Origin of the sequence: Enterococcus rivorum (assembly GCF_001742285.1) — a bacterium.
Taxonomy (GTDB): domain Bacteria; phylum Bacillota; class Bacilli; order Lactobacillales; family Enterococcaceae; genus Enterococcus_L; species Enterococcus_L rivorum.
On sequence record NZ_MIEK01000010.1, the window covers coordinates 1 to 57671 of the forward strand.

At 35.1% G+C, this 57671-nt stretch carries 53 protein-coding genes (1 of these 53 running past the window's edge); 41 read left to right on the forward strand and 12 right to left on the reverse strand.

What is annotated here, in order from left to right:
• The first annotated feature begins 5 nt into the window (after positions 1 to 5).
• The 13 genes from BCR26_RS17935 (at position 6) to BCR26_RS04435 (ending at position 13142) form a co-directional block, all read left to right on the forward strand.
• Positions 6 to 134, forward strand: a complete 129-nt coding sequence (locus BCR26_RS17935; protein ID WP_209591845.1) for an IS3 family transposase — start codon at positions 6 to 8, stop codon at positions 132 to 134.
• Positions 135 to 292: 158 nt separating this feature from the next.
• Positions 293 to 1015, forward strand: a complete 723-nt coding sequence (locus BCR26_RS04380) for a DUF1003 domain-containing protein (protein ID WP_069697761.1) — start codon at positions 293 to 295, stop codon at positions 1013 to 1015.
• A gap of 224 nt (positions 1016 to 1239) precedes the next feature.
• Complete coding sequence (locus BCR26_RS04385; protein ID WP_069697762.1) at positions 1240 to 1764, forward strand: DNA-3-methyladenine glycosylase I; 525 nt, start codon at positions 1240 to 1242, stop codon at positions 1762 to 1764.
• A gap of 158 nt (positions 1765 to 1922) precedes the next feature.
• A complete protein-coding gene (locus BCR26_RS04390; protein ID WP_069697763.1) occupies positions 1923 to 3761 on the forward strand; it encodes an immunoglobulin-like domain-containing protein in 1839 nt (612 codons plus the stop codon).
• A 294-nt stretch (positions 3762 to 4055) separates the two neighbouring features.
• Positions 4056 to 4370: a hypothetical protein gene (locus BCR26_RS04395; protein WP_069697764.1), complete on the forward strand. Its 315-nt coding sequence runs from the start codon at positions 4056 to 4058 to the stop codon at positions 4368 to 4370.
• A gap of 153 nt (positions 4371 to 4523) precedes the next feature.
• Positions 4524 to 5066 carry a phage major tail protein, TP901-1 family gene (locus BCR26_RS04400; RefSeq protein ID WP_069697765.1) on the forward strand — a complete coding sequence of 181 codons (543 nt, stop codon included), beginning with the start codon at positions 4524 to 4526 and terminating at the stop codon, positions 5064 to 5066.
• Positions 5067 to 5270: 204 nt separating this feature from the next.
• Positions 5271 to 5678: a tail assembly chaperone gene (locus BCR26_RS04405; RefSeq protein ID WP_069697766.1), complete on the forward strand. Its 408-nt coding sequence runs from the start codon at positions 5271 to 5273 to the stop codon at positions 5676 to 5678.
• A gap of 53 nt (positions 5679 to 5731) precedes the next feature.
• Positions 5732 to 6055: a hypothetical protein gene (locus tag BCR26_RS04410; RefSeq protein ID WP_069697767.1), complete on the forward strand. Its 324-nt coding sequence runs from the start codon at positions 5732 to 5734 to the stop codon at positions 6053 to 6055.
• Positions 6039 to 9752, forward strand: a complete 3714-nt coding sequence (locus tag BCR26_RS04415) for a hypothetical protein (protein ID WP_069697768.1) — start codon at positions 6039 to 6041, stop codon at positions 9750 to 9752. Before BCR26_RS04410 ends, BCR26_RS04415 begins: the two co-directional genes overlap by 17 nt.
• Positions 9752 to 10471, forward strand: a complete 720-nt coding sequence (locus tag BCR26_RS04420) for a hypothetical protein (RefSeq protein ID WP_069697769.1) — start codon at positions 9752 to 9754, stop codon at positions 10469 to 10471. Before BCR26_RS04415 ends, BCR26_RS04420 begins: the two co-directional genes overlap by 1 nt.
• Positions 10471 to 11862: a phage tail protein gene (locus tag BCR26_RS04425; protein ID WP_069697770.1), complete on the forward strand. Its 1392-nt coding sequence runs from the start codon at positions 10471 to 10473 to the stop codon at positions 11860 to 11862. Before BCR26_RS04420 ends, BCR26_RS04425 begins: the two co-directional genes overlap by 1 nt.
• Before the next feature lie 12 nt (positions 11863 to 11874).
• Positions 11875 to 12606, forward strand: a complete 732-nt coding sequence (locus BCR26_RS04430; protein WP_069697771.1) for a hypothetical protein — start codon at positions 11875 to 11877, stop codon at positions 12604 to 12606.
• A gap of 11 nt (positions 12607 to 12617) precedes the next feature.
• The gene (locus BCR26_RS04435) at positions 12618 to 13142 is read left to right on the forward strand and encodes a phage baseplate protein (protein ID WP_069697772.1); all 525 of its coding nucleotides are present in this window, start codon (positions 12618 to 12620) and stop codon (positions 13140 to 13142) included.
• Between the two features lie 200 nt (positions 13143 to 13342).
• On the opposite strand, the gene BCR26_RS04440 is transcribed toward BCR26_RS04435, so the two are convergent.
• From BCR26_RS04440 to BCR26_RS04450, 3 genes are all read right to left on the reverse strand, one after another.
• The gene (locus tag BCR26_RS04440; protein WP_069697773.1) at positions 13343 to 14773 is read right to left on the reverse strand and encodes a 6-phospho-beta-glucosidase; all 1431 of its coding nucleotides are present in this window, start codon (positions 14771 to 14773) and stop codon (positions 13343 to 13345) included.
• 136 nt (positions 14774 to 14909) lie between these two features.
• The gene (locus tag BCR26_RS04445) at positions 14910 to 16241 is read right to left on the reverse strand and encodes a PTS sugar transporter subunit IIC (RefSeq protein ID WP_069697774.1); all 1332 of its coding nucleotides are present in this window, start codon (positions 16239 to 16241) and stop codon (positions 14910 to 14912) included.
• A 163-nt stretch (positions 16242 to 16404) separates the two neighbouring features.
• Positions 16405 to 17160, reverse strand: coding sequence for a MurR/RpiR family transcriptional regulator (locus tag BCR26_RS04450; RefSeq protein ID WP_069697775.1), 756 nt, complete (start codon positions 17158 to 17160; stop codon positions 16405 to 16407).
• Between the two features lie 192 nt (positions 17161 to 17352).
• Between BCR26_RS04450 and BCR26_RS04455 the strand changes: the two genes are divergently transcribed.
• The 4 genes from BCR26_RS04455 (at position 17353) to BCR26_RS04470 (ending at position 21427) form a co-directional block, all read left to right on the forward strand.
• Complete coding sequence (locus BCR26_RS04455; RefSeq protein WP_069697776.1) at positions 17353 to 17883, forward strand: dihydrofolate reductase family protein; 531 nt, start codon at positions 17353 to 17355, stop codon at positions 17881 to 17883.
• 360 nt (positions 17884 to 18243) lie between these two features.
• On the forward strand, positions 18244 to 18696 hold the full coding sequence (locus BCR26_RS04460) for a CopY/TcrY family copper transport repressor (protein WP_069697777.1): 453 nt from the start codon (positions 18244 to 18246) through the stop codon (positions 18694 to 18696).
• Between the two features lie 24 nt (positions 18697 to 18720).
• The gene (locus BCR26_RS04465) at positions 18721 to 21183 is read left to right on the forward strand and encodes a heavy metal translocating P-type ATPase (RefSeq protein ID WP_069697778.1); all 2463 of its coding nucleotides are present in this window, start codon (positions 18721 to 18723) and stop codon (positions 21181 to 21183) included.
• A gap of 40 nt (positions 21184 to 21223) precedes the next feature.
• Positions 21224 to 21427, forward strand: coding sequence for a heavy-metal-associated domain-containing protein (locus tag BCR26_RS04470; RefSeq protein WP_069697779.1), 204 nt, complete (start codon positions 21224 to 21226; stop codon positions 21425 to 21427).
• A gap of 468 nt (positions 21428 to 21895) precedes the next feature.
• Here BCR26_RS04470 and BCR26_RS04475 read toward each other — a convergent pair whose 3' ends face one another.
• Complete coding sequence (locus BCR26_RS04475) at positions 21896 to 22693, reverse strand: hypothetical protein (RefSeq protein ID WP_069697780.1); 798 nt, start codon at positions 22691 to 22693, stop codon at positions 21896 to 21898.
• A gap of 269 nt (positions 22694 to 22962) precedes the next feature.
• Here BCR26_RS04475 and BCR26_RS04480 point away from each other — a divergent pair, with 269 nt between their 5' ends.
• From BCR26_RS04480 to BCR26_RS04510, 7 genes are all read left to right on the forward strand, one after another.
• Positions 22963 to 24549 (forward strand): ABC transporter substrate-binding protein, encoded by a 1587-nt coding sequence (locus tag BCR26_RS04480; protein ID WP_069697781.1) that lies wholly within the window; start codon positions 22963 to 22965, stop codon positions 24547 to 24549.
• A gap of 95 nt (positions 24550 to 24644) precedes the next feature.
• Positions 24645 to 25601, forward strand: a complete 957-nt coding sequence (locus BCR26_RS04485; protein ID WP_069697782.1) for an ABC transporter permease — start codon at positions 24645 to 24647, stop codon at positions 25599 to 25601.
• A gap of 1 nt (position 25602) precedes the next feature.
• On the forward strand, positions 25603 to 26466 hold the full coding sequence (locus tag BCR26_RS04490) for an ABC transporter permease (protein WP_069697783.1): 864 nt from the start codon (positions 25603 to 25605) through the stop codon (positions 26464 to 26466).
• Between the two features lie 16 nt (positions 26467 to 26482).
• Positions 26483 to 27496: an ABC transporter ATP-binding protein gene (locus tag BCR26_RS04495; RefSeq protein ID WP_069697784.1), complete on the forward strand. Its 1014-nt coding sequence runs from the start codon at positions 26483 to 26485 to the stop codon at positions 27494 to 27496.
• A gap of 14 nt (positions 27497 to 27510) precedes the next feature.
• Complete coding sequence (locus tag BCR26_RS04500; protein ID WP_069697785.1) at positions 27511 to 28326, forward strand: ABC transporter ATP-binding protein; 816 nt, start codon at positions 27511 to 27513, stop codon at positions 28324 to 28326.
• Position 28327: 1 nt separating this feature from the next.
• Positions 28328 to 29581, forward strand: a complete 1254-nt coding sequence (locus BCR26_RS04505; protein WP_069697786.1) for a M20 family metallopeptidase — start codon at positions 28328 to 28330, stop codon at positions 29579 to 29581.
• Between the two features lie 5 nt (positions 29582 to 29586).
• On the forward strand, positions 29587 to 31566 hold the full coding sequence (locus tag BCR26_RS04510; RefSeq protein ID WP_069697787.1) for a S9 family peptidase: 1980 nt from the start codon (positions 29587 to 29589) through the stop codon (positions 31564 to 31566).
• Here BCR26_RS04510 and BCR26_RS04515 read toward each other — a convergent pair.
• Entirely contained in the window at positions 31563 to 32360 is a 798-nt protein-coding gene (locus BCR26_RS04515; protein WP_069697788.1) for an IclR family transcriptional regulator, read from the reverse strand. The genes BCR26_RS04510 and BCR26_RS04515 overlap by 4 nt on opposite strands.
• Before the next feature lie 139 nt (positions 32361 to 32499).
• Between BCR26_RS04515 and BCR26_RS04520 the strand changes: the two genes are divergently transcribed.
• Positions 32500 to 33432, forward strand: a complete 933-nt coding sequence (locus BCR26_RS04520) for a DUF1177 domain-containing protein (protein WP_069697789.1) — start codon at positions 32500 to 32502, stop codon at positions 33430 to 33432.
• Position 33433: 1 nt separating this feature from the next.
• On the forward strand, positions 33434 to 34111 hold the full coding sequence (locus tag BCR26_RS04525) for an AroM family protein (RefSeq protein WP_069697790.1): 678 nt from the start codon (positions 33434 to 33436) through the stop codon (positions 34109 to 34111).
• Positions 34112 to 34230: 119 nt separating this feature from the next.
• Here the strand turns inward: BCR26_RS04525 and BCR26_RS04530 are convergent, their stop codons facing one another.
• From BCR26_RS04530 to BCR26_RS04540, 3 genes are all read right to left on the reverse strand, one after another.
• Complete coding sequence (locus tag BCR26_RS04530; RefSeq protein ID WP_209591828.1) at positions 34231 to 35145, reverse strand: helix-turn-helix domain-containing protein; 915 nt, start codon at positions 35143 to 35145, stop codon at positions 34231 to 34233.
• Between the two features lie 155 nt (positions 35146 to 35300).
• Positions 35301 to 36680, reverse strand: a complete 1380-nt coding sequence (locus BCR26_RS04535; RefSeq protein WP_069697792.1) for a PH domain-containing protein — start codon at positions 36678 to 36680, stop codon at positions 35301 to 35303.
• Between the two features lie 14 nt (positions 36681 to 36694).
• A complete protein-coding gene (locus BCR26_RS04540; protein ID WP_069697793.1) occupies positions 36695 to 37069 on the reverse strand; it encodes a GntR family transcriptional regulator in 375 nt (124 codons plus the stop codon).
• A 137-nt stretch (positions 37070 to 37206) separates the two neighbouring features.
• Here BCR26_RS04540 and BCR26_RS04545 point away from each other — a divergent pair, with 137 nt between their 5' ends.
• The 3 genes from BCR26_RS04545 (at position 37207) to BCR26_RS04555 (ending at position 39362) form a co-directional block, all read left to right on the forward strand.
• On the forward strand, positions 37207 to 38535 hold the full coding sequence (locus BCR26_RS04545) for a C1 family peptidase (protein WP_069697826.1): 1329 nt from the start codon (positions 37207 to 37209) through the stop codon (positions 38533 to 38535).
• A gap of 180 nt (positions 38536 to 38715) precedes the next feature.
• Positions 38716 to 39048, forward strand: a complete 333-nt coding sequence (locus tag BCR26_RS04550) for a DMT family transporter (protein ID WP_069697794.1) — start codon at positions 38716 to 38718, stop codon at positions 39046 to 39048.
• Positions 39048 to 39362: a DMT family transporter gene (locus BCR26_RS04555; protein ID WP_069697795.1), complete on the forward strand. Its 315-nt coding sequence runs from the start codon at positions 39048 to 39050 to the stop codon at positions 39360 to 39362. The genes BCR26_RS04550 and BCR26_RS04555 overlap by 1 nt, the downstream gene beginning before the upstream one ends.
• Positions 39363 to 39468: 106 nt before the next feature.
• Here the strand turns inward: BCR26_RS04555 and BCR26_RS04560 are convergent, their stop codons facing one another.
• Entirely contained in the window at positions 39469 to 40443 is a 975-nt protein-coding gene (locus BCR26_RS04560; protein ID WP_245341909.1) for a glycosyl hydrolase family 18 protein, read from the reverse strand.
• A gap of 322 nt (positions 40444 to 40765) precedes the next feature.
• Here BCR26_RS04560 and BCR26_RS04565 point away from each other — a divergent pair, with 322 nt between their 5' ends.
• Entirely contained in the window at positions 40766 to 41506 is a 741-nt protein-coding gene (locus tag BCR26_RS04565) for an acyl-ACP thioesterase domain-containing protein (RefSeq protein ID WP_069697797.1), read from the forward strand.
• Between the two features lie 43 nt (positions 41507 to 41549).
• Here the strand turns inward: BCR26_RS04565 and BCR26_RS04570 are convergent, their stop codons facing one another.
• The gene (locus BCR26_RS04570; protein ID WP_069697798.1) at positions 41550 to 42041 is read right to left on the reverse strand and encodes a GNAT family N-acetyltransferase; all 492 of its coding nucleotides are present in this window, start codon (positions 42039 to 42041) and stop codon (positions 41550 to 41552) included.
• A gap of 21 nt (positions 42042 to 42062) precedes the next feature.
• The gene (locus tag BCR26_RS04575; RefSeq protein WP_069697799.1) at positions 42063 to 42923 is read right to left on the reverse strand and encodes an RluA family pseudouridine synthase; all 861 of its coding nucleotides are present in this window, start codon (positions 42921 to 42923) and stop codon (positions 42063 to 42065) included.
• Positions 42924 to 43496: 573 nt separating this feature from the next.
• Here BCR26_RS04575 and BCR26_RS04580 point away from each other — a divergent pair.
• The 11 genes from BCR26_RS04580 (at position 43497) to BCR26_RS04630 (ending at position 57171) form a co-directional block, all read left to right on the forward strand.
• Entirely contained in the window at positions 43497 to 45680 is a 2184-nt protein-coding gene (locus tag BCR26_RS04580) for a PBP1A family penicillin-binding protein (protein ID WP_069697800.1), read from the forward strand.
• A 65-nt stretch (positions 45681 to 45745) separates the two neighbouring features.
• Positions 45746 to 46087 (forward strand): YlbF/YmcA family competence regulator, encoded by a 342-nt coding sequence (locus tag BCR26_RS04585; RefSeq protein ID WP_069697801.1) that lies wholly within the window; start codon positions 45746 to 45748, stop codon positions 46085 to 46087.
• Positions 46088 to 46168: 81 nt separating this feature from the next.
• Complete coding sequence (locus tag BCR26_RS04590; protein WP_069697802.1) at positions 46169 to 46783, forward strand: class I SAM-dependent methyltransferase; 615 nt, start codon at positions 46169 to 46171, stop codon at positions 46781 to 46783.
• Between the two features lie 128 nt (positions 46784 to 46911).
• Entirely contained in the window at positions 46912 to 47598 is a 687-nt protein-coding gene (locus BCR26_RS04595; protein ID WP_069697803.1) for an alpha/beta hydrolase, read from the forward strand.
• Positions 47599 to 47912: 314 nt separating this feature from the next.
• Positions 47913 to 48518: a CDP-alcohol phosphatidyltransferase family protein gene (locus tag BCR26_RS04600; protein ID WP_069697804.1), complete on the forward strand. Its 606-nt coding sequence runs from the start codon at positions 47913 to 47915 to the stop codon at positions 48516 to 48518.
• 22 nt (positions 48519 to 48540) lie between these two features.
• The gene (locus tag BCR26_RS04605; RefSeq protein WP_069697805.1) at positions 48541 to 49407 is read left to right on the forward strand and encodes a phosphatidylserine decarboxylase; all 867 of its coding nucleotides are present in this window, start codon (positions 48541 to 48543) and stop codon (positions 49405 to 49407) included.
• Positions 49408 to 49417: 10 nt separating this feature from the next.
• The gene (locus BCR26_RS04610; protein ID WP_245676915.1) at positions 49418 to 50530 is read left to right on the forward strand and encodes a metallophosphoesterase; all 1113 of its coding nucleotides are present in this window, start codon (positions 49418 to 49420) and stop codon (positions 50528 to 50530) included.
• A 1277-nt stretch (positions 50531 to 51807) separates the two neighbouring features.
• Complete coding sequence (locus BCR26_RS04615) at positions 51808 to 53040, forward strand: metallophosphoesterase family protein (protein ID WP_069697807.1); 1233 nt, start codon at positions 51808 to 51810, stop codon at positions 53038 to 53040.
• Positions 53040 to 55745 (forward strand): ATP-binding protein, encoded by a 2706-nt coding sequence (locus BCR26_RS04620; RefSeq protein ID WP_069697808.1) that lies wholly within the window; start codon positions 53040 to 53042, stop codon positions 55743 to 55745. Before BCR26_RS04615 ends, BCR26_RS04620 begins: the two co-directional genes overlap by 1 nt.
• Positions 55746 to 55749: 4 nt before the next feature.
• Positions 55750 to 56694 carry a 3'-5' exoribonuclease YhaM family protein gene (locus tag BCR26_RS04625; protein WP_069697809.1) on the forward strand — a complete coding sequence of 315 codons (945 nt, stop codon included), beginning with the start codon at positions 55750 to 55752 and terminating at the stop codon, positions 56692 to 56694.
• 21 nt (positions 56695 to 56715) lie between these two features.
• On the forward strand, positions 56716 to 57171 hold the full coding sequence (locus BCR26_RS04630; RefSeq protein ID WP_069697810.1) for an ASCH domain-containing protein: 456 nt from the start codon (positions 56716 to 56718) through the stop codon (positions 57169 to 57171).
• A gap of 90 nt (positions 57172 to 57261) precedes the next feature.
• Here BCR26_RS04630 and BCR26_RS04635 read toward each other — a convergent pair whose 3' ends face one another.
• Positions 57262 to 57671, reverse strand: partial view of a peptidylprolyl isomerase gene (locus BCR26_RS04635; protein WP_069697811.1) — the final stretch only. It continues 619 nt past the right edge of the window; the window shows 410 of its 1029 coding nt (coding positions 620-1029); the start codon falls outside the window, past its right edge; its stop codon occupies positions 57262 to 57264.

Genomic DNA, 57671 nt, shown 5'->3' on the forward strand with positions numbered 1-57671 from the left:
ATGGTGTGGTTTACACGAACTTTGAAGGATTGAAGCAAGCCATTAATAAGTGGATATATTACTATAATCACCAACGAATCAAAACGAAACTCAGGTGCAGTCCCGTTCAATACCGTGAACGGATAACAGCATAAAAACTACCGACCAGATTTCTCCAGTCGGTAATTGGTCTAACTTTTGGGTCTCACTACATGCCTCCTCTTTTTGAATTCACCGATCAAAATAATTTCTGAAATTATTAGAACATTGTATGATAGAAGTAGAAAATGATTTTGAAAGGACTGATTAATATATGGCTAAAGGATTAAAGTACCGAAAAAGAAAAATTAAAAATATCGAACCAGATGAAATACAGATTAAGGATGCAGAGGAGGAGATATCTAAGTTTATACTGTCACAGCATCCTGAGTTAACAGAAGATTCTAAAATCACCTTCCAAGAACTTTTAGATTATCGTTTAAAATATATAGAAATTATGATTTCAAAAGATTCAGATAAAATGGAAATACTTAACCGATCGATTGTTGATGATATCAAGAAGAAAGAAACGGTCTCAAATGATTTAAATGAAACAATGGAAAAAAATCTAACGTTTGGACAAAAATCAGCTGATGCTATTGCTAAATTTGGTGGAAGTTGGCCGTTTATCTTTATTTTTATTCTTGTACTAGTTACTTGGATCACAATCAACTCTATTGGAATTTTGACAAAGCCTTTTGATAAATACCCTTACATTTTACTTAATTTAGTTCTTTCCTGTTTGGCAGCTGTTCAAGCACCGATTATTATGATGAGTCAGAATAGGCAAGCCGCTCGGGATCGTTTAGAAGCAGATAATGATTATGAGGTAAACTTGAAAGCAGAAATTGAAGTGGCGTTGCTTCATGAAAAAATAGATTATCTTATTACAAGTCAATGGCAACATATGGTTCAAATGCAACAAATGCAAATTGAATTGTTAGGAAAACTACAGAAACAGGTAAATGATCTGAATAACGATCAAAAAAATAAATAGTATAAATTAAAAAGTTTATTTTAAGCTATCGTTGAAGAGCGTTTCTTTAGTTGCTATTCAAACGTAGAAATAATTGGAAATTTAAAGAAAACGAAATTTAGGGAACTTTCGGATGCTAAAGGGAAATATACAAAACGAATTTTTTAGCTTATTCAAGCATATTTGCTGTTAGAAATGGTTTTTGCAAGAAGAGTAACGATAATAGAGAGGACTTGTGAAAAATAATGAAGGAGCAAAAAAAGTTTGCTTATGGATGGTACCACGAGCAGTGGGGAAAACCGACACATGATGATCGCTTGCTATTTATTTTATTAACTGTCGGAACATTTCAAGCAGGTTTAAGTTGGAAAGCAGCGGCAGGAAGATTGTCAGCTTTTTTGAAAAATTTTCGTAATATGGAGATAAAAAAAGTTGCAGGGATGATGCCAGATGATGTTGAAAAAGTGATGGCGGATCCATTGATGATTCGTAATCCAAGGAAAATTAATGCAACTATTCAAAATGCCCAAGCCATTTTAACGATTCAGGAAGAATATGGCAGTTTTGCAAATTACTTATGGAATTTTGTTGGTGGTGTACCAATACTGTCAATCTATGAAGAAGAATATGAAGTACCGAAAGTTACCCCTTTAGCAAGTAAAGTAGCGAAAGACTTAAAAAAACGTGGATTTAGCTTTGTCGGACCAGTAGTCACCTGCATGTTTCTCAAAGCAAGTGGCATAATTCAAGAAGAAGTGTTGAATCGATAGAAGTTGCAGGAGTTAGATAGCACTATAAGAAATTTAAATCATTAAGTTTTCATTTTCTTCTTTATTCCGATAAAAAAATGGCAATATATTTGAAGAGATTGTATGCTATAATAAAGAATGAGAGATAGTAATAAAATATAATGATAGAGGTACATAATATGATTAAAAAAGGAATAGTTGCTAGTTTGACCATTGGCCTACTTTCAACGACACTTATGTTAAATGTCCACCAAGTATCTGCTGAAAGCTTTCAAACGAAAGATACACCAGTGGAAAACACAAAGTATAAAATAGTAAAAAATGATTCGACTTCAACTGATAATAAATTGAAAATTACAATACCAGAGAGTAATCGTCAGGTTAAAGTTGGTGAAAAAATTGATGAGAAAGCAATTTTAGAGAATGTGACTGTGAAAAATTCTAAAGGAGATGATTTGACTGGAAAGTTAACTTACTCAATCGCTACTTTAGATAAAAAAGAGCTTAAAAATGTAAAAAAAATAGACACTTCTAAACCTAGCGTATATACAGTTACCTATAATGTTATGGATGAAACTGGAATGAGTACCACTGTATCCAGTACCGTAAATGTAACAGATGAAAAACCAGAAGCTTTGGTGAACGATCCGGAAATCATTATTCAAGATTTAGACAAAGTGGTTGAAATCGGAGAAAAGGTTGATGAAAAATTTATTTTAGACGGAGTAAAGGCGACAGACCTAACAGATGGTGATTTAACTTCTAAACTAACGTATACCTTATCTTTAGTGGAATCTGATAAATTAAAACCTGTGAAAAAGATAGATACTTTGCAAGCAGGGAAGTATATTGTTACCTATGCGGTGAAAAATGAAGCGGGTGTGACTACGACCTTGTCAAGTGCAATCAACGTAGTTGAGAAAACGGATAAAGTGGAAACGAATAAATTAGAAATTACAATGGATTATGTAGTAAAAACAGTAACTGTTGGCGAATCGATTGATGATGAAATTATTCTAAAAGGTGTAAAAGCTTCTGATACTATTGATGGTGATTTAAGTTCAAAAATCACCCATACAGCAACATTCTCTGAAAATACACCAAAAGCAAAAGTAGTACCAGTATTCAAGCTTGATTCATCAAAAGTTGGTACCTATAATGTCACTTACACAGTAGAAAATAGTTCAGGAAAAACGGCTTCTATAGAGGGACAAATTGAAGTTTTAGATAAAGTGACAGACGCCAAGAATAGTCTGAAACTTTCTATTCAAGATATTGGAAAAGTCGTGACTGTTGGTGAGAAGGTTGGTAAAGAGTTCATTTTGAGTGGAGTGTCTGCAATCGATCCTCTTGATGGCGAACTAACTTCAGAAATCACTTACGACCTCTTCTTCGTTGAAGATGGCACGACAAGCAAGGTTAAAAAGGACCCGTTTGATACGTCAAAAGCCGGTATTTATACAGTAGTCTATTCAGTAAAGAATTCAGCGGGAGAGAAGGCTTCTATTGAAGGCCAGATTCAAGTTTTAGACAAGCCAATTCTGCCTACTCATAACCCAGTTATTACAATAAAGGAACCTAAGAGAGTTGTTAAAGTGGGTGGTGTGGTTGATGATGCCTATATCATGAATGGTGTAACTGCAAGTGATAAGAAAGATAACGATCTAACAGACAAGATTAAGTACACGGTCTCTTTTTCTGAGATTACAGTTGCAGCTAGCGCAGATAGCGATAAATTAGATACGTCAGAACCAGGTGTTTATACAATTACTTATGTGGTCGAAAATTCTGTAGGTGGGACAGCAACTGCAGAAGCGACAATAGCAGTAGAAAAAGAAGCAACGAGTTCTACTACTTCTACAAGCAAACCGGTAGGCAAAACTAGTAGCAAACCAACAGGCAAACTCCCAAGTACAGGAGAGAAATCTAGCGGAATAGTGGCAACTGTGTTTGGAACAATTCTGCTAATCCTAATAATGGCAGTCATTCTACTTAAACGAAAAAATAAGAGTCAATAGATTAATTCTAACGACTAAATAGTCCCACTAGAGCATCTCTAATTAAATAGAGGTGTTCTTTTTTTATTTGTAGTCAAGAAACTGATTTTCATGAAACAGATACTGTTAATTTTACGATGGACAAAAATATATGGGAGTTTTTTAACAGAAAAGTAAAAGTTTTTTTGAACCATAAGTTGTTATTATAAGCACATAAGAAATTCATTATTCTTTTGTCTAAGCATTGAAGACATTAAAAGCTAATGGAGAATGTGCAAGCAATTATTCACGAAAAAAGATTTGGAGGAGTTTTTTATGAATATTCAAATGAAAGAACTGGAATTGTTAGAAAAAATTCAAGGAAAATATTCAGATCAAGAAGTAGACCAGATTATTCGAAAGAAATATAAAAAATGGCAAAAAAGAGCAACAGAAAAAATGAGTCATTATGACAAACAAGAGCGCATATTTCTAGCTTATAAAGAAGCTGTTCAACAATTTTCTGATGTAAATTTGCCAGTTGAGCCTGCATTATTAGAAGTGATTGTTTCAGAAGATATAGAGAAAACAAACAAATATGTCCAAGCAATCATTCAATTTGCTTTTAAAATAGATCCATTTAGGAACTGATTTAAATAGCGACAATTAAACAAACTTATTAAAAGTAGAGAAAACGGCTAGTATTGAAATCAGTTTCGAAGGAGTAATAAAGCTCTAAGGTGCAGTGATAATACAAAGTAAAATGAGTAGAAAAAATAACCTATTTTAAGGAGAGAACAATCAATGGAAAAAGCAATTCATGGGAAAAATGTCAAATTAATGTTTCGTTTATTAAAAGAGCGAGGACAAAAGAAAGCTGGATTATTAGCTTTAGAAATGAGTCACATTTACAATCGTGAAACTAACGTTGAAACGCAAGCTACAAAAGATGGTAGTGTTGCAACAGGCGGTAGTATCGAAGCAAATGTTGAAATGGAATTTTTAAAAACAAATACAGATGTATTCAACATGCTAGAATATGCCTACGAGAATGGGGAAGAAATTGAAATTTGGCGTATCTTTTTTGACAATCCAGTTGCAGGTGAAAAGCGCAAATACAAAGCGCAATATGGAACAGGAATTTTAAGTAACTTTCCTGATGCTGCGGAAGCTGAAAGTAATGCTTCTGTTTCAACAGTAATGAAATTAAATGGTTTATTAGTTAATGGTGAAGCTAGTGTAGATGCAGAAAATGATGAGTTGGCAAAAGCATTCTTCTTCGATACAGTAGCAGATGCGAAACCGGAAGAACCAAAATCTATTTATACACCACAAGTAAAAGCGTAGAACTGAAGGTTATGCTCATTCGTTTTCGGCATTTATTTTTTTAAGAGTCGACAGCGAAAAGGGATGAGACTAATTTTACTGTAAATGATTATTTTTGCTTAGAGTAAGAGGTATTTTCCCCTTGTATGAATCAAAAATAATCAATAAACGTTATTAGTCTCAGACTAACCTTTTCAAATTTATTATTTAATGGAGGGAATAAACATGGCAAAAAAGACAATAAAAGCAGTAGTGACAATTAATGGGGAGAAATATCCTTTAATTTTTGGTTTTAAATTTTTAAATGAGATTAATGCTTTACCTAAAGAAAATCAACAAGTAGATAATTTGACATTACTTATTGGAGGATTGATTGATGGTGATCCTACTGCATTAAAAAACGTTTTAGTGGCTAGTTTGATTACGTATGAAGAACTGGAAGAAAAGGATATTATTGATTACTTGGAAAATTCTGATGAGGTTGATGAATTATTTGAAAATTTTATCGGGTTCTTAACATCGGCGCCATTATTGAAGAAACGAGTAACTCGAATCAAAGTGGGGATCGAAAAAATGATGAAAACAGTCGAAGAAAAAGCGCAAACGGAACTGGAGCAAGCTATGACGAAATAGTTCTTACCTGCTTTCGTTTTTTCCCTACCATTACTTTAAAAGAAATCGAACGAATGACACCATGGGAGTACAACCTACGAACGAAAGCTCATTTGTTGAAAGAAAATGATATGGAACGAAGAGTGTATACAACAGCATTTGCAAATCGTCTATTTAAAGCGGAGAAAAAAGGACGTTATCTCATAAAAGATGTCAAAAGTATCTATGACTACGAACAGAATGAACAAAAAATTCTATCTGAATTCTCAAAAGAGTCTACGGAAAAATTGGCTAAAAAAGAAGATCTTTATGAAATGAGAGAACGACTTTTGCGAGCGCAGAGTTTGGTAGCAAAAAGAAAACAAGGGAAGGAGGAAAAAAATGGATCAAGTAAATAATGTCAGGACTGTTTTACAAGCAAAAGATAGTAATTTTTCAACTACGATTCAAAATGCAACAAAGGTGTTAGATAAATTTCAAACAGCAGCGAGTGCAACCAATGGGATTAGTACTTTATTGGTAAATGGAATGGATGCGGCATCTAAAGCAATGGATGAGTTTCGTATGGCTAGTACTTTTATGGGAGTGGAGTATGGTAATCTAGTAAATGCTTTAAGTAATACTAGTATTTTTGAGTCTTTGACAAGTAGTTTAGGAAATCTTTCTGTTTCATTGAATCAATCAGGGCAAGAGTTGGGCAATTTAGGTGAACAAACTACGACCCTTGCAAATGAGTTCGCTTCAGCTGAGCTAAGTCTTCAAAACTTTACTGCAAGCGGTGTTTTACTACAAACAGTAAGTGATTCTGTTTCAGGATATTTAGGAACGATATCGACGTTGGGTAAACTTCTTTCAGAAAGTTATCAACAAGTTTCTCTACAACTGACTCAAGTAGTTATCACAGGACAGGCTGGTTTCTCTGAATTACAAGCATCAATTAGCTCAATATTTCCAACAATACAAGCGTTATCAGATAGCTGGATTCTAGTGAATGATTCTATTCGTTTAACGGTAGGAGAAGCAAAATTTGCTGGAGTAGAATTCATCAATACATTAAGTAATGCATTTGGTCAAAGTGTTACAAATTTTCAGGGATTCTCCTCACAACTAGAAGAATCTGGAAGTAAATCAGAAAAATTTTTAACGGTTTTTGAAAAAATTAAATCAAAATTTACTGAAGTTGGGGATTACATTAATGGGTCATTTACATCTAGTTTATTAAATATGACAGAAAATTTACTGAAATCGACTGGAGGTTTTCAGGGATTTACTGAAGGTGCTTCAAATATCAAAAAAATATCAGAAGCAATAACAGAAGGAAATGACCAATTAATAGTTTTTGGTTCGATTTTAAAAGAAAATGTCATAGCCAAATTTAGTGAAATGGGTTCAACTTTAAAAGAAAATGTCATAGCCAAATTTAGTGAAATGGGTTCAACTTTAAAAGAAAACGTCATAGCAAAAATTAGTGAAATGGGCTTGTCATTTATTGATGCTTTAAATAATGCAGATTCTTTTGCTTCTACATTAAGCCAACAATTTACAGCACTAAGTGACGTTACAGGTAATGCTTTTAATTTAATTAGAACTAATATCTCAGCTTTTAGCGAATTTTCTGGAGAAAAAATTGCTTCATTTGGTCGTTTAGCTGTTTCAGAAATGACTGCTCTAGCTACATCTTTCAACCAGACAGGAAGCGTAATGCCATACATTTCCAATCTAGTTGGGCAAGGCTTTAGTGGAATGGCTCAAGTTGGATCTTCCGCTATGAGTTCTTTATCATCAGCCATTGCTAAAAATCCAATCGGGGCTTTTCTGATAGTTATTACTATTGCGATTGCATCCGCTGTGGCTGCATGGAAATCTAATTTTATGAATATTCAAGGTGTGACAAAATCATCATTTGAGGCAATAAAAAATGCAATGAAAACGGTAGAACCCGTCGTCAAGGCGATTGGAACGGTCTTCAAGTTTTTAGGTACGATGATTATCACAGGAGCACTATTCGCAGTAGCATTATTAGTAGATCAATTTAGAACAGTAGTTTTTGCAGGAATGACAGTTATTAATACCGCTAAGGCTGTTGGAAATGCGATGGCAGGACTTTGGGCAAAAATTCGCGGCGATAATGAAGGTGCAGATAAAGCATTTAGTAGTATGAATGAAAATATTAATGACATTAAATCAGGTTTTGATGATTTGAAGGACAACTCAGCAATTAAAGGTGTTGCAGCAAGTATGTCAGAACTGGGCAAAGAATCTGTGGGTACTTCAGAGCAAGTAAAACAATTAGGGGAATCTTATAAGACAAGCCTAGACGAAGCGGGTCAGAGAATCGATGCCTTAAAAGAGAAGTACTCAGAAGTAGGGCAAGCGGCAATCACAGCTTTTTCTGGCGAGGGAATGGAACAATCTTCAAAACGTTTTGAAGCCTCGAATCAGATTATGGAACGTCATGCAGATAGCATGAAGGCAATCAAAGAAAAAGTGGGGCAACAGTTATTAGCCTCTGAAGAATTAACAGGTCAAGAACAAATTGCTGCCCAAAGTAAAGCTTATTCTATGATGATTACTCAGGCTGGTCAAGGTGGAGCTGAAATGCTCACGATAGCAAATGCAAATAGTCAAATGTTGGCAGAAGGCAAAACCCTTGAAGGTCAGCTTCTTACTGAAGAGCAGAAAAAAGCACTTCAAGATCAAAATAACGCAATCCGTGAAGGACTAATGGAGCAACAAAATCTAATTATTGAAGCAGCTCAAAATAAGTTGGCGCAAGGTGAAAAATTAAGTGCTGAAGAATATAAGGCTGCTCAAAGTGCTAGTCAAGCATTATATCGCAATCAGCAAGAACAATTAGTAGCGAATAATGAACAAACATTAGCTTTAAAAGAACAGATGAATGCGACAGAAGATGAGGTACAAAAAGCGAACTTCCAACAACAAATAGATGCACTAGGTTTACAAAATGCACAAATTAAAGAACAACAATTTGCCGCAGCAGCAGAAGCATTACTAATGATGCAACAACAAGAAGGTTTGAAGGCTGAAACAGTTAAAAAAAGTATGGAGCAAATGGGCATAACAACGGATGAAGGTCTAGTTGCGATGGTTCAAAAATATAATGAATCTGGAATTGCGGTGGATAGCCAAATGCAATTAATGGCTGGAATTTTAAGCCAAAGAGGACTAGAAGCGAACGATAGTTTAATCAGTGCTTTACAGAGTGGGGATATTAGTCAAGTGGGAGCTAACCTTTCTCAAGGGGCTTTAGCTGGTTTAGCTGAGTTGCCGGCAGGAATGTTTGCAAATGGTGAAGCAGGTAAGCAAGCATTTATCACTGCGATTCAAAACGGGACGCTAGATGCAACGAATATTGGTGGTATGCTGATTGGTTCAATGGGAGCAGCTATTGAAGGTAAAAAGAGTGACCTGGCGAATAAAACAAATCTCACTGCGCAAGGTGTTCCAGATGAAATGAAGAAAAAAGAAGTAGATGCAATCGAAGCGGGAAAACAAGTAGGTGCTGGCTTTGGTAGTGGTTTATTGAGCCAATCTTCTAATATAGGAATAGCGGGAACAGCTTTGGCGACTTTTGCGAAAGTCGGTCTTTTACTAGTTGATTTTCATTCGATAGGTGTAAATATGGCTCTTGGTGTCGCTTCAGGAATAACGGCAGGTCAGGGAGATGCAGTGACAGCGATGCGTAATCTTGTATATGCGGTAAATTTAGAAGCCAAGAAAGTTGCAGATATTAATTCTCCATCTCGTTTATTTAGAGATACAGTGGGACGCTCTATCGCTGAGGGAGTAGCTGTTGGTATTGAAGAAGATACTGAGTTAGCAGTAGCTAGTGCTAGAAATATGATTACAGATATTCAACAAGCAGTTTCTGGAACAAAAGGCCAAGGGAGTGTGCCAGCCTTAAAAATAGAGCATGATGTACAAAATAGTTTAATTGGTCAAATGAAAGACATGATCGATACTATAAAAAATATGAATATTGTGCTTGAAAGTGGCGCATTAGTTGGCGGTATTGGGAATCAGATGGATGGATTTTTAGGAAATAGAACAGGCTATACAGGGAGGTATCGTTAATGACAATTGAGATAAAAGAATATATTGAAATGGGTCGTTTTAATAGTAAAAAAGCAGGCTATTATGTTTTAGAACACGATGCTCCCAGTCCAGATGAACAGGAAATTATTGAAAGTATTCCTTTTATGCAAGGGGTCTATGACTTTTCTATGTTGTTAGGAGAACGAGTTTTCGACAATCGAACAGTAACAGTCAAACTAATTCGTCCGTTAACTAGTTATGACGATCGAAAACAATTAGAGCAGCAAGCTAAAGAAGAGTTGCTGCTTGTTGGTATTCAACCTATTTATGATTCCTGGCTTGATGGTTGCCATTGGTTAGGAAAATGTGAAAGTATTAGTGCTGAAGACAAACATGAAACCAATAGTCTAGTATTGACAGTTGTTTTTAATTGCTATCCTTTTGCACTGAAAAATGCTTCTGGTTATAGTGATGAGTTTGATTTAGATTATTTTGTGGACGGTGTAGATCAGTGGACCGGTTTTAAAGTAGCTGGTAAACGTAAAATTCTTTTGATTAACGAAGGCGTTAACGCAACGAGTCCTATACTTTTTTCTAATAATAGTATGGAGCTTATTACGGAAGATGGAGAAAAGGTTCAGATCCAAAAAGGGGAAAATCAAGATTTATTTTTCAAATTGAAAAGAGGAGAGAATTATCTCACGATTATTGGAAATGGGCATCTTCATTTTACCACTGAGACTGAGGTGATGGTTTAATGTATCGAGTAACTCTTTACGAAAATGCCGATGATAAAAAAGGCATTGTAATCCATGAACCTGCCAACTTTGGAAATAAATTAGCAGAGGGACATTTGGAGCTTTCTTTGGAAGGTTTGGGAATTAGTACCTTTGATTTTTCAATTAATATTAATAGTCCAGCTTATCGAAAAGCAGAACCCATTGTTAATCTTGTGACAGTAGCTGATTCAACAGGACAAATATTTAAAGGAAGAATTGCAAAAATCACAAATGCAATGAGTGGTGCAGGAAAGTTTGTTGAGAAAATTCTTTGTGAGGATCAAAAAGCTTATCTTTATGATAGTACACAAAAATATTTCAAACCAGAAATTTTAACTGTACGACAATTTTTAGAAAAAATATTGATAGAGCATAATTTACAAGTAGAAAATCATAAAAAGATTCATTTAGGAACTGTGACAGTCAGGGATAAAAAACAGGTTTATCGAAATACTGGCTATGGAAAAACGGCAGAAGTTTTGAAAGATCAGTTGTTAGACCAATTGGGAGGATATTTTAATTTAAGAGAGAGTAAGGACACTCTTTATCTAGATTATTTAGCAGAATATGGGAAAGAATCTACTACACCATTACAAATTGCGCGAAATCTAAAAAGTGCTAGTCGGGAAATTGATATTTCAGAACTAGCAACAAGGGTGGTTCCAATAGGTAAAGACTTAGAAAATCAAAGTTCTATTGAAAAAGAAGGGAATTTTTCTAGACAAAAAACGACGATTGAAGCTGTTAATGCTGGCAAGAATTATATTGAAGATACATCTTTAGTAAAAAAATTTGGTGTTATTCAGAAAAACCTTGAGCTTTCTCACGTTGAAGATAAGAATACTCTTAAAAAAAGAGCAGAAGACTATCTAAGAGAGCAACGCTTAATGCTGGTTACTTGGACAGCAGAAGTCATTGAATTAGGGCTAATAGATAAACGCTATGAGATTATTAAATTAGGAAATTCTTATCCTGTAGCTAACCCTTATCTTTATGAAAAAGAAATCTTGCAAGTCATTGAGAAAAAAATTGATATATTAAATCCTCAAAAGATAAACGTTACAATTGGTACAGGAAAAAAGACATTTTCTCAATATCAATTAGAGTATCGAGGTATGAAAGAAACAATTAACTCGTTAAAAACGAGTGTTAGTTCCGGAATGCAAACGATGGATTATTTACAAACGCAAACAGCTATTTTACCAGAACATGAACAGCTATTAACCAAACAGCAACAGGAATTAACCCATCAAAAACAACTGTTACAAACACAAAGTGATACAATTCAAAATCAAGAAATCACATTAGTAGCACAACAAGAAAAAATCGAAGAGCTATATACAATAGTAAAAGAAATACAGAAAAAGTAGGTGAAAAAGAAAATGCCAGAACAAAAATTTTATGATACACAACCTACAGGGGAGAATCATCAAGTGGATTACAAAGATCCGACTGATGTAGAAGAAATTGAGGAGGCAATAAAATTTGGTGTCGTGGATGAGCTAACCCAAAAATTTGCCCTGTGGATTCGAACCAAAATGTGGCGACGTCATGTAAGAGAGACCATTGCTCGGATGTTTGAATATAGTAATGTTTTATACAATAAAATTAAAGGAATTGCTGAGCAGACAGAGAAACGTCAAGGACAGGTAGAACAGCGACAAGCAACCTTAGAAGCAAAATTTAAAGAAGTGATTGGCAATGCGACTAAGGATAGTGAAGTGATTCAGGCTAGAAATAGCGAGAATTATGGAAAATTTTCTGTGTTGGATGATCGGTTAGAAAATATAGAACGATTAATGATGAAATTTTTACCTGTAGGTTTTGATGTTACGATACCTCATAAATTAGGAGTACAGCCGGAGATTAACGTTCGTACCTGGGACTATGGAATTGGTGTACTTCCGTTAGGAACAGAGGAGCACGGTCTTTTCGGTGGAACAGCAAGCCAATCGGTACCTATCCAAGTGACACACAATGACTATAACGAAAGCATTGTTTCTTTGCCAGTTGAGTATCGAACAGAAGCAAGTTTACAACAATTAGACAATTCTCATTATCTATTGATTGATGAGGAGAGCAAACGTTCAATTATTTTTGAATTACACATTTAGGAGGAATGAAAATGACATTTAAAAAGATATATAGAGGCATGGAAAATGGTGCGGAAACGATTCAGGAGAATTTTAGTGCTGCAGTTTCTAAGACAGATGATGAAACAATTTCTGGGGTTAAGGATTTTAGAGATGGACTGAAAATGAAGGGGGTTACCCTTATTGACATATTTTATCCAGTTGGGTGTATTTATCAGTCCGTAAAAAATACTGAACCATCAGTTATGTTTGGCGGTACTTGGGGAAGGATTAAAGGTAAAGTTTTGGTTGGGGTTGATGAATCTGACCCTGATTTTAATTTAGCAAATAAAACAGGTGGTGCAAAAACTCATACCTTAAAAGTTGAAGAACTAGCACCACATAGTCATAATATAGGAGTAGCTAGAGGAGACAACCCTGCAGCACCCAGTGGTGGAACAAACGGTTTTTTATGGCACGAGCGCCCAGGTAAAGACAGTGTTAGCAGTGGTGGAGGCAAACCACATAATAATATACAACCTTACAGTACAGTTTATATGTGGGTAAGGACTGCCTAATTTGAAATAGTATGAGTCTTGAATAATATTATTATGAAAGATATTAATTGAATGGAGAAAGATAAAAGTTTCAAATAGTCTTCCTCCATTCTAATGAGAAAAGTTCAAATCTTAAACGATTTTAAGAAATTTTACGAATAGTATATTTCTTTTTGATAGCTAATAGAAAAATCAATACAAAGAAGAAACTAATACAATTTCTATAAACTTTCCCCATTACTCTCAATCACTCGCTTATACCAATCAAAGGATTTTTTCTTGGAACGTCTCAAGGTTCCATTTCCTTCGTTGTCTTTATCTACATAGATAAAACCATAGCGTTTCTTCATTTCCCCAGTTCCAGCAGAAACAAGGTCAATGAAGCCCCAAGGAGTGTAGCCGATGAGGGGAACACCATCATATTCAACAGCCTCTTTCATCGCTTCAATATGAGCTTTCAAATAGTCAATGCGGTATTGATCATCAACTTGGCCATTTGAATCAAGCGCATCAATCGCACCAAAGCCATTTTCTACAATAAATAGTGGCAGTTCGTAGCGTTCATTGAACCAATTCATCGCATAACGCAGACCTTCAGGATCAATTTGCCAGCCCCAGTCAGAAGCTTCGACATAAGGATTCTTTACTAAATCAGTTGATTCATCGTAGTCATAGGCTGGGCCTTTGTTTTTGTCTTGGATAGCAAAAGACATATAGTAGCTAAAACCAATATAGTCTACGCATCCTTGAGAAAGATCGTCAATATCTTGATCTATAATATCTAGTTCATAGTTTTTCCGGGCTAAATAGTTTGTGATAAAACTTGGGTAATGTCCTCGGACATGGACATCAGTAAACCAATAACGTTTCTGCATTGCGCTAACGGAAGCTAACATATCTTTAGGAGCGCAAGAATAAGGATAGATAGGCACCATAGCAATCATACAACCAATTTGGAAATTAGGATTGATTTCATGACCGATTTTTACTGCTTGAGCACTAGCGACTAATTCATAGTGTGCCGCTTGATACATAATTTTTTCTCGATCTTCTCCTGCTTCATATTTAATCCCTGAGTTAGTAAAAGGAGCAAAATCTTCTGCAAAATTCGCTTGGTTATTAATTTCGTTAAAAGTCATCCAGTAAGTTACTTTGTCTTTATAACGATCAAAACAAACTCGTGCAAAACGAACAAAAAAGTCAATTAACTTGCGATTACGCCAACCACCGTATTTAGTGACTAAATGATAAGGCATTTCAAAGTGAGAAAGTGTCACTATCGGTTGAATCCCGTACTTTAAACATTCATCAAATAAATCATCATAAAATTGTAATCCTTCTTCATTTGGGCTATCTTCATCACCATTAGGAAAAATTCTTGTCCAAGCAATAGAGGTTCGGAAACAATTAATACCTAATTCGTTAAAAAGTTGGATATCTTCTTTATAACGATGATAAAAATCAATGGCTTCATGATTCGGGTAATTCTCTCCAGTTAAAACACCTTCTGTCATTCTCCGAGGAATGTTATTTGCACCCACGGTCATAACATCAGCTACGCTAATGCCTTTTCCACCTTGATTCCAGCCACCTTCTAGTTGATGAGCAGCAACAGCGCCACCCCATAAAAAATCTTCGTTTAAAATCGACATGTGATCGTCTCCTTTTATACCTAGCAATTGTCAGTATGCTTTGAGTTTATGGTATTCATAGAGTGCAATGATAGGAGAAATATTTTGAACGGAAGCATTGCACTCTATGAAATGAGTAAATTTGCTTCACTGTTTCTTAAGCTTCTGCTTCGATTTTTTCTAATATTTCTTCTGTGATTGGTTGATTAGTCTCTTCAGCATAATTGATAGCATCCATTTTCCTAGCAAAAGGTAAGTAGATGAAGAAACTTAGGCTAAGAACAACGATTTGAAGGAGAGCTCCTTGCCAACCTCCTACAAGTAAACCAGAAATAATTGGTGGTGTTGTCCAGGGAACTTGAACCGCAGTAAATAATGGAACAAGTCCACTATATAAAGCAAAGTAAGTAATTACAGATGAAACAACAGGCGTTAAGATAAATGGAATCGCCATAATTGGATTCATTACAATTGGTGTCGCAAAAGTGACAGGTTCATTAATATTGAAAACAGCTGGGCCGATAGATAAGCGCCCTAATTGTTTGAACTGAGCAGATTTTGCAAAGAAAACCATATAAATGACTAACCCAATGGTCATACCAGCACCAGTAACCGTTAAAAATTGATCTAAAAATTGCTGTGTGACGATGTGGCCACCGTTGGCGATTGTTAAAGCTTTTCCTGATTTTAGTAATTCTGTATTTTCCAAAGAGTTCGCTTGCAAAATAGGTCCCATAATCCCCCCAACGATAGTCGAGCCATGAACGCCAAAGAACCAAAATAGCGGAATCAAGAAACCTAAAACTAAAGCTCCACCTAATGAATCTGTAACTCCTTGTAGTGGTGATTGTAAAACTTTGTAAATAAAGTCAAAGAAAGTTGTTTTTAACACTAAGTCAAAGAAAATGTAAACGAACATTGCTCCGGTAATTAAAACCGCTGCTGGAATTAATGCGGTAAATGAGTTTGCAACGTTTTCTGGAACAGCTTCTGGGAGTTTGATACGAATATCATGACGTAAGAACCAACTATAGACCCAGCCGACAATCAAACCAACAATAATTGCGGTAATCATTCCTTTACCTGCAGTCCAATCTTTATTGATGATGTTCCCAATTGTTATACCGCTTTCTGGATCTGTTATTTCAGATGACATAAACAGAATGAACACCACTAAAGAAATCATCCCGGCTGGTAGTCCTTCAAAACCCTCTGTTTTTACATAAGAATAGGCAATACCTATTACTGCGAAGACAGACATGATAGCAAAAGATGCACCATAGGCCTGATTGAAGTAAACAGCTAACCCACTGTCGGTAACCCACTGTGCAACAGAAGTGATTGGTAAGTTAGCTAGCAAAAGAAATACGGAACCGACAATGGTAAAGGGCATCGTGTAAAGCATCCCATTTCTTAATGCTGTGATTGCTTTTGTGTTAACAAATTTTAAAACAGGGGGAAGAATTTTTTCATTAATCCATTCGTTCATTTTAAACCTCTCCTTTAGATAAATAGTAAAAATAAATGCATGTAGTAAAAAGATTGAATCCGTTTACAAGTTCAGTTTAAAAGATTCGTGGTAAAAATGGAATCTGTTGAAGAGTATTGGGAACATGTACCAATGAAAAAAACAACAACGATGATTTTTTCAATCATTCATTGTTGTTTTGAGCGATTCGCTTACTGACTTGGTGAGCTAGGACTTCTATAAGAGCGATAACGGGAATTTGAGTAGTAATATTGATTGTCGAGCCAGTATAAGGGGAGCGTTCATCAGGCATGTAATAAGAAATATTATAGTCTGCTAGTCGAGCAATAGTAGAATGTTCATTATTTGTTAAGGTTAAAATTTGAGCGCCAGAACGTTTGAGATCAGCGATTTGCCGAATGATTTCAGAAGTTTCACCAGAAACCGAAAGAATAATAGCTAAGGTGTTTTCAAATCCTCGAGGTGGAATTGGTGTGAATGGATCGGTAATCGTGTATGAGTTGATTCCCATATTAACAAAGTAACGACTGCCATAGCTTCCTAAAATACCACTTGTCCCTAAGCCTGAAAAGGCAACATGTCTTGTCTCTGTAATCATGCGGATAGCTGGTTCTAAAGTCTCATAATAGGGTTGTTGATTTATTTTTTTTAAGAAAGAATCAACATGAATCGTTGCGTCGTAGTATTGTTCAAAAGAGCTAGATTGTATTTGTTCCTCTTTCAAAGCATATTTCAATTCAGAAAAGCCGTCAAACCCCATTTTGGTACAAAATCTTAGAATGGTTGAGGTAGAGACGTGGCAAGCAGCTGAAAGTTGGCGAATGGTCAATTTTGGAATCGTCGTTTGATTTTCTGCAATATATTGGTAGACAAGCATTTCTAGTTCATTTAAAGAATGAATTTTTTCTAAATCCAGCAATGGGTAACGCCTCCTAGTAGGTTAAAATGAAAAGGTAGAAATGAGACTGACTCGCTAATCAAAAGTATTTGAAGGCTTTACCTTATTGTACAATAATTTATTTTTTTTAGCATGAGAAAATTTGAGCGTATTGATTGAAGAGAAGGCAAAGATGAGTATAATTACTAAAAGACAGAAAAGGAGCTGAGTACAATGAGCAGAGAAGTTATTTTATATATTGCAACTAGTTTAGATGGCTATATTGCCGAAGAAGATGGTAAAATCGATTTTTTGAATAATGTAGAAGTCACAGAGGAAGACACTAGTTATGAAGAGCTTTTGGAGAAAATTGATACAGTGATAATGGGAAGAACGACGTACCATCAAGTGACAACGGAATTAGCACCTGATAATTATCCCTATGAAAAGCAAACATCATATATTATCACGCATCATCCCGAAGCAAATACAGAAACGATTATTTATACGAAAGATTCTCCAGTAAAACTAGTAGAAAAATTGAAGGAAGAGTCTGGAAAGGCGATCTGGATTGTTGGTGGTGGGAGTATTGTAGCCCCTTTAGTAGAAGCTAATTTGATTGATACTTATATTATTGCTACTTTGCCAATCGTATTAGGAAAAGGTATTCCATTATTTCCAGCGTTTAAGGGACCTGTTCAATTGAAAATAGATCAGGTTTATGAGAAAAATGGGATGGTATATACGACCTATTCTAAGAAGTAAGAAAATATCCATAATTTTTTAAGAGGTTGAGATAGAAGTCGTTTTGGGGCGGGAAATTAGATTGAAAAGCGCACTATACGCTTTATATATGGACTGATTTTCGAGAAATTTTCAAAGCCCCAGACTTTTGACCACCGTTTATTCCGATGTAGAGGATGGAACAAAACTGATTTTTAGTTTTGTTTCATCCTTTTTTTTGCCATGACATTACTGTAAAAGGAAAGTGTTCTTTACTTAAAAAAGGAGGAAATAGTTAAATGTTGTTGACACTTTCAAAAAAACAACGTATTATAAGAAATGTAGAAACGACTACAAATGTAGTCTTTTGGTCTTGGTAAGAACTTTAAAGGAGAGAGTCACATGACAAACGTAGATATTGTAGCGAAAATCACAGATGCTGAATGGGAAATTATGCGCGTGGTTTGGGCTCAAAAAGAAACAACGAGTAAAGAAGTGACCAACATTTTAAATAGTAAAACTGAGTGGAAAACCACGACAGTAAAAACACTTTTGAGTCGACTTGTTGATAAAAAAATGCTTGGAACGAAACCTTTAGGGAACAAGTTTATTTATTTTCCTATAGTAGAAGAAAGACAAAGTATTGACGCTTTATCAGAAGATATTTTAACTAAAATTTGTAGTCGAAAAGTTGGAACTTTTGTAGAAACGATTCTTTCAGAAAGCTTGTTAAGTTTTGAGGATATTGAAAAAATTGAAAAACTGCTGCAAGAAAAACGTAAGACTGCAGTTGAAAAAGTTCCTTGCAATTGTACTCCTGGTCAATGTCAGTGCCATTTACAAAAAGAACTATAAAAAACAAATAGGGGGATGAAGAAGATGGAGACGAAAACGTTTAATATAGAAGGAATGAGCTGTGCGTCTTGTGCACAAACGGTTGAAAAAGCTACAGGAAAACTTCCTGGTGTAGCAAAATCAAGTGTAAACTTAGCAACTGAAAAACTGACGATAGAATTTGATGAGCAAAAATTGTCTGCTATAGAAATTAAGCAAGCTGTTTCAGATGCAGGCTTTCAAGCTTTAAGCAATACGATTCAAAGAACCTTTGACATAGAAGGTATGACATGTGCAACTTGTGCTCAAACGATAGAAAAAGCTGTAAATAAGATTGTTGGAGTGGAGCAAGCTTCGGTCAATTTAGCCACAGAAAAAATGATTGTTTCTTTTTATCCGACGATTATTAATCCTTCAACGATTACTCAAGTCGTTGTTGATGCAGGGTATGGTGCAGTTGAAGAGATGGACACTGTTGATAGTGTCGATCGAGATCGTGAGAAAAAACAAAAGCATATTGCAAATATGTGGCAACGCTTTTGGGTATCGGCAGTCTTTACCGTTCCTCTACTCTATATTTCTATGGGGGAAATGATTGGACTTCCTCTGCCAAGTGCCTTGGCACCAATGGAAAATGGAGCTACTTTTGCGATCACTCAATTATTACTAACACTTCCGGTACTTTATTTAGGTAGAAGCTTTTTCACTGTTGGCTTTAAGTCCCTATTTAAAGGGCATCCTAACATGGATTCGTTAGTTGCTTTAGGTACAAGTGCAGCATTTCTTTATAGCTTATATGGTACAGTCATGATTTTTTCAGGAGACACTCATTTTGCCATGATGCTTTATTATGAATCGGCTGCTGTTATTTTAACCTTAATTACATTAGGAAAGTATTTTGAGGCAGTTTCTAAAGGGAAGACCTCAGAAGCCATCAAAAAATTAATGGGCTTAGCACCAAAGAATGCTCGTGTGCTAAGAAATAATGAAGAACTAGATATTCCGATTGATGCTGTTCAAGTAGAGGATATCATTATTGTAAAACCTGGTGAAAAAATACCTGTAGACGGAGTTGTTATTTCTGGGAACACCTCAATTGACGAATCAATGCTGACTGGAGAAAGTATTCCTGTAGAGAAAAAAGCCGGAGATCAAGTGATTGGTGCCAGTATTAATAAAAACGGTCTTTTCCATTTTAAGGCAACAAAAGTTGGGAAGGATACAGCGCTATCTCAAATTATTAAACTTGTAGAAGATGCCCAAGGATCTAAAGCACCAATAGCTAAAATGGCGGATAAAATTTCTGGTGTGTTCGTCCCAATTGTTATCGGTTTGGCAGTCTTGTCTGGGTTAGCTTGGTACTTTTTAGGTCAGGAATCTTGGATTTTCGCTTTAACGATTACGATCTCAGTACTAGTAATTGCTTGTCCGTGTGCGCTAGGCTTGGCGACGCCAACAGCTATTATGGTAGGAACAGGTAAAGGGGCAGAAAATGGAGTTTTAATCAAAAGTGGTGATGCTCTTGAAACAACTCATAAGCTACAGACAATTGTATTTGATAAAACTGGAACAATCACTGAAGGGAAACCTAAAGTAACTGATATTGTCACAGTTTCAGGGATTTCTGAGGATGAACTTTTACGTTTAGCGGCTTCTGCTGAGAAAGGTTCTGAACATCCCTTGGGAGAAGCGATTGTGAATGGTGCAGAAGAAAAAGGCTTATTACTAGCTAAAACGGATTCCTTTGAAGCGATTCCTGGACATGGAATTGAGGTTAGCATTGAGGAAAACACCTTTATACTAGGAAATCAAAAACTAATGACGGATAAAAAAATTAGTTTGGGAGAGCTTAATACTCAATCGAATCAATTAGCAGAACAGGGCAAAACACCAATGTTTATTGCAAAAAATGGTGAAATTGCAGGAATTATTGCAGTTGCTGATACGATTAAAGAAAATAGTAAACAAGCAATAAAAAAACTGCAACAAATGGGAATTGAGGTTGCTATGATTACTGGTGATAATCGACTTACAGCTGAAGCGATTGCTAAACAGGTAGGGATTGATCGTGTTTTAAGTGAAGTGTTACCAGAAGATAAAGCAGCAGAAGTTAAAAAATTACAGCAGGAAGGGAAAAAGATTGCGATGGTAGGCGATGGCATTAATGATGCTCCTGCATTAGCGCAAGCTGATATCGGAATCGCAATTGGTTCAGGTACGGATGTTGCTATGGAATCAGCGGATATTGTCTTAATGAGAAGTGACTTGATGGACGTACCAACAGCAGTAGAGTTAAGTAAAGCAACCATAAAAAATATTAAAGAAAATCTATTTTGGGCATTTGCCTACAATACCCTTGGAATTCCAGTGGCAATGGGCGTACTTCATTTGTTCGGAGGACCATTACTAAATCCAATGATAGCAGGAGCCGCGATGAGTTTTAGTTCTGTATCAGTGTTAATCAACGCATTGCGCTTAAAGAGGTTTAAACCATCTTCAATTAAATAACGATAGGTGGAAAAAATAAATAGAAAAGGGATGAAAAAAAATGGAAAAAGCAGTTTCAATAGAAGGAATGAAATGTGATGGTTGTGTAAACATTGTCAAAGAAAAATTCGAAGTGATAAAAGGGATCACGTCTGTAATAATCGATTTGGAAAAAAAAGCAGCTACAATCAAAAGTGAAGAAGAGCTATCAATTGACCTTTTAAAAGAAGCGTTAGCAGACACTAAATTTATAGTTAGTGACTAAAAAACTATGCCAAGCCACATATAAAAATAAATACCTTTAGTGTTTTTGCATAAATTACATCAGATTATTCTGATCTTTCAATAAAAAAAGAGAGACTAGGCTATTAAAATTGAGGGATACTTTAAGCTGTCTGCTCTTTGATTTTGAGCCTTACCTAATTATAATTTTGTGAATATACTAGATTTTAATAAAAAAAGATTCTGCCATTTTAACTTCGTGGTAGAATCTTTTTTATGGAAAAAAATCAATTAATATCTACTGAATAGACCACAAACCGTGCACGTTTAGTTCGTTTTAAGTATTTTTCAATTTATATAATTATACAGATTCTTTTTATTTTCTTATCCGTTAACTGAGCTTGCCGCTCTGTTTCTTTGCTAGCTGATTTTAAGTAGGAGTCATTTTTTATCATTTAGTACTTATTCAGTAGGCATTAATTCAATCAGATTACTTACTAATAAAATAACACTACTCTATTTTTCGATAATGATCTAAAGTCATTGCTGAAATATTTTGCATGTGAGAATGAATGTCTTTTAATAGTAATTGTGAGATTTCTGCTAAGCGCTCATATTCTTCTGTGGATAGAGTGTGCTCCTTTTGCTTTTGGATTAAGCCTTGTTTTGTTTGTAAAACATAGGGATTATCGCTGAATAACAGGCTAATTTCAATTGCTTTATAAATACCATGAAGTTCTTTAAAAATATCTAACGGAATGAATTTTAGATAAATTGCATAAAAATCAGTAATCTCACTGCGCATGTAGTTTCCAATTTCAGTAGAGAGTTCTAATACGGATAAATAAGGTGTTTCTTCTCCAAAGGTCTGTAGCTGATATTTTTTGATTGGGGGGCGGAGATGTTCGTTCAATAGAGTATTTTCCCAAAAGCTTGGAGAAAGAATGGTCTCTCGGTCTTCATAAAGTCTTTGAAACGCTTCATCCACATCAGAGTAAGGTGTCGTATAAAAATTTTCTAATAGACAATACTTGATTGTCCAAATAAGCTGTAGCTGATCTTCTTTAGCAATTGAAAAATAATCAGTATCTTCTCTTATTTCCTCCATTTCTTCTTCACGTTTACGTAAAAAATTTTCCAGAAAAAAAACTGTTGCATAAACCTCTACTGGTGCAAAAGCCATACCAGAAAATAAATTTAAGACAATTTCTCTAGAAGATTCTCCCAGCATTAAGAGAACAAAGTTAGAGAAGGCAAAGAGGAGCAGTAAAAATAAGATGAAGATAAAATGTTGTTTGTCTTTTTTCAAAAAAATCAACTCCAATCATATAGAATCAAACCAATGTTATTAAATTAAGTGTAACATGATTTTCAAATTCATTTAATTAAAAAGGAAAAGCTTCTTTGAGGGATGAAAATTGTTTTTTTGATTAAATTTTTCTAATAAACAAGATAAATGGAAGCTTTCTCTTGAATTACATTAAAAAACGGTTGAAGTTTGATGAAAATTTTGATAAAATCCATTCAAGGTTCTAGTTTTGAAAAAATATTTCTTATTATGAAAAGGGAGGATTCAAGATGAAAAAGTTAGGCTACAAATTGGTATTACTGGCTAGTCTGTTTGCGTTATTAACAGCTTGCGGATCAAGCTCAGGGAAGAAATCAACCGACAGTTCCAATAAAGAGGCTTCAGGTGGAGAATTAAAAATTGCCTTATCATCAAGTATTGCTAGTTTAGATCCAATCTCTTATACAGCGTTGTATGAATCAAATGTTATGAGAAGTATCCTTGACACATTGGTTACCTATGATAAAGAATTGAAAGAAATAGTTCCTTCTTTAGCAGAGAAATGGGAAATTTCTGATGACTTGAAAACGTACACCTTTAAGTTAAAAGAAGATGTTTATTTCCAAAAAGGAAAATATCAAGAGGGGCGTAAGCTAACGGCTGAGGATGTAAAATATTCTCTAGAACGCTCGTTGAATGATTCGGCAATGAATCGCTTAAGAAATGTGAAAGAAATCACAGTAGTGAATGACAATGAGTTGAAGATTGAGTTGGAAACGCCATATGCAGCTTTCCTAGCAATGTTAACAGATATGGGAAATGCGGTTATTCCGAAAGAAGAAGTGGAAGGATGGGGCGACAAATTCGGACAACATCCAGTAGGAACAGGTCCATTTACTTTCAAAGAATGGGTTGCAGATGACTTTGTTAAGCTAGAAAGAAACGATAAATACTGGCAAGAAAAAGCCAAACTCGACTCAGTGAAATATACGTTTATTACAGATAAAAATATGATGGGAAATGCTCTTCAATCAGGGGATATTGATATTGCAACGGATATTAGTGGTCAAAACGTTGAATTGATTGAAAAAAATAAAGATTTAAGTCTGGAAAAAACAGACGGCCTATCGATTGGTTATCTATCTTTTAATGTAAAAGAAGGTCCAACGAAAGAATTTAAAGTTCGACAAGCGATGAGCTTAGCGCTAGATAAAGAAGAGTTAACTAAAGGTATTTATAAATATGATGAAGCAAAACCTGCATATTTACCATTACCACGTACTTCTTGGGGATATAGTGAAAAAGTAGCAGACGAAGTAAAAGAAGCGAATAAACAAGATATTGATAAAGCCAAAAAATTGCTAGAAGAAGCTGGTTATAAAGATGGTTTTGCTATTGAATTGTATACTTCAGAAGCAAGAGTTCCTGTAGCAACAATTGTTCAAGCGCAAATGGAGAAAATTGGTGTGAAAATTGACATCAAGGCAGTAGAATGGGGCACATTTAGTGAGACTGTTTCTAGTGGAAAAGCACCTTTGTATATTATGGGATGGAGTTGGTATCCAGACCCAGACTTCTTCTTATACCAAATGTTTGATACGAAACAAATTGGGGCTTTAGGAAACGGTGGCGGCTACAGCAATCCTGAAGTGGATAAATTATTGTTAGAAGCGACAAGCACAACAACAGATCAAGAAAAACGGGCAGAAATTTATGAGAAAGCCTTAAAATTAATTACAGATGATGTGCCGCATTTAGATCTATATGACCAAGATATTATTGTGGGATTAAGTAATAAAGTCCAAGGATATCATGTTCGTGCAGATGGAACAATTGTTTTAGTAAGTGGCGATACAAATGTAAGTTTATCAGAATAAAAACAGAACAGTAGTAGTTATATATCGGAAGCGGGCTGAGATGAAACGAGAGAGGTTTCGCTCAGCCCTTATCTTTAATAAAGAGGTGAATAATTTTGTTAAAATACACAGCAAAACGATTGGTTGACTTGATTCCTACTTTGTTTTTAGTAACGGTTATTGTCTTTTTAGTTACCCGAATGATTCCAGGAGATCCAGCCAGTACGATGCTAGGACCACAAGCAAGTGTCGAAGAAATAAATAAGCTAAGAGAACAGCTAGGGTTGAATGAGCCAAAATTACAACAATTCATTCAATATTTACAAGACTTACTACATTTTGATTTAGGTTATTCCTTAGCTTACAAAAGACCCGTAGTAGAACTTATTATGGAAAGGTTTCCTAATACCATTATTTTAACGTTGTTTTCACTAGTTGTATCATTAGTGGTTGGAATGTCAGCAGGAATTATTTCAGCAGTAAAAAAAGGAACTTTTTTGGATTATTCATTTACATTCATTTCGCTAGTTGGTGTATCTGTTCCAGTCTTCTGGTTAGGAATTATGCTGGTGCTATTGTTCAGTGTCAATTTAGGCTGGTTTCCTTCGACAGGAATCGGAAATATTGATGACGGACTTTGGGCGTATATGAAACACCTGATTCTTCCAGGAATTACTTTAGCTACGATCCCGATGGCGACCTTCTCGAGAATTACACGTTCCAGTATGTTAGATGTCTTGGAACAAAACTATATTAAAACAGCTAAAGCGAAAGGTGTTAGTTCCTTCATTGTGATTACAAAACATGCGTTGAAAAATGCGATGACTCCAATTTTAACGGTAATGGGCATGCAAGTATCATCAATGCTTGGAGGCGCGGTTTTGACAGAGACGATTTATAGCTGGCCGGGAATGGGACGTTTAATTGTGGATGCCATCAATAAAAGAGATTTCGTGGTGGTTCAGGGAACCGTTCTATTTTTAGCTGTTTTGTTTGTATTAATTAATTTAGGTGTAGATTTACTGTATAAAGTAGTCAACCCAAAAGTTACCTTAGGAAAGGCGGTCAAATAATATGGAAGTAACCGCAAAAACACCTAGTTTAAGCAAGGTATTTCTAAAAAAATTATTTCGAAACAAACTCGCTACAGTGGGATTAGTTTTAGTTAGTATCATGGTTTTGTTAGCTATATTGGCTCCAGTCTTAGCCCAGTACAAACCAAACGAAATGGCAATGAATTCAACCTTGTTGAAGCCGGGACAAGAAGGACATCTCTTAGGAACGGATAACTATGGTCGAGACTTGTTTAGTCGAATTGTCTACGGTGCAAGAATTTCACTAATTGTAGGAATTGGGGCAGTCGCTGTCGGGGCAGCTATTGGTATTTTCTTAGGCTTGATTGCTGGTTATTTTGGTGGCTTGTTGGATTCTGTTATTATGCGTTTCATGGATGCTTTGGCAGCTTTTCCTTTCATTTTATTGGCAATTACGTTGATGACCGTTTTAGGAACTGGGTTGGTAAATGTAATTATCGCTGTAGGAATCGGTAATATTCCCGGTTTCGCTAGAATGATTCGAGGGCAAGTATTAGGTGTCAAAGAAGAATTGTTTATTGAAGTGACGGAATCGCTGGGTGCTAGTAAATGGCGAATCTTATTTAGACATGTGTTACCTAATTGTTTAACGCCAATTATTGTTTATGCAACCATGAGTGTTGCAGGGGCGATTATTTCAGAAGCAGCATTAAGCTTTTTAGGATTAGGTATTCAACCACCAACTGCTTCATGGGGCAATATTCTAAAAGAAGGAAAAGACTTTCTTGTGATTGCGCCGCATATTGCCGTGTTCTCAGGATTAGCAATCTTACTCTCTGTTTTAGGGTTGAATCTCTTTGGTGATGGCTTAAGAGATGCGTTAGATCCAAAAACGAAAATTTAGTCCAAGGAGGAAAAAAATGAGTGAAAAGAATCAACCACTGCTTTCTGTAGAGCATCTATCTGTTGAATTTATCAGTGATAAGAAGAAATTGCGTTCTGTTGATGATGTTAGCTTTTCTATAAAAAGAGGCGAGACACTGGGAATTGTTGGGGAATCCGGATCAGGAAAAAGCGTGACTGTTACCTCCATTTTAAAACTATTGCCTGGAAATGCACAAATTCCAGAAGGACAAATCGTTTATAAAGATCAAGCGATACTTCCGTTATCTGAAAAAGCAATGCGGAAGATTCGAGGAAATGAGATTTCTATGATTTTCCAAGATCCAATGACAAGTTTAAATCCTGTGTTTACTGTAGAGAACCAACTAGTCGAAGCGATTCGACTACACCAAGCGGTATCTAAAAAAGAAGCGCGCCAAGAAGCGATTAAATTATTAGGATTAGTAGGCATTAAGGAACCTGAAAAGCGGATCAAACTGTATCCTCACGAGTTCTCAGGAGGAATGCGTCAACGGGTCATGATAGCAATGGCAATCTCGTCGACTCCTTCGCTAATCATTGCAGATGAGCCAACGACTGCATTAGACGTTACCGTTCAAAAACAAATCATTGATTTATTAAAAGATTTGCAAGAAAGAATGGATACAAGCATTATTTTTATAACTCATGATTTAGAAGTTGTGGCAGATATTGCGGACAAAATTATGATTATGTATGCTGGACAAGTAGTAGAAAGTGGGCCATCAACTGTTATTTTTAACAATCCACTCCATCCCTATACGAGATTGTTAATCAATGCGATTCCTAAAGCCAATAAGCAAGCGGGACGTCTACCGACAATTGAAGGGAATGTTCCTAATTTATCTGATATTCCTAAAGATGCTTGTCGTTTTGCGGATCGAATTCCTTGGATTCCAGCCAGTGCTCATGAAAAAAGTCCACAGTTGAGAGAAGTAGAACCAGAGCATTTTGTCCGTTGTAGCTGTTACCAGCATTTTGAATTTAAGGAAAAGGTTGATTTTAAGGATTAAGGAGGGAAGTTGAGATGGAAGAAACAATCTTGTTGGAAACGAAAGAATTGAAAAAAGAATATACTCTGAAAGCGAAAACACTCTTCAATAAAGAACCCGAAGTACTAGCTGCTGTAAATGGCGTTTCACTACAGGTAAACACAGGAGAAACATTAGGGATTGTCGGCGAATCAGGCTGTGGAAAGTCGACTTTTGCTCGCTTAATCACACGTTTGATTACACCGACTTCTGGAAAAGTTATTTTTCAAGGGAAAGAATTAACCACTATTAAAAGTGAAGAAATTAGAGAAGTTCGTAAAGACATTCAGATGATTTTTCAAGATCCGTATGCCTCGTTAGATCCAAGAAAAAGAGTTTTACAATTATTAGTGGAGCCATTAGAAATCCACAATGTTGGAACGAAAGCAGAACGAAAAGAAATGGCTTTAGACATGCTAGAAAAAGTTGGGCTTCAAAAAGGTTATGCTAATCGCTTTCCTCATGAATTTTCTGGGGGACAATGCCAGCGAATCAACATTGCTAGAGCATTGATGCTAAAACCAAAATTAATTATTTGTGATGAACCTGTATCTGCTTTAGATGTTTCTATTCAAGCCCAAGTTTTGAATTTACTATTAGATTTACAAGAACAGTTTAACTTAACGTATGTATTTATTTCACATGATTTGAACGTTGTCCGCTATTTTTGCGATCGAATTGCTGTCATGTACATGGGGCAAGTGGTGGAGTATGCTGATGCCGAAACAGTTTACAATCAACCACAACATGAGTATACGAAAAAACTATTAGGCGCGATTCCAACTAGAATTGAAAAAGCAGAGGAGGAATAACATGTTTGATAAGGAAAAATTGAGTGTTTTAGTTAGAGAGAATCAAGAAGAACTAATTACACTTTGTTCAAAATTATTGCAAATTCCTAGTGAAAACCCAGAAGGTGATACCACTGAAATTACAGCCTTCATTGAGAAGTATTTAAATGAGAATGGGATCGAAACCGAAATTTTTGAGCCAGATCCGAAGCGGTTTAACATCATCGCTAAAATTGGGAATCCTAACGGAAAAAAACTAATTTATTGTGGTCATTCTGACACTGTTCCAGTAGGAGATTTGGATAAATGGGATTTTTCTCCTTTTTCTGGGGAAATAAAAGATGGTTATCTTTTAGGTCGGGGAGCTAGTGACATGAAAGCGGGGTTAGCCGGCTTGATTTTCTCTTTAGTTCTTTTAAAACGGCATGATGTTGCTTTAGATGGACAATTGATTTTAGCAGTAGTGCCAGATGAGGAAAGCGGTGGAGACTACGGGGTTCCTTGGTTGTTGGAGAATAAAGTGATTACTGGAGAGGGTTGTTTAATTGCTGAACCTTCTAGTGAATTAAACCCAACAATCGGACAAAAAGGGTCTTGCTGGTTCAAACTTACGGTTAATGGGGTACCTGGACATGGCAGTCTAGCTCCTTTTGTGGGAACCAATGCAATTGTTGATGCTATCAGAGCCATTGAAAAAATCCGTACGGTGACAGATTTACCGATTCAGCCACCAAAAGAGTTAGAAAAATTATTGGCGGTTTCTAATCAATACTTGATTGAGAATGAACGCTCTGAAACGAAGGGTGTTTTTGAAAAAATTACCTGTAATGTTGGTACGATCAATGGAGGCACAAGTTCCAATGTGGTTGCAGACAAATGTGTTGTACAAGTTGATTGCCGTCTCCCTTTTGGAACAACCTATGATGAAACAATGGCATATATCAAAAAAGAGTTGGATCAACTAGAAATCGACTACACAATTGAGAGTTTTGGGTTTAAGAGTTCAGCAAATTACACTCCTGCTGAAGATCCTATCTGCCAAGCAGTTGTTGAAAATATTACCTACACGCTAGAAAAACCAGCATACGGGGTTCTGCAATGGGCTTGCAGTGATGCGCGTCATTTTAGAGAATTTGATATCCCTGTATTACAATATGGACCAGCTGAGTTAGAGACGATTCATGGGTTTAATGAGAAAGTAAAAGTTCATCAAGTAGTGACTTGTGCCAATGTTTATGTGTTAGCTGCTGTTGATTTTTTGAATAGACGAGGGTAAAGAATATGAGTAAAGTAACAATTAATGATCTTTTTGACTTAAAAACAATCGCAACACCGGTTTATCATCCAGACGGGAACCAATTTTTGTATGTCGTAAACCAAATAAATCAAACTGAAAATAATTATTATTCTAATATCTATCTTTACAATTGCGAAAAGGGCGAAACAAAAGAAATAATAGCGAATCAATCGCTGAATACCCATCCGTTATGGAATAGAGCAGGTACAGCATTTCTATTTTTGTCTAATAAAACAGGGAAAAACCAAGTGTATTTATACACTTTTCTCACAAAGACGGTCAAACAACTTACGGAGGTTTCAGAAGGTGTGCAGCAGGTTCTTTGGCATACAGACGATCAACACTTTTTCTTTGGTACAAAAAGGACAAACAATAGTGTTTTGAAACATGAAGTAAAAGAGCATCCAAATGTGTTTATTACAGAATCAATTAACTACCTTGAAAATGGAAAAGGTTTAGTCAGTTCTGATGGGCAAAATGTCATTTGCGTAGGTGCAATTGACAGAGCAGAAGTCAAGATTGTAACAGCTTATCATACCGCATATGGGTTAAAGAATAGCCTTGCTCTTTCGTCAGACGGAAAGTATTTAGTTGTTGAAAAAAAGTTGAATAGTTCAGATGCGTTTAATCAAGATTCTGGCCTTTTTCGAATCGATTTAGAGGATTTTTCAGAGGAAAAGATTACTGACAGTTATTCAACAGGTGCTTTCGGAGAACCGACTTATACTACGAACAATGATTTTATTGGAATGATTGGCTCTACGCTACCCTATCAAACCGTTAATCAATTTGGTGTTTTTGCCTACAATGTGATGGAAAAATCAATGGTCCAGTTAACTGAAAAATTGGATCAACAAGTAAGTGATTTTGCAGTAAGTGATACCAAGGCAACAACCTCTAACCCGCTGTTACAATGGTCGAAAAGACAAAATTGTTTTTACACTCTTGTTTCACTGGAAGGAAGGGTTTCGTTATTTAGCATGACTTTAAATGGAACAATCAAAGAATTAAATTCAAAGAGTCAACATGTCACCGATTTTACATTAAATCCTAAGAAAAATGAACTGTTGGCTTGTGTAAGTACTGCCCAAATTCCTAGCCAATTAATCAAAATCGATTTAGATACTTTACAGCAAGAAGAACTAAAGATAATTGATGAAGTCTATAAAGGGAAAAGTTTCTCTAGCTATAAAAAAATAGAATATCAAGCAGCAGATGGTGGACGCGTACCAGGATTTATTGTCCCACCAACCGATTTTATTACTGGGAAAAAATATCCTTTAGTGGTAAATATTCATGGCGGCCCTTATGCTATGCACGCAGACACTTTCCATCATGAAGTACAACTACTAGCAGCACAAGGTTATTTTGTGTTACTGGTTAATCCAAGAGGTAGTTTTGGGTATGGTCAGCAACATTTAAATGGAGTAGTAGGACGTTATGGGCAAGAAGACTATACAGATATTTTAACCGCTGTTGATGGTGTTATTGAAGCTATTGAAGAAATAGATGTTGGTCGATTATTTGTTACGGGAGGTAGTTATGGTGGCTTCATGGTGAATTGGATTATCTCTCATACGAATCGATTTAAAGCAGCGATTACGCAACGTTCTATGTCTAATTTTGTTAGCATGCTAGGTACAAGTGATATCGGTTACCATTTTTTTGTTGAAGAAAACGATGCTGATATTTTAAATCCAGAAAGGCTGTGGGAAAAATCGCCATTAGCTTATGTAAAAAATGTAGAGACACCGGTTTTAATTATGCAATCAGAGCAAGATTATCGTTGCCCAATGGAACAGGCAGAACAATGGTTTAGAGCATTAAAGTATTTGAAGAAAGAGGCAAGATTTGTTCGTTTTAATCATGCAGATCATGAGTTGTCGAGAAGTGGTTTACCGAATTTACGTCAAGTGCGTTTACAAGAAATGATTGATTGGCTAAAAAAATACGACCAAAACTAATTTGGTCGTTGGGCCCTTTCTTTAAAGAATTGATAGCTATTAAAATTTAAGTTTTTTTCAGATAAAATACATGATATCTGATTTGCTGTCGTTTTAACAAGTTGTCCTAAAGGCTGGATATCCTCTTTGGTTGTTCGATAAGTAGGTTTGCCAACGGTAATCGAGCCAATAATTTCATCGTTTGAGAAGATAGGTGCAGCAATGGCAACAACATCAGGAGTAATCAGCTCTTGACTCACACACCAGCCATCTGTTAGGACTTTATCAATCTGTTTTCTTAGTAATGTTGGAGTTAATTTTACTGATTTGCGAAGGTGATCGAAAGGATCATTCAAAATCATTTCAATCTTTTCTTCATCAAGATGGGCTAAAATTGCCCAATAGGAAGCACCGGAATAGAGTGGCATTGGTTTATTTAGTGAGACAGCAAAACTGACTTTATTTTCTGGTTTATAAGCATCAATCGGTGTCGCCTCTAAATAATCATACTTGACCAAATAAACAGATTCACCCGTTTCTTGCATAAGATTATACAAAAAAGGCTGAATTAATGAAACAATATTGTATTTATCGTAAGAAAGATAGCTGAAGATCGCTAAAGCAGATCCGATTTCATATTGTTTTGTTTCTTCTATTTTGGAAAGGTAATGGTTTTTGGTAAAGGTTTCTAAAATTCGATAAACTGTTACCTGATTTAGACTAAGTGTATCTGCAACTTCTCGGGCAGTCCACAATTGCTTTTCTTTTGTAAAAAGATTTAAAACTAAAAGTGATTGGTTAAGTGTTTTTAACATGTTGTATCCTCCCCTTCTTCCTATAGCAAGAGTAGCGGAATAATAGTTTTCTGTCAATTTTTTTTGATGATAGAAAAGCATAAAAGAAATGAGTATGAATTGTTGGTATTATAAAATAAAAAAAAGGTGGTAAATTAATATGGCGTTAAAGCAAGTGATGGAAGTGATGGACGTAATGGATTCTGCAACTGTAAATGGTCAGAAGATCAAAGCTCTTTTTACTGATTATGATGTAGAGATCAACGTTACTAAAGTTGAAGGAGAAAAAGGTTTTACAGAATTTGTTGAGTTTTTAATTCCTGGAACATCAGGAAAAAGTGTTGGAGGAACAGCAAAAACACTAGGAATTATTGGAAGATTAGGTGGTATAGGTGCACGACCTTCTAGAGTAGGGCTTGTATCAGATGCGGATGGAGCAATTGCAGCAGTAGCTTCTGCGCTTAAATTGTGCGATATGAAGAAAAAAGGGGATCATTTAGAGGGAGATGTGATTGTAACTACACATATTTGTCCAGATGCACCAACTGAACCCCATGAGCCAGTTGATTTTATGGGTTCACCTGTCGATATATTGACTATGAATCGTTACGAAGTGCGTCCAGAAATGGAGGCGATTCTGTCAATTGACACGACGAAGGGCAATAATATTATCAACCATAAAGGAATTGCAATTTCTCCGCCAGTCAAAGAAGGATACATTTTAAAAGTGAGCGTTGATTTAGTTAGAATTATGGAAATGACTACGGGTGCTTTGGTGAAAACATTCCCAATTACAATGCAAGATATTACACCTTATGGCAATGGTGTCTATCATATCAATTCGATTTTACAGCCTGCTGTGGCGACCAATGCCCCAGTGGTGGGTGTAGCAATTACCGCCGAAAGTGCTGTTCCTGGTTGTGGAACAGGAGCCAGTCATGAAATAGATATTGCGCAAGCAGTAAGGTATGCAATTGAAGTAGCTAAAGAGTTTTCTAAAGGAACTTGTGCGTTTTTTGATGAAAAAGAGTTTAAACTTTTACAATCTCTTTATGGCGATTTTAAGGTTTTACAAACATTAGGAAAACAATAGCATGAAAAAGAACATAGGTATTATTACAATAGGACAATCACCTAGAACAGACATTTTGCCTATTATTCATGAATATATTGACCCAAAAGTGATTTATCATGTGGGCGTTTTAGATGGATTAAGTTCAGAAAAAATTGAGTCTTTGGCACCTGAAGTTGACGAAAAACAGATGCTGACCTCTTTGCTGAAAAACGGTCATTCTGTACTGCTTTCACAACAAAAAATTCTTCCTTTGTTGAAAAAAAAAATTATTGAAGCAGAAGAGCAAGGCTGTAAATTTATTTGGTTACTTTGTACGGGTTCTTTTCCAGAGTTAAAAACAGAAAAAAGTTTTTTGATTGAACCAGATCAAGTGATTTCTGAGCTATTGAAAGTGTTTAACCAAGGCGAGTTCAAGTTGGGCGTATTGCTTCCAAAAATGGAGCAACAAATATATGTTGCGCCAAAGTACCAAGGGATTAGAGCGGTAGTTTATACGAACTTATCTCCATACGAATTACACACACAGGACAAATTAAATGCCACTATTGATTTTTTTAGAAAAGAACAGTGTGATTTAATTATATTGGATTGTATGGGCTATCAACCTAAACTAAAAAAATTACTACAAGAAGCAACACAAACCAAAGTGATTTTACCCAATCAACTAATTAGTTCTATGCTTGCTAGTGATCAATAGAGAGTGAAGAAATAGTTATCATCGCGGATATTCGTCTCCTGACTTTTGGCTACCGTCTATTGAGACATTGAGTCCGAGATAAAGCGGTTCTTTAGTTTTGAGCCTGACACATTCATCTCTTAGCAAAAAAATTGGATCACTCGAAAATCAAAAGTTGCCATGTGGGTGAAATAAGAGATTGAGACTAATTTAGTCTCAACCTCTATTAATTCGTTCCTATTTTTCATTGTATCTTTTTTTCGATACTTGTTCATAAAATTCATTACGCAGAGATTTTCTAGTTCGATATAATAGTTTTTTTCTGGGTCGAGAATAGCCAAAATGGTTTTTAATCTTTCTGCCTCATCTTTATTTAAGTTAATGATATCATAATTTCCTTTTTTGGTTTTATAGCCCAAAGCATAAGAATTGCCTAGTTTAATATCCTGATCATACAATTTTCCTACTGCGATAAAATCCATTGTTGATAATGAAAAAGTCGTTTGTGTTTTTTCTTCAAGCCAGTCAATGATTGAAAAAAAGCTTAGTTGAGTTTTTGTTAGTAAGCCTATTTTGTAATTAAGCCCAAAGAATAAATCAAGATAATTTTTTGATTTTTCATTGGTGACAGCATGATTAATTAAGCTGTACCGCCCTGGTAAAATAACTAATTTCTGTGTCGCAAACCAAATGATATCAGCAGATGATCGGGAGTGCAGTAATGGCAAGCAGATTTCATTGGAAATAAAATGAATCTGCTCCTGTAGTGGTTCCTTATTGTTACAAATTTTGGCTATAAGGCTTTCAGTTAAATGCTCTTCAGTATAGATTGGCAACAGTTTAATCTTCTCCTTTTGTAACTCAAGTAAATAGTCAATTGATAGATTGTAGATTATAGACAATTGTTTTAAGCTATCTAAATCAGGAAGACTTTTATCTAATTCCCATTTTGACAGTGTTTGCCGGGAAATATTCAATTGTTTTGCGACATCTGCTTGAGAAAGATTTTTTTGAATCCGAATCGTTTTTAATTGGGTTCCAATGTTTGTTGCCATCATATACTGACCTCTCTTTCTTGTAAACGATATTCAACGCATAAATTTGTTGCAAGGAAAATTTAACTGGCAACGCTATGTTGCATGTTTGTATACTTTAGCTAGATTGGGATTTTCTCGTAGTCTTTAAACACATCATAATTAAAAAGGTTTTCTTATTTTAGCTTTTTTTGAATCATTTTATACGCTTGTTTTGTTAATTCACTTTCTTTATTCGTGTAATAGATGAGAGTATCGTTTGTTTTGATTTGCAAAACAGGAGTAGCTTTTGTGAAAACTAGTAAATAAGCCGGTTCATTATTGATCTTAAATTCACCAGTCAAGTAGTTGTCTAAGGCTGTTCCAAATACTCTTAGACGATTTTCGGGAACAGAATCAACTAGTTTTACTGATTCAATGTCATCCCAAAGAATTTTTTTAGTGCTTGTTAAAGGAGCCGCTAGCGTAATACCTTTATCAGTTGTTGTTAATTGAAATGGGTCTGTTGAAAAATCGCTAATTAGCATTGGAATTGTTGCAACAGTTAGAGCGGCCAAGACAATAAGACCAGTAATGCCTAAAGCAATTTTTCCTGCTGGACGACCCAGATTAATTGAGAGGTTCATCCCAACTCTGTCAGGAATCATGATGCGTTTATCATTCGGGTTAATATAGATACCGTAACGCCAATATTGATCATCATCACTATAACGATATTCTTTTGCTTGGCTAATTAGCTGATCTTGTTTTTTCCGCATATCAAATAGGTAATAGAACGTAAAGCCGATAAAAAGAATAATAAGAGTTAAATATATTAATGAAATTAGAACCGCTTTTTCATAAGGGAGAGCAATCGAAATCGCTGGTAAAAAAGCAATCGGACTCAATACAACTGTTGAAATTACAAGATAAAGAGACCAATGACGACGCATCGTATCATTGACTTGCTGGTTAATTTTTTCATCACTAGTTAGCGGTTTGACAGGCAACCGTGCAATAAGGTAATAAGAAAGAACAAATAGTCCCGTGATGAAGATAGTTAGTAGTATAAATAAGACGCTAATAAAAGAAAAACCTAAAATAAGAATAGAGTAAACACAGCCTCCCAGAGTGATAAAAAAACTTGGCAGGAACCACCAAAAGGTGAGTAGCTTGTTATTTTTATTTAAAACTAATTTGGTATCCACTAAGATTGGACTAGTTGGCAATAACCAGCCATTAGCAATTTTTAGAGCAGTCATTTTGTGAATGTAAACAATTTGTAAGTAGTAATTTGTACCAATAAATCCAAAAAGAACAAGGAAAAAGAAAATCATTATTATTGAATCTAGAGGAATAAAAAGAATTGGTAGGGTTATCACCGAAAAAATGGTGGCTACTTGCAATAATCTCTTTTTATAAGTCTGACTGATTTGTAAAACTTGGGGATGATTTAATTTATCTCCAGGTAAGGTTGTTTCTAAAAGTACATTTTTATGAGGATTTGCTGGGATTCTCCCGACTAAAGCCATCAATAAGTAAACACTAATAAGAGTTAATAACAAGATAAAATTCATAATAAACACGTCCTTTAGCGAATGAATTGTTGATAAATAGTTGCCATCGTTTGTTGTATCTCTTCTTGAGACAGCTGATGAATAGCTGCTTCAGCAAGTAACAATGTTAAACTTTCTTCAAATCGTTTATTAAATGATTCGTTGGGTGGATGAAATTCTGCAACTTTGGTGCCGTTTCGACGATCTGTAACAATGTAACCTTCGTTTTTAAGAGCAGTATAAGCTTTTGAAACAGTCATCATATTTACACCTATCTCATCGGCCATCTGTCGAACTGAGGGAAGAATTTCCCCTGATTGAATCTTACCTTGAGCAAATCCAATAATCAGTTGGTTACAGATTTGTTGATAGATAGGAACGTCGCTTTGAGGATTGATTTCAAGTAACATAGCATAAACCTCCATTTGTTTTTGTATTAATGAGTATAATACAAAGTCGAGAATAAATCAATTGTTTGAAACAGTTGAGAGAAACATAGAAGAGGAATATAATGGGAAAGATAAGTAAATCTGGAAGGATGAAAAAAATGTCAGTAATTGAATCAAAAGTAACAAAGAAGTTTCATGATGCGTTTTTAAATAATAAAAAACAAACTGTGATTCAAAGAAGTGTCATAAAAAATGGAATTAGCGCATCTGCTGAAAATCAAGAGGCTCAAATCAATAATGTGCCTGTATTTTCAATTGATCTTGCAACTGGAAAAGTGTCTAATCAAAAGCAGAGCGGTCGTTGTTGGATGTTTGCAGCACTAAATACTTTTAGACACAAAATGATTGATAGCTTTCAGTTAAAAGATTTTGAATTGTCACAAAACTACACTTTTTTCTGGGATAAATATGAAAAATCGAACTATTTTTATGAAAATATTATTGCTACAGCGAATCAATCGTTAGATAGTCGCAAGGTAGCTTTCTTATTGGCGACGCCACAACAAGATGGTGGCCAATGGGACATGATTGTTTCGATTTTCCAAAAATATGGAGTAGTACCAAAAACAGCTATGCCGGAAAGCAGTAACAGCTCAAACTCAAGGGATTTAAATACTTATTTAAATAAGAAATTACGTAAGGATGCGTCTATTTTACGTGAGCTGATTGCTTCTGGTAAGACGATGATGGAGATTCAGGCAGTAAAAGAAAAAATGTTGGAAGAGATTTATCGTTTCTTGGCAACCTCTTTAGGAACACCGCCAACTACCTTTGATTTTGAATACCGTGATGAACAAAAAAATTATCACTTAGATCAAGGACTTACGCCACAATCATTTTATGATAAATATGTTGGTGTTGACTTGAATGAGTATATTAGTGTGATTAATGCACCAACAGCTGATAAACCATACAACAAAACCTACACAGTAGAAATGCTTGGGAATGTTGTTGGTGGAAAAGAAGTCAAGTATCTTAATGTTGATATGGATCAGTTTAAAAAATTAGCAGTAGCTCAGCTAGAGCAAGGAGAATCTATTTGGTTTGGTTGCGATGTCGGGCAATCTTCAACCCGAACAACAGGCATTATGTCTCTAGATGCATATGAAATGAACGATTTATTCGATATAGATTTTACTACAACAAAAGCAGAACGATTAGATTATGGGGAAAGCTTAATGACTCATGCTATGGTTTTAACAGGGGTTGACGTAGTGGAAGGAAAATCAACAAAATGGAAAGTTGAAAATAGTTGGGGCGAAAAAGTTGGTAATCAAGGATTTTTCGTGATGAGTGATGCTTGGATGGATGAGTATACTTACCAAATCGTGATTCGCAAGGAACTTCTATCACAAGAAATGCAAAAAGTGTGGGAAGAAACACCGACTGTTTTAGCACCTTGGGACCCAATGGGTGCACTAGCCTAATTCAAAAATGAATAATCTTTATTGACTTTTAAAGGATTCGTGCTAAAATAAACAGAAATAAAATAAAACTTTAATAGTTGTCGCCGGACGACTATTTGTAAAAAGTGTTAATCAACAATTCTTAGGCCTTAGTTGGAATTGTTGATTGGCACTTTTTGTTTGTTTGAGGAGGAGATTGGCATGAGTAAAGATTGGTTAAAATTATTTTTAGGAGCATTTTTTGAAGTATTATGGGTAATAGGCATGAAGTACAGTGAGACATGGTGGGAAATAGCTTTAACGGTTATCTTAATTGTGATTAGCTTTTATGCCTTGATTCGTGCGGGTGAAACGTTGCCCGTAGGAACAGCGTATGCCGTTTTTGTTGGGCTAGGAACGGCTGGAACTGTGGTGTCAGGAATTTTATTTTTTGGTGAACCTTTTAAAATTTTAAAAATTATATTGATTTTGACCTTACTGATAGGTGTAATGGGATTGAAATTGTTAACAGATAAGAAAGGAGCAGAAGAATAATGAGTTGGTTCTTTTTAATGATTGCAGGAATTTTTGAAATGTTAGGGGTGGCATCGATTAGTCGCTTTAATGAGAGAAGAGATATAAGTTCATTTTTGATGCTCCTATCGACATTTGGTGGAAGTTTTCTGTTCCTGTATTTAGCGATGCAAGTTTTACCGATGGGTATTTCTTATGCTATTTGGACAGGAATTGGTGCAGCAGGAGGAGCAATTATTGGAATGGTTCGTTATGGTGAATCCAAAAATTGGCGGAGGATTTTCTGTATTGTGCTTATTTTAGGTTCAGTCATTGGGTTGAAATTGATTGGTTAAGCAAAAGTTACAGAGCAAAAGCATAGCTGCTTTTGCTCTGTAACGTTCGGTGTAGCATTTTTCCAAACTAAAATAAACAGAGTATTTCAAGCAGCTATGTTTTTCTTTAATTCAATATTTGTTGATATCTTTTAGCAAATTCGTTGTTGTATGGTTTACCTGTAACATCCTTACCAACATCCCAGTTTGCGGACCAGGTCATTAGGCCTTTAATTGGATTTCCATCTTTTTTCAATTGGTTTAATGCATCATAAACAGATTGAGGATCTTTTACATATCCGCTGCCACCAGCATCATTATTAGCAGGTAAACCAATGACAAGTTTGTCATTTGGAATTTGTAAATAGCTTCTAGTCCCATGAATTAATGAATCTGCCATGTAGTATAAAAACTCATATTTTAGCGAATCATTATTTTGAGAAATCCATTTGCTGATTTCATCTACCCAAACCCCATCACCGCCTTGATTATAGAACTGAGGAGCAATGTAATCATAATATCCTGCTAAAGAAGCGATATATTTTTCATAAGCACCTCCTGGTTTTAAATAAGGAAATTCTGGTGCCATTGCAATAATAAAGTTTTTTCCTTGTGCTTTATAGTGATTTTTTACAGTTTTTAAAGCTGCGGGTATAACTGTTTGGTTTGCACCAGCTGTAATAGCAGATTGTTCTAAATCAATATCTAACCCGTCAAAACCATAAGTCTCTACTTGACGAATAATTTCATTTGCTAAAGCTTGTTCATCGCCTGCTTGCAACTGAATATGAGCATCAGCCCCACCTAAAGAAAGAACAACAGCTCTGCCTTGACTATTTAATTGAGAAACTTCAGAGCGGAATTCTGCATCTGTTTGATTATAAGGTGAGAAAGTCGGGATTCGCTGTCCGTTACTCTTCATAAAAGCTACTGAAACGACATTATAAGCTGAATTGACATCCTTTAACGGAATATTTGCAGATGCCCCTTGTTTATAGCCATCTCGACCACTAGAGGCCCAGTTATGCCAGTAACCAACTAATACTTTTTTTGAGCTAACATCAATCATGTCATTTGCGAAATCTGTTGCTTCAACAGGCATAGACGCAAACAACCCACTAAGGGCTATTCCTGAAACTATAACAAAACTTGGTAGAATCTTTTTTAACTTCATTGTTAAGTTCTCCTCTTTCTGTTTATCATATTATTTTGGTTAGTATCGATACAATTTGGAATATAACACGGAAGTTTATATATTTCAAATAATTTGAATAGATATAAATGTATGGAATCAAGTCAAAGCATTTTAGGAAAAATAGTATGCTAGAGTTTATTTTCCTCTTAATTGGAATTAAGCTATGTTATACTTTACTAGTAGCAACGTATAGAAGAACAAGAAAATTGTAACGAATAGGGGAATCAGCATGGGGAAAAGATATACAACATCTTATGAAATAGCCTACTATGATTGCGATATTAATGGGACAATGACGATGCCTTCCATGTTGGCAGTTGTAATCAGAGCATCGGAAGAACAAAGTGATGGGTTAGATCGAGGAGCAGCATTCGTCTCTTCTTTTGGTTTAGGCTGGGTGATTACAAACTATGAAATTCATATTAAGCGTTTGCCTAAAGTAGGAGAGAAAGTTGATATCACGACGGAAGCGATTGCTTATAATAAATATTTTTGTTATCGTCATTTTTGGATTCACGATCAAGAGGGAAATGAGTGTGTTTTAATCAAATCAACGTTTGTTTTGATCGACAAAAAGAATCGGAAAATGAGCAGTGTTCTTCCTGAAATTATCGAACCTTATGCATCTGAGAAAATTACCAAAATTTATCGTGGTGAAAAAATAGAAAAAGTGGGGTCTGGAACCTTTTTACCTTATCGAGTGCGTTTCTTCGATATTGATGGGAACCAGCATGTCAATAACTCAATTTATTTTAATTGGTTATTAGATGTTTTAGGCTATGATTTCTTAACACACCATGAGCCAACCTTTATTAATATCAAATTTGATAAAGAAGTAGAGTATGGACAGGAAATAGAAAGTCACTATGAAGTAAAAGAACAAGAGAACGAAAAGAAAACACTTCACGAAATTCAAATTGCTGGGCAAACTTATTGTGAAGCTAATATGAAGTGGCGAAAAAGAAAATAAAAAACGAGGTTGTGACATGCTAATGTCACAGCCCCGTTTGATTTTAAGGGTTTTTAGGAGATGAAAGAAATTTTTCTAAAGGAATATATCCATGCTTTTCTTCGCTATTTTTTAAGTTTTTCAATTGGAAGCCGAGTTTTAAATAGAAATCTTTTGCCGTTTTTGAAGCAGGAACTTCAATGCGAAGCGAGCGAGTATAAAAAGAATCTTTTTCTAACTGTTTCATCAAAGCAGAGCCGACTCCTTTGCCATGAAATTCTGGCAGAACGAACAAACTTAAAATAATACTTTCGTTCATAGAGCCCCAGAAAGGACAAATCGTTCCAGTTCCAATAATTTGGTGGTCAGATTCCGCAATATAGGTATGAGCAAAAGTGGCTTGTTCTGTCATTTTTTCAGGAGTATATTCTGCTACTAATTTCTCTATTTGGGCAGGTGGATAATCTTTACTATTAATTTCGATAAAATTTCTAGCCAGTAAGTCTGCAACAGCTTTTCCATCACTAGGGTGGAAAAGTCGAATGATGTAATCCATTTGAATCGGCTCCTTCATTGATTATTCCCATAAACTAGGTGCTGCTGTTACGCTAATGGTTTCTTTGCTGAAAGGATGAACAAGATGTAGTTCAATTGCATGAAGCATTAATCTTCCTTTCGCCGTTGGATTATAAAGAGGGTCTCCAACTATAGGGTAACCTTCACTAGCAAGGTGAACACGAATTTGATGGGTTCGTCCTGTCTCTAAAATACAATAGACATAAGTCTGGTTATTCACTTTTGAAGCGACTTGGACATGTGTAATAGCAATAGCACCATTTTTATTATCGATAAGTCGTTTTCTACGATCGTGGCGATCGCGTCCCATTTTTTTATTGATGGTCCAATTTTCTTTAGAGATCGATCCTGCAACAACTGCTTGGTAACGACGATAAATTTGTTTTTTCTCCAACATTCTTCCTAAAATAGGCAAGACAAATGGATTTTTGGCAAATAAAATAGCACCGCTGGTTTCTTTATCTAAACGATGAACTACATAAGGGATTTGGTCTTTAGCTGCTAGATAGGCAGCTAAATGATTCAGTAAAGTGTCGGCTTCATCTGGTTGATTCGGATGTGTTTTCATTCCAGCTGGTTTGTTCAAAATAATCAACTGCTGATCTTCAAATAGAACATTCACTTTTTTTGGATTTCCTAATAGTAAATGAGGCTTAGGATAGTCGCTATCTTCAAAAATTAAAGTGACGACATCTTTTGCGTTGACTTGAAAATGAAACAAAGCGGGTTCATCGTTGACTAAAACATTTTTTCGAGTACGCAAAAAGTGCCTGACCTTTCTGGGGACAAGCCATTCTGCTTCTAGAAGTTCTCGGACAGTTTTTGTTTGAAAATCTTTTGGTAGTGTTATCGTTAATTCCATTTATTTTCCACCTTTTAATAGGGAGTAAAAGTTTTTTAGATTATATGTGAGTACTTGGATTCTACCATAATTTTCAGACACATCCTAGTGTAAATCAATAGTAGGGAATGTTTTGTGGTAAAAAGGAAAATGATTCAATTTTGGAAAAATTTCTATAAAAAAATACCCACCTCTGGGAGGAGGTGGGAAAGGAGTTAAAAATGAAAAAGTTTTTGTTAGGGTTGTTTGTTGGTATAGTTATATAATACAAGCAAATTGTGAATAATTTGTGGTTAAACTACTTTAAAATTCACAAGAAAGTTTGAAGAAAATGTACTTTTTTCTGAAAAACCTAAAATCTTCACTTTCTTGAAAAAATCTTAAGTTTTTTTACATAAAATAAAAAGAATGCTATGCTAAAATATACTGAACAAGTCATTTCTCTGAAAATCATGCTAAGGTTGGATAGAATCAAAAATGAAGTATGGTAAAATGACAAAGTAAAACTTTTTGCATCATAATAATAGTTAATTAATAGAATACATACATAAAAGAAATCAGTCAGTATCTGATTCTTTCTAAAGAGGGAGTATTATGGATATAAAAACATTTTTTGGAAAAATTTTAGCTGGGTTGAAACGTTTTTGGACGTGGATTAAACCATATCTTTCAAGTTTTCATCAATGGCGAAAACGAGTTTGGAAAAAATACCAAATCAATAAAATTATTCTTTTGTTAGGGCTGGTTGTAGTTCTAATTACAAGCATTTATTTGTTTTATCTAGCTAAATCAGCGAATGTTAAAACGCTAAAATCAGATTTAAGTCAGTCGACAATTGTTTATGATGCAAATAATGATGAGGCAGGGAAACTAGGAAATAAAGGTTTTTTTGTAACGTTAGATAAAATCTCACCTTACATTCAGGATGCGGTTATTTCTACTGAAGATAAACGTTTTTATAACCATCATGGATACGATATTCAAGGGATTGCACGAGCAGTAGTTGGTAAGCTAACTTTTAGAAATGCTGGTGGTGGAAGTACAATTACACAGCAATTAGCAAAAAATGCTCTTTTGACACAAGAACAAACTTTTGACAGAAAAGCGAAAGAATTATTTTTGGCCATTGAAATTGAAAAGAAATACTCAAAAGAAGATATTTTAGCGATGTATTTAAATAATTCTTACTTCGGAAACGGGGTTTGGGGTGTGGAGGATGCCGCACACAAATATTTTGGGGTTAGTGCAGCAGAAGTGACACCAGGACAAGCGGCAACTATAGCGGGAATGCTAAAGGGACCAGGAATCTATAATCCAATTGATTATATCGAAAATGCGACTAATCGTCGAAATACGGTTTTACAGTTAATGGTTAATAATGGCAAACTGTCACAAGGGGAAGCAGATGCTGAAGCGAATATTGCTTTAGCTGGGCAGTTACAAGATAATTATTCTGATGCCAATACTGACTATCGCTATCCCTCATATTTTGATGCAGTTATTGACGAAGCGGTCAATCGTTATGGGCTTAAAGAATCAGACTTACTAAATAAAGGATTTAAAATTTATACGTCTTTAGATCAAAATTATCAATTAGCCATGGAAGAGACGTATCGAAATGATTCACTATTTCCACCCAATGCAGCAGATGGAGTAAAAGTTCAAAGTGGTTCTGTTGCTTTAGATCCTAAAACGGGTGGTGTCAAAGCGATTGTTGGAAGTCGTGGAGATCATGTTTTTAGAGGCTTCAACTACGCTACTCAAACAAAACGGTCGCCGGGCTCTTCAATAAAACCAATTTCAGTATATACACCAGCACTAGAGTCGGGATATAAACCTAGCAGTATTTTACAAGATGTTCCACAAGATGATTATTATCCTGCCAAAAATTATAGTGGAACAAACAGAGGCGAAGTTCCTATGTATGAAGCTTTGGGAGAAAGTCTGAATCTACCAGCGATTTGGTTAACACGACAAATGGGTGTAGACAAAGGATTTGAGAAAACACAAAAATTTGGGATTCCTTTAGTGAAAGAGGATCGTTATCCAGGTTTAGCTTTAGGTGGATTAAGGACGGGTGTTTCGCCATTAACTATGGCGGCAGCTTATGCGCCTTTCGCAAATGAGGGGAAGCAGCCAGAGACACATATCATTACGAAAATTGTTGACTCAACTGGGGCTGTTCGAGAAGATAAAACAGAAGTTAAATCCAAGCAAATCATTACCAAAGGAGTTTCCGAAGAAATTACTAGTATGCTTTTAGGTGTATTTAGTAATGGAACAGGAGCAAATGCGAATCCTTATGGGTATGTAATGGCTGGAAAAACTGGAACAACTGAAACCGATTTTGACCCAAGTAAAACGAATGATCAATGGGTTGTTGGCTATACGCCAGATGTGGTTATTTCAACTTGGTTAGGTTATGAACAAACAGATGAAAATCACTATCTTGAAGGAAGTAGTGCTACTTATGCCTCCAATATTTTTAATAGTCAAGCAAGTGGCATCATGCCTCACACAAAACAAACCCCATTTACAGTAGCGGATGCTTATGCAACGGGTGGCGAGATGGTTGCGGCTGGTCAAGGACAACAGGAACCAAATAGTGACTGGAAAGACAATGTTCAAGATATTGGTGGTAAAGTTAAAGAAGGTGCGCAAGACATTGGCGGAAAGCTGAAAGAAGGCGCTGATGATATTGGTGGTAAAATTAAAGAGGGCTGGGATGCTACAAAAGAGGGCTTAAAAAACTTTTTTGGTGGACTGAACGGACAATAATTGATAGGAAAAGGAATCAAAGAATGTTACAATATAGTAGAAAAAAGTAGAAATGAGGGATTAGATTGAGTAATATTTATGACACAGCCAATCAAGTTGAACGTGAAATTCGTGAATTAGCAGAATTTAAAGCTTTACAAGCAGCCTATGACGAAGTAAAAGCAGAAGAAGAATCATACAAATTATTTAAAGAGTTTCAAGGATTCCAACAAAGCTTGCAAGAAAAACAAATGCGTGGCGAAGAATTTTCAGATGAAGATGCTGAAAAAGCGCAAGCATTAGCAGTGCAAGTACAACAAGCAGAAGTAATTAATAAATTAATGGAAAAAGAACAAGCGTTTAGCTTAATCATTAATGATTTAAATCGAATCATTATGACTCCAATTCGTGATTTGTATAACGATTAAAATAAGTTAATTAAAGGGTATGGGATAAAGCTTAATTAGTTTTAGCCTGTACCTTTTAAAATTGAATTTAGGAGTAATAGCGTGGGAAATATAGATATATTTGAGGCGATGGCAACAAAATATGATTCACTTGAAAGAATAGAAATGTCAAAAATAATAGCAAATGAAATTCGTAACCACATTGTTTCTGGCAAGGAAAAAATAGCAATTGACTATGGCTGTGGTACTGGACTTGTTGGATTAGAGTTATATAATGAGTTCCATTCACTGCTTTTTGTTGATGCCGCAAAAAACATGATTACATTGGTTCAACAAAAAATTAAAAATAATCAGATAAAGAACGCAACAGCTCTGTGTTTAGATCTTGAATCTTCTATGGTTCCTAATTTTAGTGGGGACTATCTACTTTTAGTACAGGTATTGCTACATGTACAAGATATCGAACCTTTTCTTAGAAATTTATATGAGCATTTAAACAATAATGGACAGATACTAATTGTTGATTTTAACTATACAGAATCGATTATTTCTGATAAAGTTCATAATGGTTTCAAGCAAGAGAATTTGATGGAAATTATGGAGGAAATCGGCTTTGCAGAGATAAAAGTCAAAACTTTTTATCATGGTAAGAATAATTTTATGAATCAAGATGCCTCATTGTTTCTCTTAGATGCCAAGAAGATTGTTAAGAATTAGCAACGCAAGAAAAGATAAAAAGGATAGGCGTTGAAGACGGACAATTAAAATTTTTTATAAAATTAACAATTTCTAGCCCTGTCGTATCTATTCTTAAGTACAATGAGAATATAAAGAGGGGATAGCTTATGAAAAAAAGAGCAGTTTTAATTATTCATGGTTTTGGTGGAGATGAGCATGAAATTCTATATTTACATAATTACTTAGAACAAAATCAAGTGGACTCTTTCTGGATACGTTTAACAGGTCATGGAGAAAACAAAGAAAGTTTTTCAAAAGCGACTTATCAAGACTGGTTAAATGATGTGGAATCTAAAATAAAAAAGCTCCAGAAGGACTATGAAAATATTACTTGTATTGGTTTTTCGATGGGCGGTCTTTTAACGATTCAATTGTCAGAGCACTACTTGATTGACCAAGTTGTTTTGTGTAATACACCAATCTATCTTTACAATATTTCTGTTATTACTTCTGACCTTGTTCAAGCGATTTTTGCTAAGCATCAAGAAAAGCGAGCTTATTATTTTGGCTCAGTAAGAGAAACTTCATTTAAAGCGTGTTTTCAGTTTCTTACTTTATTGTTTTCAACGAAGAAAAAATTGAAAATAGGAATCAAAGATGACTTGAAAGATAATATTCTTATTCTACAAAATAAACGGGATGAAACGACTTATTATAAAAGTGCAACCTATATTGCAAAACTTTGTGATTTTAGAGTTTCGTTAAACCTTTATAATGGTGGAACGCATCAACTTTTTTTAAGTGAAAATAAAGAGAATGCTGCTAAAGACATTTTAAAATTCATTACAGCTTAGTTATGAATAATTTATCGCGTGGTAAAAAATAAATAACCAATTAGATGGAAGCGTTTAGGCAAAAGAAAGATTGCCTAGAGGCTTTCTTTTTAACTTTAGACTTTCTGTATAGCTTTAACAAGATATGTAGAACAGATTCTTTAGCATTAAAGAAGAATTAATCAGTTATAAACGCCTATTTTTATAATCATAGCAAATGGTCAAAGAAAGTAACCTCCTAAATTTGACAGTTAGAAACAAAAAAATCTCCAAACTTCCTTTAATTAGTGATATAGTAATAAGTAAAAGGAAAAGAATTGGAGAATTAAACGGTTATGATTGGAATTTATGATTATACAGTCATACTAACTTATGGAAATGCGGTATTTTCAATTATTGGTATGTATTATGCGCTTCATCAAAATATTTTAGCAGGTATTATTTGTCTAATATTTTCAGGGATTTGTGATATGTTTGACGGATTTGTGGCAAGTTTTAAAAAACGAAGTAAAAGTGAGGTTTGTTATGGTATACAAATTGACTCTTTGGCTGATTTAATTAGTTTCGGTGTATTTCCAACAGTGTTAGCATATGCTGCTGGCTTAACCCAAGGAATTTATTTACCTTTATTTGTTTTTTACATTTTGGCTGCGTTAATTCGTTTAGCTTATTTCAATGTGACTGAGATGGAACGAAGAGATTCTCAGAATAAAAAGCGAGAGTATTATGAAGGATTACCTGTAACTAGTAGTGCAGCTCTTATTCCGTTACTATTCTTTTTATGCGGAAGGTTTCAGTTCTCGTTCCCGTTTCTATACCCTTTTGCTTTACTAATTATAGGAACGCTATTTATCTCAAAAGTGAAAATCAAGAAATTGGAGCCAAGAAAATTAGCTGCGGGTCTATTTATAGGAACGATTATTGCTATTTTTATGCGCTAAGTGAAACTAAAGGAGAAACGAAATGAAAAAACAATTTGAAACAATTGCTATTTCTGAACATGACAGTCAATCGTTAAACTTTTTATATAAAAACCGATTGGGGCGTTTCTTTTTAAAACTAATGATCCAGCCAGCTGTTTCTAAGCTGGCTGGTGTTTATTTAGACAGTTTTTTTTCAAAAGGAATGATCCCAAGATTTATTAATAAAAACCAGATTGTGATGGAAGAGTACCAAAAGGCGGACTATGCTTCATTTAACAAATTTTTTATGAGAGAAATAAAACCTGAGGCAAGGCCTTTTCCAAAGGAGCAGAAACAATTAGCAGCTCCATGTGATGGGAAAGTTACTGCTTACTCTATTGATTCAAGTAGTGTTTTTAAAATTAAAAATTCAATATACAATGTGTCTGGATTACTTGAAGACAGCGCGTTAGGAAAAGAATGGTTAGGAGGAATGGCAGTCATTTTGCGTTTAACTCCAGATGATTATCATCATTACTATTTTATTGACGCTGGAAGGATTTCTACGTATAAAAAAATATCAGGACTTTTTCACACGGTTCGCCCGATTGCTATTCATAATGAGCCAGTCTTTAGTAGAAATACAAGGGAAGTAACCATTATTGAAACAGAACAGTTTGGTAAAATCGCACAAATTGAAGTAGGTGCCTTGATGGTCGGAAAAATAGAAAATTTGAAAGAATCAGGAACTTGTCAACGTTTTGAAAAAAAAGGCTGGTTTGAATTTGGTGGATCAACAGTGATTTTGCTTTTCCAAAAAGGAGAAGTGACGATTGCCTCAGAAATACTTGAAAATACAAGTAATCAGCAAGAAACTAGAATAAAACTAGGAGAAGTGATTGGAGTAGGAGGCGAAAAACATAAATAAAATAGCTGTTTTGATTATTTCACTGCTACTTTTTTTAAGTAGTTATTATGTAGGAAGTAAGATTCTAACTCTGTTGGAAAAATTTTTGAAATTTAAATGGCCTGTATTATTTTGGATGATTTTCAGCCTTTTAACCTTGTCTACCTGTCTTACTTTTTTACTATTTGATAAAAATGTTGGGGCTTTTGTAGGGAAACTTGGCAGCTATTGGTTTGCTTTTTTACTGACAGCGTTAGTTGTTTTTGGTCTGACGGGGGTGTTCTATCGAATCGCTAGTAAATTGATGCCACTTTCGGATCAAAATGAGACGCTAATAACGTTAGGTGCATTGTTATTTATTCTACTTTTTATCGGCTATGGTTTTTGGCAAGGACAAGCAATTAAAACGGCACATTATCAAGTGAATATTGACAAGAGGGCGAAATCGGATAAAAAAAATCTTCGTGCTGTTCTGATTAGTGATGTTCATTTGGGGTATATTAATGATGAGAAAAAATTTGAAAAAATAGTTACAAAAATAAATGCATTACATCCAGACATAGTATTGATTTCTGGCGATCTTTTTGATGGGAATTACGAAGCTTTGCAAGAACCTCAAAAGATTATTAAAGAATTAAATCGTTTGAACGCTAACTATGGAACCTATCTTTGCTGGGGAAATCATGATGCTGGCGAAACGTTTAAGAAAATGAAAGCTCTGGTGGCTAAAACGGATATTACGTTGTTGGAGGATGAAATAGCAATCGTTGAGGATACTTTTTTGATTGCGGGTCGAAAAGATAGTCGCCCGATTGGTTCGCAAGATGGGAAACGCCAAAGTATTGAGAAACAGTTAAAAGCTGCGAGAGAAGATTTACCTGTTATCATTTTAGATCATCAACCTTCAACGATTAATGAATATGGTGGCAATGTTGATTTAATTGTATCGGGTCATACACATCAGGGGCAAGTTTTTCCTTTTAATTTAGTAACAAACGCCTACTTTACTGTAGATTATGGCTATTATCGAAAAGAGAATGTTGCTCCACAAGTAGTTGTTTCATCAGGTGTTGGTGTCTGGGGGCCGCCAATGAGGGTCGGGACGCAGAGCGAGATTGTGGCGATTGACATAAAGCTGAAATAACAAAAAAGTTAATAAAGAGGAGCTATTAATGTGTATTCCCACATTAGAGTTTTTTTGAAACGAGTATCATAATAAAAAAGTTGTCGGATTAAAAATTTTGTACCGTTCTGTTTTGTGGGAATACAAAATTAACAGCTCCATGGAAGTCAATGCAATGAAAGAAGGACTAGATTGCATTGTTTATAAATACAGGTTTGTCCAACAGTGACATTGGAAGAAAGAGTCATACGGGATCAAAACAAGTATTCATTTTGATTGTAACGAAAAATCAGCGGCTTTTTTACCCTTTTTCTAAATAAAGTTGGGATTTTATTTTAGCGAAAATTGACTGAGCATCGTGCCTTCGGGGTAATTAGTAAAAGCTCGTGATTGCTATCACGCGGTGAACACTGATTTTTCATTACTCTCAAGATATAACTATCAATCATTAGAAAACAGTTAGCGTGCAAACCTATTCTCCAAAAAACGGATAGTCATACTATAAAAAGAGTGAAAAAAACAGCATTAGTCACCTACTAATACTGTGCAAAAGTTCAATTAATAAGCATTAACAACATCCAAGTAATAAAAATGCTAAAAAAGACTAGTAATTTAGCGAATTTTTAAGTAAAATGGAAGGAGTCAATGAAAATTGACTTGGGCAACTTGTATGATTAGTGTGTGCTAATTATACAGGACTCTGGGAAAGGATTGCCGTCTTTTCTCGGAGTGCCTTTTTATTTTATTTTTTCACTCTAATTATCTCACTTAATAAGACAAAAAAATGATATTAGTCAGCTACTAATACCATGCAAGAGTTCAATAAATAAGCATTTCTAACAATCATTTCATACATAATAGATTTAAAAGACTAAAAATCTTACCGTATTTTATAATAAAATGAAAGTAGTTAATGAAAATTAACTGAAGGCAACTTGTATTATTAGTGTGTGCTGATAATACAGGGCTCTGTAGAAGAATTTGCCGTTTTTCTATAGGGCGCCTTTTTTATTTTTCGTTCTTACATTTAATTCTACCTTAATACGCTATTAATAGTCAACACAATATTGATATTTACTTAATAATAATTTTATATGTTTTACAATTTTTTTTCAGAATTTGAATGAAAAAAAAGATTCCCTGAAAGGATTATGATTATCGTATAACAAAATAGAAACGTATTCGTTCTCCTTTATAAAAAAATGAAAAACGAACAAATTTTCGTATCTTTATTACTGACCAGAACTCTTTAAAATGATATGATAAAAGTAATGAAAAATGATTGGAGAATAATGCTGATGAAATTATTGCATACGGCAGATTTACATATAGATCGAGCATTTGAAGGGCTGAAAGATATGCCAATAGAAGTGGCTCATCAACTACAACAAGCGAATCAAAAAGTATTAGAAAGAATCATAGATGTTGCTATCCAAAGCGAAGTAGATGCAGTTGTTTTTGCTGGAGATACGTTTCATCAAAGTAGGACGTCTATTCGGACACAAGCTTATTTTATTAAAGCCTTAAAGCGTTTGGAACAAGCGCAAATCCCTGTCATCATTACTTTCGGTAACCATGATTATTATGTTGCTGAACGTTACTGGTTTGATTTTCCAAAGAATGTTCATATTTTTGATAAAGAGCAAGTGAAAACTCATTATTTTGTTACGAAACATCAAGAAAAAGTCGCTATATCAGGTTTCAGTTATGAACACTCTTGGATCAATGAGAACAAATTAAATGAGTTTCCTCAAAAAGATTCTACCGTAGATCTTCATTTAGGGATTTATCATGGCGATACCAGCAACCAGCATGACGCTCAAAACTATGCTCCCTTTTCTTTTAGTGAAATGAAACAAAAAAACTATGATTATTGGGCATTAGGACATATTCATCAACCACAAATAGTTAGTGCACAACCATTAATTGTCTATCCTGGAACTCCCCAAGGGCATACCAAAAAGGAAGTTACAGCCCAAGGGATAGCTTTGGTAAATGTTGGAAAGGGTCATTCAACGGTTCACTTTCAACCTGTGGCGCAAGTGGGGTGGCAAAAAAAATCTTATTCTCTTTCAAACTGTCAGTCATTGAAAGAAAGTCTACAATTTTTAACAAAAGCAATTTTGCTGGAGGAAATAAATAAAGCCGATACTATTTTACTAGAAGTTCATCTGCAAGAAGTAGAACATTTAGGAGAAGAGTTTCAACTCTCATATAGAAATGGAGAATTGCTTCATTACGTGCAGGAAGAGGTATTGTTGCGTTCTAACAATACATTATTTCCTTTTCAGTTGGTAGTAAAGGAAGCTTTAATGGAGAAAAAAGCGTTAATTTTAGCCGATAAAGAACTGCTACATCAGCTAGAAAAGAATTATTTGCAGGCGGATATTTTTTCTGATGTGATGAAAGAGCTCACTCAAAATCCAGCTTTTTCTAAAGCGGTCAAGATTGATGATTATTGGCGCCAAAAGAGTCTTATCAGTGCTGACCAGCAAATTAAAGAGGATTTTGATATCAAGGAGGGTCGCTGATGAAATTGAAAGCGATAGAAATGGTTGGTTTTGGGAAATGGCAGCAACATAAAATAGAATTTTCTGCAGGCAATCAATTGTTTTATGGTGAAAATGAAGCTGGAAAATCAACAATTTATCAATTTATTCAAGTAATGCTTTTTGGTTTTCCTACAAAAGGGAAGAATAAAAAAGATTATATGCCTAAAAAGGGTGGCTTATACGGCGGTTATTTGTGGCTAGAACATCCAATCTATGGAGAAGTGAAAATTGAGCGATTCAAAGACCAACGCAAAGGGCAAGCGAAAGTCTACTGTAACCAGCAAATAGGCGATGAAAAATTACTAGAAAAAATAGTACACCCTTTGACGAAGGAACTGGCTCAATCTGTTTATACTTTTCAACAAGAGCAACTGAATGAATTAAATAAGCTAGGAGAGGAAGAACTCCAAAAATCACTTTTATCACTAGGAGTCTCTGGCAGTCATCAGCTTTTAACAAGTAGAGAAGAGTATTTTAAAAAGGCCCAAATGCTTTATAAAGGCAAAGGAAGCCAGCCACCATTAAATCAGAAGCTAATTGCGTTTCAGGAGCTACAGAAAAAAATTGATACGAAAGAAAAACAAGAACAGTCTTTTCAAGAGGTTATTACGAAACTATCAAGCCTTCAAAAAGAAATTGCGCAACTTCAAGGCTCGATTCACTCTGATAAAGAGCTACAACATCTCAATGAAAAACGTCAAATGAATTTTCCATTATATGAAGAACTACAACAATTAAATGTGGATCAATCGGTCGGTGAAAAGGGTTCTATAAACTCAAAAGATCAGAAGGAGTTACAAGCTGCTTATCAGCAAAATCAATTCTTAAATGAGGAATTAGCTAGGTTGAGCTATGAGATTGCCGTTCAAAGTGAGACTAGTGAACAAACGGAGCTTTTCAATTTTTATTTAAGGGAAGAAGAAACAATTCAAACGTTGTTGAATCGGCGATATGAGATAGACAAACAATTATCAGAGCTAGAATGGATGGAGCAATCATTTGCGCAAAACCAAGAGGAGATGGCGCAGCTTGAAAGCAAGTGGAACTGGAGCAGCCAAACACCCCCACAATTGTTTTTTGATGAACAGGAAGTAAAACAATTAAGAGAAGCGGAGGTTGCCCGAGCAGTTGATTTGCAAGATGCTGAAATGAACCTGCAATTATTGCAAAAAGATTTAGAAACTAGAGAAGAAAATCTAAGTAGCTTTGAAGAAGCCAACAAAGAAATTTTTAGAAAAGATGCTAGCAAAAAAGAAAAGAAAGTAAAAATTGTTTGGTGTATAGCAGCAGTTGTGCTGGTTCTAATAGGACTATTTTTACCAAAACCAATGAATTTCATCCTGTATGGCGTAAGCCTGTTACCTCTAGTTATTGGGGTATTGCCTGTTATTTATCAGCCAAAAGATAATTATGAAAATGAAAAAAAACAATGGCAAGAAAAGCTTTCTCAACTGGATTATTTAAATGAGCAATTAATTGTAGTGAAACAGCAACTGACAAAGGTTAAAGTGGCGAATCAGTTAGCGGAGGAAGAACTGCAGCAAAAAGTACAGGAAAACCATTTAGGTAAACTAGATCGAGTTGATTTGTGGATGAATCATCGAAGTGACATTACTCAATACTTGATTTTAATAAATACCAATAAAGAACTGACAAATCAATTAAAAGAAAATCAAAAAAATCTTGAAGAAGTAAAGCAGCTAACGGAAAAATTTATCGCTTGGTTGCCAATTTCAAGAAAACCATTAAAAGAAAGAATAGAACAGATTCGTCATTTCTCAGATCAAATGGAAAAAATTAAATTTGCACAAGAGTATCAAGCCGATGCGTATTCTAGACAAACAATTAGAGAATTGAAAACCAAGCAACATGATTTAGTTGAAGAGATTCGTCCATTATTAAAAAAATATGGGATAGTCTCCATCGAGAGCGTTCCACAACAGCTTCAAGCGTATCAAACACAAGACAAACGGAAAAACCGCTACCAAGAAATTAGGGCTATTTTAGGGGATCTTTATGAGGAAGGAACGACCGCAGAATGGTTAGTGCAACAGAAAAAACTATTAACTGAAAAACAGTCCCAAGATAATGTACAGTTGCAAGAATGGCAAACACAAGAACAGGAATTGTTATATCAGCAACAACAGATGTTACAAGATGGAACTTTAGATGAGCTATACCAAGAGCAAGCAATGTTAAAAACAGAGATTGAAGAGTTAGCCTTACAGTGGTCAGGATTTTGGTTAGCGGGCCAGCTTTTAATGGATTTATTGACGGAGCTTTCAGAGCAGCAACTTCCTAGTTTACTGAAAAAAGCGACGAATTATTTTAATATTTTAACCAATGATTCTTATCAGGAAATTCAATTGGAAGAGGGTTCATTGATTTTAGTGGACAAAGGACAACAACATTTTACTGTCCAAGACTTGTCTACAGGAACAAGAGACCAGTTGATTATGGCGATTAGGTTTGCGTTTTTATATTTACAAGGGAAGAGAATTTTTTCACCAGTTATGGTAGATGATGGCTGGTTACACTATGATCAACAAAGAAAGCGTCACTTGGCCAAACTTTTTGAATCATTTGGTGAAACCCAGCAAATTATTTGTTTTTCTTCGGACCGAGAAATGGTAAGCTATTACCAAGAGCTGAATCAACGTGTTATCTATTTAGAGGGGGCATAAGTATATGAAAAAATTACGTGAATTAACAATCGATGAGACATTTGAACTTTTTCTTTTAATTAAAAATGCAGACGTAAGAATCGCAAAAAATGGGAAAAAATTTATTGCTTTTACTTTTCAAGACACATCTGGAACGATAGATGGAAAATACTGGGATGCTTCTGAGGAAGAAATTAGTCGTTTCTCAGCAGGGAATGTGATTCTTTTGAACGGAAAACGGGAAGTATATCAAGGAAATCCGCAAGTCAAAATTATTCATATGAGATTGGCAAAACCAGAAGAACCAAATCAGCCAACTTTATATATGGAGAGAGCTCCTTTAAAGAGAGAAGATATGATTGAAGAAATGAATCAAACGATTTTTGAAATTACCAATGCTCACTGGCAAAGGATTGTTCGTCATATTCTAACCAAGTATCAAAAAGAATTCTTCGATTATCCAGCAGCAAAAAGAAATCATCATGCTTTTGCCAATGGGTTAGCATATCATACGATTTCAATGTTGCGGTTAGGTAAAGCGATTTGTAAAGAATATGAAGAGCTAAATGCACCACTACTTTATGCGGGAATAATATTGCATGATTTAGGGAAAGTCAAAGAATTGTCTGGAGCGATGTCAACTGAGTATACTTTGGCTGGAAATTTAATCGGTCACTTAGTACTTGCTGAAGAAGAGATTAGTAAAGCTTGTTCTGCGTTAAAAATAGATGAAGCTGAGGAAGATGTAATTATTTTGAAACACATGGTACTAGCTCATCATGGGTTATTGGAATACGGTTCACCTGTTCGCCCAAGAATTATGGAGGCAGAAATTTTACATCAAATCGATAATATGGATGCATCTATTCAAATGATGTTAAGTTCTATTCGACAAACAGAACCAGGGCAATATACGGATCGGATTTTTGGATTAGAAAATCGCAGTTTTTATGTACCAAAAGATTGCTGAAAAAGTCTGGAGTTGAAAACAATGAATCAATCTGTAGTAGAGCTTTGGCAACAATTTAAGCAAGAAAAACATGTCACTCATGATTGTTATGAAGCTTGGAGCTTTGGCAATTCTCCTGCAATGGCTGATGAATTGCTTTCATTAGTGTTAAGTGGAGAAAAAACAGGCACCTCTTCGTTGTATAGTCTGTATGAGCTAGAAAATGAAAAAATTCCTGAAGCAGGTGACTACAGCGTAATATTGGATGGACAAAATCAAGCGAAAGCAATTATCTGTAGTAAGGTGATTGATGTGCTACCTTATAACCAAATAGCCGAAGTTCATGGTTATTTAGAAGGAGAAGGGGACCGCGATTTAGCTTATTGGCGGAGTGTCCATCAACCTTATTTTGAGGCTGAATTAGCGAAATATGACAAGCAATTTAGAGAAGATATGTCTGTCGTATATGAGTTGTTTGAAGTAGTATACAGAGCCTAAACAAAAAGAGTATCTTCAGTTGTTAAAAATAGAAGGAATAGAAAAAAACCAATTGCTGATTTAACAGGCAATTGGTTTTTAATTGTTCTCTTATTTAGAAGAATCTTCTGTTTTGCTTGAAGAGCTAGTTTCTTCTTTAGCAGAAGAGTCACTTGCTTTTTCTTTTTTATCAGAAGAAGAATCTTTAGATTTTTCAGAGCTATCTTTTTTAGCAGCTGAATCTTCAGTTTGTAAGTATGGTGTTAATACTTCTTTGAAGGCGTCATCTTTGATTTTTACATTTGCTTCTTTTAATGCATCGCTAATTACTTTAGCAACAAATTCTTGATTAGAAAGTTTTGCTTCTTCAGCAATTTTTTTCAATTCTTTTTCGTAAGGCTTCATGTCGTTGCCTTTACCTGTGTTTTTAGTCATTTTGATAATGTAATAAACAGATTGGTAACCAGTGCTATCTGTTGCTTGGATAGGCTCAGAAATTTCGCCGTCTTTTAATTTGAAGG

Excerpts from the sequence above, each read along its gene's own strand:
- BCR26_RS04380 (WP_069697761.1), top strand. The coding sequence starts at position 293 with ATGGCTAAAGGATTAAAGTACCGAAAAAGAAAAATTAAAAATATCGAA.
- BCR26_RS04385 (WP_069697762.1), top strand. The coding sequence starts at position 1,240 with ATGAAGGAGCAAAAAAAGTTTGCTTATGGATGGTACCACGAGCAGTGG.
- BCR26_RS04390 (WP_069697763.1), top strand. The coding sequence starts at position 1,923 with ATGATTAAAAAAGGAATAGTTGCTAGTTTGACCATTGGCCTACTTTCA.
- BCR26_RS04395 (WP_069697764.1), top strand. The coding sequence starts at position 4,056 with ATGAATATTCAAATGAAAGAACTGGAATTGTTAGAAAAAATTCAAGGA.
- BCR26_RS04400 (WP_069697765.1), top strand. The coding sequence starts at position 4,524 with ATGGAAAAAGCAATTCATGGGAAAAATGTCAAATTAATGTTTCGTTTA.
- BCR26_RS04405 (WP_069697766.1), top strand. The coding sequence starts at position 5,271 with ATGGCAAAAAAGACAATAAAAGCAGTAGTGACAATTAATGGGGAGAAA.
- BCR26_RS04410 (WP_069697767.1), top strand. The coding sequence starts at position 5,732 with ATGACACCATGGGAGTACAACCTACGAACGAAAGCTCATTTGTTGAAA.
- BCR26_RS04415 (WP_069697768.1), top strand. The coding sequence starts at position 6,039 with ATGGATCAAGTAAATAATGTCAGGACTGTTTTACAAGCAAAAGATAGT.
- BCR26_RS04420 (WP_069697769.1), top strand. The coding sequence starts at position 9,752 with ATGACAATTGAGATAAAAGAATATATTGAAATGGGTCGTTTTAATAGT.
- BCR26_RS04425 (WP_069697770.1), top strand. The coding sequence starts at position 10,471 with ATGTATCGAGTAACTCTTTACGAAAATGCCGATGATAAAAAAGGCATT.
- BCR26_RS04430 (WP_069697771.1), top strand. The coding sequence starts at position 11,875 with ATGCCAGAACAAAAATTTTATGATACACAACCTACAGGGGAGAATCAT.
- BCR26_RS04435 (WP_069697772.1), top strand. The coding sequence starts at position 12,618 with ATGACATTTAAAAAGATATATAGAGGCATGGAAAATGGTGCGGAAACG.
- BCR26_RS04440 (WP_069697773.1), bottom strand. The coding sequence starts at position 14,773 with ATGTCGATTTTAAACGAAGATTTTTTATGGGGTGGCGCTGTTGCTGCT.
- BCR26_RS04445 (WP_069697774.1), bottom strand. The coding sequence starts at position 16,241 with ATGAACGAATGGATTAATGAAAAAATTCTTCCCCCTGTTTTAAAATTT.
- BCR26_RS04455 (WP_069697776.1), top strand. The coding sequence starts at position 17,353 with ATGAGCAGAGAAGTTATTTTATATATTGCAACTAGTTTAGATGGCTAT.
- BCR26_RS04460 (WP_069697777.1), top strand. The coding sequence starts at position 18,244 with ATGACAAACGTAGATATTGTAGCGAAAATCACAGATGCTGAATGGGAA.
- BCR26_RS04465 (WP_069697778.1), top strand. The coding sequence starts at position 18,721 with ATGGAGACGAAAACGTTTAATATAGAAGGAATGAGCTGTGCGTCTTGT.
- BCR26_RS04470 (WP_069697779.1), top strand. The coding sequence starts at position 21,224 with ATGGAAAAAGCAGTTTCAATAGAAGGAATGAAATGTGATGGTTGTGTA.
- BCR26_RS04480 (WP_069697781.1), top strand. The coding sequence starts at position 22,963 with ATGAAAAAGTTAGGCTACAAATTGGTATTACTGGCTAGTCTGTTTGCG.
- BCR26_RS04490 (WP_069697783.1), top strand. The coding sequence starts at position 25,603 with ATGGAAGTAACCGCAAAAACACCTAGTTTAAGCAAGGTATTTCTAAAA.
- BCR26_RS04495 (WP_069697784.1), top strand. The coding sequence starts at position 26,483 with ATGAGTGAAAAGAATCAACCACTGCTTTCTGTAGAGCATCTATCTGTT.
- BCR26_RS04500 (WP_069697785.1), top strand. The coding sequence starts at position 27,511 with ATGGAAGAAACAATCTTGTTGGAAACGAAAGAATTGAAAAAAGAATAT.
- BCR26_RS04505 (WP_069697786.1), top strand. The coding sequence starts at position 28,328 with ATGTTTGATAAGGAAAAATTGAGTGTTTTAGTTAGAGAGAATCAAGAA.
- BCR26_RS04510 (WP_069697787.1), top strand. The coding sequence starts at position 29,587 with ATGAGTAAAGTAACAATTAATGATCTTTTTGACTTAAAAACAATCGCA.
- BCR26_RS04515 (WP_069697788.1), bottom strand. The coding sequence starts at position 32,360 with ATGTTAAAAACACTTAACCAATCACTTTTAGTTTTAAATCTTTTTACA.
- BCR26_RS04520 (WP_069697789.1), top strand. The coding sequence starts at position 32,500 with ATGGCGTTAAAGCAAGTGATGGAAGTGATGGACGTAATGGATTCTGCA.
- BCR26_RS04525 (WP_069697790.1), top strand. The coding sequence starts at position 33,434 with ATGAAAAAGAACATAGGTATTATTACAATAGGACAATCACCTAGAACA.
- BCR26_RS04530 (WP_209591828.1), bottom strand. The coding sequence starts at position 35,145 with ATGGCAACAAACATTGGAACCCAATTAAAAACGATTCGGATTCAAAAA.
- BCR26_RS04535 (WP_069697792.1), bottom strand. The coding sequence starts at position 36,680 with ATGAATTTTATCTTGTTATTAACTCTTATTAGTGTTTACTTATTGATG.
- BCR26_RS04540 (WP_069697793.1), bottom strand. The coding sequence starts at position 37,069 with ATGTTACTTGAAATCAATCCTCAAAGCGACGTTCCTATCTATCAACAA.
- BCR26_RS04545 (WP_069697826.1), top strand. The coding sequence starts at position 37,207 with ATGTCAGTAATTGAATCAAAAGTAACAAAGAAGTTTCATGATGCGTTT.
- BCR26_RS04550 (WP_069697794.1), top strand. The coding sequence starts at position 38,716 with ATGAGTAAAGATTGGTTAAAATTATTTTTAGGAGCATTTTTTGAAGTA.
- BCR26_RS04555 (WP_069697795.1), top strand. The coding sequence starts at position 39,048 with ATGAGTTGGTTCTTTTTAATGATTGCAGGAATTTTTGAAATGTTAGGG.
- BCR26_RS04560 (WP_245341909.1), bottom strand. The coding sequence starts at position 40,443 with ATGCCTGTTGAAGCAACAGATTTCGCAAATGACATGATTGATGTTAGC.
- BCR26_RS04565 (WP_069697797.1), top strand. The coding sequence starts at position 40,766 with ATGGGGAAAAGATATACAACATCTTATGAAATAGCCTACTATGATTGC.
- BCR26_RS04570 (WP_069697798.1), bottom strand. The coding sequence starts at position 42,041 with ATGGATTACATCATTCGACTTTTCCACCCTAGTGATGGAAAAGCTGTT.
- BCR26_RS04575 (WP_069697799.1), bottom strand. The coding sequence starts at position 42,923 with ATGGAATTAACGATAACACTACCAAAAGATTTTCAAACAAAAACTGTC.
- BCR26_RS04580 (WP_069697800.1), top strand. The coding sequence starts at position 43,497 with ATGGATATAAAAACATTTTTTGGAAAAATTTTAGCTGGGTTGAAACGT.
- BCR26_RS04595 (WP_069697803.1), top strand. The coding sequence starts at position 46,912 with ATGAAAAAAAGAGCAGTTTTAATTATTCATGGTTTTGGTGGAGATGAG.
- BCR26_RS04600 (WP_069697804.1), top strand. The coding sequence starts at position 47,913 with ATGATTGGAATTTATGATTATACAGTCATACTAACTTATGGAAATGCG.
- BCR26_RS04605 (WP_069697805.1), top strand. The coding sequence starts at position 48,541 with ATGAAAAAACAATTTGAAACAATTGCTATTTCTGAACATGACAGTCAA.
- BCR26_RS04615 (WP_069697807.1), top strand. The coding sequence starts at position 51,808 with ATGAAATTATTGCATACGGCAGATTTACATATAGATCGAGCATTTGAA.
- BCR26_RS04620 (WP_069697808.1), top strand. The coding sequence starts at position 53,040 with ATGAAATTGAAAGCGATAGAAATGGTTGGTTTTGGGAAATGGCAGCAA.
- BCR26_RS04625 (WP_069697809.1), top strand. The coding sequence starts at position 55,750 with ATGAAAAAATTACGTGAATTAACAATCGATGAGACATTTGAACTTTTT.
- BCR26_RS04630 (WP_069697810.1), top strand. The coding sequence starts at position 56,716 with ATGAATCAATCTGTAGTAGAGCTTTGGCAACAATTTAAGCAAGAAAAA.